We start from the raw sequence: 56,200 nt of genomic DNA on the forward strand, positions 1-56,200 counted from the left end.
ACCCTGCGCCAGATCCTGGCCGCCGACGGCGACCCGCACGGGCGGCACATCGTCCGGCACGACGCGGTCGGCCGGGTGCGGATCACTTCGGAACAGCCCCTCGCGCTCCAGCTCGACGGCGACCACCTCGGAATGCGCACCGACGTGGAATTCCTGAGCGTGCCCGGAGCGTTACGCGTCGTCGTGTGAGACGGACGGTTCGTCGCTCATCGTGCGGGCGCTCTCACACGCTGGAGTGAGCTACCCCGCCATTCACCGATGTGAGCGGACCGTCGGTCCCGTTGGGGCTTATACCAGGCCAAACCCGTGATCCAAGGTGGTCCTACGCAAGCGAGGCCACGAGCAGCGCCGCTCGTGGAGGTTCCGTCCCACCGGGCCGGGCCCCTCACTCAGAGGGTGTCCGGGTCGACACCGTTTTCGGGTGGCCGATTCCGCGTGGGACAGGGACACTGGATCGTGGAACCGGCCCAGGGCGGCTCGAAGTCCCGGGCACAGGTCTGTCTGCGTGCGTTCCCTATGAGGGCGCTCACGTATCCCGCGAGCAGTTCCCCATTGAGGACCGTGGTGGCTCGTGAAAGTATTCACAAGCTGCGAAACATGCACGTAACATCAGCGCACAGACGATCGGCGCGACCCCGATCGCGCACCAGAGGAGAAAGTGATCATGGACTGGCGTCACGACGCGATCTGCCGCGACGAGGACCCGGAGCTGTTCTTCCCGGTCGGCACCAGCGGCCCCGCCCTGATGCAGATCGCGGAGGCCAAGAGCGTGTGCCGGCGTTGCCCGGTCACCGAGTCGTGCCTGCAGTGGGCCCTCGAGTCCGGTCAGGACGCGGGTGTCTGGGGCGGCATGAGCGAGGACGAGCGGCGCGCCCTGAAGCGGCGCAGCACCCGTCCGCGCGCTCGCACCGCGTAGGCAGCCGCCTCCGGGCACTCGCCCGGACCACGGCAGGAACAGCTGTCCCGGGAACAGTCGCTTCGCGCGCCTCGGGCAGTAGCTCCGAGAAGTAGAAGAAGTAGCTCCCCGACCTCGGGCCCGTAGCCGGACGCCACCGGCCACGGGCCCGAGGTGCGTTCGGGGTGATCTGCCACCCCGGTGTGACGGTCGACCACGGTACCGGCGCGACCACGGCACCGGGATCAACGGTCACGGGACGAGCGTATCCGGTGCCCTCCGGGCCCTCTCCCACGCCCCGGGGCACCGGGAGTGACCGGGATCGGTCGTCCGCCGCACCGCAGCGACCGCCCGGGGACGACGGGCGGCGGAACCGTTGCCCCGCCGCCCTCCCATCCCCTGTCCTCAGGAGCCGCCGAGCGGCACCCGGACCACGGCCACCGTGCCGCCGCCCTCCCGGGCCCGCACCTCGATCGTCGCCTCCAGCTCGGAGGTCAGCAGGGTCCGCACGATCTGCAGCCCCAGCCCCTTGGACTTCTCGAAGTCGAAGTCGGCCGGCATCCCGTGGCCGTCGTCGGCCACCGACACCTCCAGCCGGCTCGCCGAGCGCACCGGGCTGACGACCACCTCCCCCGCCGTACCGGGGTCGTAGGCGTGCGCCAGCGCGTTGTGCGTCAGCTCGGCCAGGACCAGCACCAGCGGGGTCGCCTTCGCCGCGGGCAGCGCCCCGAAACCGGGGTCGACGCGTACCCGGGCACGGGACTCGGTCGTCGCGCCGTCGCGGATGGCGGGCAGCACCTTCGGCAGCAGCTCGTCGAGCTCGACGACCTCGGCGACGGAGTAGGCCAGGGCCTCGTGCACGTGCGCGATGGAGGTGACCCGGCGGACCGACTCCTCCAGCGCGCGACCGGCTTCCGGGTGCTCGCTGCGCCGGGCCTGCATCCGCAGCAGCGCCGCGACCGTCTGCAGGTTGTTCTTCACCCGGTGGTGGATCTCGCGGATGGTGGCGTCCTTGCTCATCAACGCCGCGTCCCGGCGGCGCAGGTCGGTCACGTCCCGGACCAGCACCAGTGCGCCCGCCGCGTCGCCGCGGGGGCGCAGCGGCAGTGCGCGCACGAGCATCGTCGCCCGACGGCCCTTGATCTCCATCCGGGTGGACGGGACGCCGTCGAGTGCCTCGTTGATCCGGCCCGCGACGTCCTTCGCGTCGAACGGGTCCAGCACCAGCGCCTTGGTGACCGTCGCGAGGTCGGCCCCGGCGACGTCGCTGGCGTGGCCCATGCGGTGGTACGCCGACAGCGCGTTCGGGCTGGCGTAGGCCACGTTGCCGTGCACGTCGAGGCGGACCAGGCCGTCCCCCGCGCGCGGGCTGCCCTCGGCCGAGCCGGGCGGACCCGACTGCGGCGGGAACGTCCCGTCCACGATCATCTGGCACAGGTCCGAGGCGCTGCCGAGGTAGGCGATCTCCAGCGGGCTCGGGACGCGCGGGGTGGACAGGTTGGTGTCGCGGGACAGCACCGCCACCGTGCGGCCCTTGAACCGCACCGGGATGGTCTCCCGCCGCACCGGCACCTCCAGGTGCCAGCGCGGGTCGTCGTCGCGGCAGATCCGGCCCTCCAGCACCGCCCGGCGCAGCTGGCCGACCTCCACCGGCACCGCCCGGCGTCCGACGACGTCGTCCGGGTGGGCGGTCGGCGCGGTGGTGGGCCGGGCCTGGGCGACGCACAGGAACTGCGCGGTCGCCGCCCGGGAGGCACCGCCGGTCCCCGCGTGGAGGTCGTCCAGCGGCACCCACAGCAGGAAGTCGGCGAAGGACATGTCGGCCAACAACTGCCACTCACCGACCACGCGCTGGAGGTGATCGGCGGTCTCGCCGTCCATCGTCGTGTGCTCGGCGAGCAGCTCGCTCAGCGTGGTCACGATCGCCCATCCCATCACATGCGAGAATCGCCCCTACCAAGCTCCCGCGGCACCGCCGCGGAACCGTGACCCGGACGGGAAGGAGGGTCGAGATGTCCAAGCGTGCACGCAAGCGCCGTGACCGCGCCAAGAAGGGCGCCAACCACGGCAAGAAGCCGAACTGCTGAGCTCGGCGACACCGACGCGAGAGGGCGGGCACCCCGGTGGGAGTGCCCGCCCTCTCGCGTCGGTGGCGGGTCGGCCGCCGGAGCGGCGGTGCCGGTCAGCCGCTGCGGTACTCGGTGCGCTGGTGCGACACGGAGACGCTGGTGCCCTCCGGGCCGCTCTCCACGGTCACCTGGGCCTGCTCGAGCACCGCGGAGCGGATCTGGGACCGCAGCCGGTCCTTGAGCCCGGCCGGGGCCGCCTCACCACCGCACTTGCGGGCCAGCAGCGCCTTCAGCTTCTCGTCGATGCCGTACTCGGCCAGGCAGGGCCCGCACTCGTCCAGGTGCTGCTGGAGCAGGCGTCGCCGCTCCTGGTCGCACTCGTGGTCGAGGAACAGCCACACCTCCGCCAGCACCTCGCTGCACCCGGTGTTCGCGGGCGGGTCCTGGATCATGGGGTTGCGCTCGAGCGGTGCGCCCGAGCCCTCGGCGGCGCTCACGATGCCGTCACCTCCCGGTCCCCGGTCGCGCCGGTGCCCCCGTCGCGGACGAAGCCGCGCTCACGGGCGACGTCGGTCAGCATGTCGCGCAGCTGGCGCCGGCCACGGTGCAGCCGCGACATCACGGTGCCGATCGGGGTGCCCATGATCTCGGCGATCTCCTTGTAGGCGAACCCCTCGACGTCGGCGAGGTAGACCGCCATGCGGAAGTCCTCCGGAAGGCCCTGCAGGGCCTCCTTGACGTCGCTGTCGGGCAGCGCGTCGAGCGCCTCCACCTCGGCCGAGCGCAGACCGGTCGAGCTGTGCTCACCGGCCTGGGCCAGCTGGTAGTCGGTGATCTCGTCGGTCGGCGACTGCAGGGGCTGACGCTGCCGCTTCCGGTACCCGTTGATGTAGGTGTTGGTCAGGATCCGGTACAGCCACGCCTTGAGGTTGGTGCCGCGGCGGAACGACCCGAACGCCGAGTACGCCTTCAGGAACGTCTCCTGCACCAGGTCCTCGGCGTCGGCCGGGTTCCGGGTCATGCGCAGCGCCGCACCGTAGAGCTGGTCGAGCAGCGGCATCGCGTCGCGCTCGAAGCGGGCCGTGCGGTCGGAGACGCTCTCGTCCTCGGGCGCGCGGTTGCCGTCCTCGTCGGCCACGCCGACCATGGCGGCGAGCTCCGCGGGATCGGTCCCTGCCGCACCCGTCTCCGGCTGGTCCGGCTCATCCGGCTGTACTGACAAAGGTTCCCTCTCCAGTGACACGAGTCGCGCGCCGGTGCGGGTCACCGGCACGACGGACGCGTCGGAGGGTACGCGCCCCGGCCGCTCGCGGCCGTCCGGCGGCGCGGCCCCGGGCCTCTCCATCACTGATGTCGTCACCCCCGCAACAACGGTGCGGCGCCGGACGGCATTCCCGTAGGTTCTCCGTCACCCCCCGGGTCGGGACCCCGGGACGAGGACGGGAGGACACCGACGATGGCGGGCAGGGGCACCCCGGCGACGGCGCTGCTGAGCAAGCGTGGGGTGGCGCACGAGCTGCACACCTACACCCACCACGACGGCGCGGGCTACGGCGAGGAGGCCGCCGCCGTCATGGGGCAGGACCCGCGACGGGTGTTCAAGACCCTCGTCGCACTCGTCGACGGGACCATGACGGTCGGGATCGTGCCGGTGTCGGCCCAGCTGGACCTCAAGGCGCTGGCCGCCGCCGCGGGCGGGAAGAAGGCCGTCATGGCCGACGTCGCCGACGCCGAGCGGACCACCGGCTACGTCGCGGGCGGCATCTCCCCGCTGGGCCAGCGTCGGCGGCTGCCGACGGTCCTCGACGTCTCCGCGGAGGAGCACCCGACGGTGTTCTGCTCCGGGGGCAGGCGCGGCCTGGAGATCGAGCTCGCCCCGGCGGACCTGGTGGCACTCACCGGCGCCGTCGTCTCACCGATCGCGACCGGCTGACCGCAGGGGTCACACGGACGGGTCCGATCCGGGCTCCGCGCCAGTAGGGTCGGTCACCGACGGCCCCGGACCGCCGTCGGCACCGTCGAGACGAGCAACGGGGAGCACGCGTGGACCGACCGGAATGGGCGCCCGACGAGGTGGACATGACCAGCCCGAGCGTCGCCCGGGTCTACGACTACTACCTGGGCGGGTCGCACAACTTCGAGGTCGACCGTGCCTTCGCCGACCGGGTGCTCGACGCGCTGCCCGAGATGGCGGCCGTCGCGCAGGCCAACCGGGCGTTCCTGCGCCGGGCCGTGCACCACCTGTGCGCGCGGGGGATCCGCCAGTTCCTCGACCTCGGCTCGGGCATCCCGACCGTCGGCAACGTGCACGAGGTCGCGGCGACCGCCTGCGACGACGCCCGGGTGCTCTACGTCGACAACGACCCGATCGCCGTCGCGCACAGCCGTGCGCTGCTCGACGACGACCCGTCGACGGCCGTCCTCGCCGCCGACCTGACCGACCCGCGACGGGTCCTCGACGACCCCCTGACCCGCAGCCACCTCGACCTGACGCAGCCGGTGGCGGTGCTGCTCGTCTCGGTGCTGCACTTCGTCCCGGACGAGGCCGACCCGGCCGGGATCATCGCCGCCTACGCCGCCGCGACCGTCCCCGGCAGCCACGTGGTCGTCAGCCACGCGAGTGACGAGGGGGGCCTCTCCGGTGCGAGTCAGGCCCAGAACCTCTACAACAGGGACACGTCCCCGAACCGGATGCGGATGCGCGACACCGAGGAGCTCACGGCGCTGTTGGCCGGCCTGGAGCTGGTGGAACCCGGAGTCGTGCGGATCCCGCTCTGGCGTCCGGAGACCCCGGTGGGCCCCGAGGCGCAGCGCTACCCCGGCCTGGCCGCCGTCGCCCGTCACACCGGGCCGCCCGGCGACTGACAGTGGGAGGGAGAGCCGTCATGGCGAAACCCGTCCCCGTCCTGCCCGACGACGGGGGCCCGGGGCCCTCGGCGCTGGCCGACGCCTGGGTCGCCGCGATCGAGGCCCGCAGCTTCGTCTCCGCCGCCCGCGCCGACCTGCACGCGGTGCTGTCCGGCGCGGCCTGGTGGTTCACCGCCGTCGTCGAGGGGCGGGCCGAGGAGACGATGGCCGAGGAGGTCGGCGCCGAGCTGGTCGCCGCGCACCTCACCGACCCGGCCGCCCTGCGCTGCTCGATCGACGTGCTGTCCGAGCACTTCGCCGAGCACACCCTCGACCCGGAGCGGTTCCGCCGCTGGAGCAGGGCGGTCGGGGCGCTGTCGACGGGGTACGCCCGGATGCTGCGCGACCGCACCCGGCTGGAGCAGGAGCGGATCAGCTCGGCCGCGTTCGCCGCACGCGCCGCCGCGGAGGACGCCCGCTGGCGCTCCGAGGCGCGCTACGGCGTGGTGTTCGAGAGCTCCGTGATCGGCATCGGCGTCGCCGACACCGAGGGCCAGATCCTGGAGGCCAACCGCACGCTGACCCAGATGCTCGGCCACCGGCCCGGTGGGCTCGTGGGCCGTTCGGTGTTCGAGTTCATCCATCCCGAGGACACCCCCGAGATGTGGCCGCAGATCGAGTCCATGCTCGCCGGGCGGATCGGGCACGTCCGGATGGAGAAGGCCTACTTCCGGGTCGACGGCGACCAGGTGTGGACCGAGCTGACCGTCTCGCTGGTCCGCTCCCCCGACGGCGAGCCCCGCTACCTCGTCGCGATGGTCTCCGACGTCACCGAGCGCCGCCGCCTGCAGTCACGGCTGCGTCACCAGGCCGAGCACGACCCGCTCACCGGGCTGCCGAACCGCTCGCTGTTCTTCACCCGGCTCGAGACCGCGCTCGCCGGGCCGTACGGCTCCCCCGCCCCGGTCGGGGTCTGCTATCTCGACCTCGACGGCTTCAAGGCCGTCAACGACACCCTCGGCCACGACGCGGGTGACCAGCTCCTGCGCACCGTCGCGCACCGCCTCGACGCCGAGCTCCGCCCGGCAGGGCACACCGTCGCCCGGATGGGCGGCGACGAGTTCGTGGTGCTCGTGGAGCAGTGCACCGGCGTCGAGCAGCTGGCCGAGGTCGCCGACCGGGCGCTGGCCGTCGTCCGGCGGCCGGTGCACGTGCGCGGCCGCGAGGTGGTGGTGTCGGCCAGCATCGGGGTCGTCGCCCGCCCGTTCCGCGACGCCGCGGGCACCGCCACCGGCGAGGACGTCGCCGGTGCCGCGGGCGCCGCCGAGCTCATGCAGGCCGCGGACACCACCATGTACTGGGCCAAGCGCGACGGCCGGGACCGCATCGCGGTCTTCGACCCGGCCCGGCACGCCAACGACGTGCACCTGTTCGAGCTGGCCGGCCGGATGCCGGGTGCGCTGGAGCGCGGCGAGTTCCACCTGGAGTACCAGCCGCTGGTCGCGCTCGACGACGGCGCCGTCGTCGGGGTGGAGGCGCTGGCCCGCTGGCGCACCGCCGACGGCGAGCGGCTCGGCCCGGACGTGTTCATCCCGCTGGCCGAGCAGACCGGCCTGATCGTCCCGCTGGGGCTGCACCTGCTGGAGCAGGCCTGCACCGACGCCCGGTCCTGGGTGGACTCGGGCGCCGACGCGGGGCTGGTGCTCAGCGTGAACGTGGCGGGCCAGCAGCTGCGCAGGCCCGACGCCGTCCTCCGCATCGCCGACGTGCTGGAGCGGACCGGGTGGCCCGCCTCGTCGCTGCAGCTGGAGCTGACCGAGAGCGACCTCATGTCCGCCGCCGGGCGCCCGGTGCAGGCGTTGGAGGAGCTGTCGCGGCTCGGGGTGCGCATCGCCATCGACGACTTCGGCACCGGCTACTCGAACCTGGTCTACCTGCACCGGCTGCCGGTGGACGTGCTCAAGCTGGCCGGGTCGTTCGTCACCGGCCGGGGTGGCGCCTGCCCCGGCGAGGAGGGCCCGGACGACCCGGGCCCCGGCGACGTCGACAGCCCGGTCATCCTCTCGGCGATGATCGAGCTGGCGCACACCCTCGGGCTGACCGTCGTCGCGGAGTCGGTCGAGACCGGCTGGCAGGCCCGCAGGCTGCACGACCTGGGATGCGACATCGGCCAGGGCTGGCACCTGGGGTCGCCACGCCCCGCGGCCGAGCTCGCCGCGCTGCTGGCCGGGGCCCGCTAGGACGGCGGGCCCGGGGCCAGACGCTGCCGCACGTCGTCGACGATCCGGTCGGCGCCCAGCACGCCGATCCCCACCATCCAGGTCTCGTCCTCGACCTCGTGCACCCGGCCGGCGCGGACGGCGGCGGCGGTGCCCCACAACCTGCTCACCGCACCCCGGGCACCGGCCGACGGGTCACCGGCCCGGTCGGTGAAGAACACGACATCGCCGTCGATCTCCGAGGCCATCTCCGGTCCGACCTGCAGCATCGAGTACTCGTTCCAGGCACGGTCGCCCAGTTCGAAGCCCATCGCGGTCAACACGGACCCGGAGAAGCTCCTCGGCCCGTAGAGCCGGAACGACTCCGGCTGGAACCGCACGATCGACGCCGTCCGACCGGGCGCGCCGACCTCCCTGCCCACCTGCTCGGCGCGCAGCCGCCACCCCTCGAGCAGCTCCTCCATCTCGCCGGTGCGCTGCACCGCGGCAGCGGTGACCCGGGCCTGTTCGGTCCAGTCGGTGCCGCTGCCGACCGAGAACACGGTCGGGGCGATCCGCGCGAGTTGCGCGTGGAGCGGGGTGTGCCGCGTGGCCGAGCCGATGATCAGGTCGGGCCGCAACGACGCGACCGCCTCGAGGTCGGGATCGTTGATCGCTCCGGTCGGTCGGGTGCCCGTCAGGCGGTCGGCCAGGTACGGCGGGAACCCGGCCCCGACCGACGACTCACTCGCCCCGACCGGGACGATCCCGAGCGCGACCAGCGCGTCCAGGTGCGGGGAGTCCAGCACCACGACGCGCGACGGCCGCGCCGGCAGCCGCGTCTCGCCCATCGCGTGGGTGACCGTGTAGCCGCCTCCCCCGGACGGGGCCGGCTCGGGCGCCGCGGCGCACCCGGCCACCACGAGCAGCAGCGCGGACAGGACCGCGGCGGCCGCCGACGCTCTCAAGGATCGGATCTTCGACACGGAGGGAACATACCGGGCACATAAGGGTAGGCATACCTTTTCTACCGGCTTCTACCGGGCGAGCTGCTCCGCCGCCCATCCGGCGACGACCTCGCGCAGCCGGTCGTGCTGCTTCTTCAGACCGTGGTCGCCGTCGAGCAGCACCACCCGCCGGTCGGGCCCGTCGGCCGGGACGCCGAACCGGTCGCTGCGGCCCTGCACCACGAGCACCGGCACCCCGGCCCCGTCGAGTTCCGGGGCCCGGGTCCGCTCCGGGCGGCCGGGCGGGTGCAGTGGGAAGGCCAGGCACAGCACCGCGGCGGCACCGGCCGTCGTCGCCGTGCGGTAGGCGACGCGCGCACCGGAGCTGCGGCCGCCGACGACCAGCGGCCCGTCGTGGCCGGGCCGCACCGCCGCGACGACGGCGAGCCACGCCTCGTCGAGGTGCCCGGCCGGGGCGGGGGCCCGCCGGCCCGCGACCCGGTAGGGCTGCTCGACCAGGCCGACGTCGAACCCGGCGGCGGTGGCCGCCGCGGTCGCGGTGACCAGGTCGGGGGCGTCGACACCGCCGCCGGCGCCGTGCCCGAGCAGCAGCAGGCCGCGCGGTTGCTCCGCCCGGTGCAGGGTGACCCGGGCCGGTCCGCGCGGGGTGTCGACCTCGCGCGCCCCGGTCACGACAGCAGGTCGAGCTGGATCGGCTCGGTCACCTGGTCGTCGGGGATCCGGTCGAGCAGCTCGGGAGCGTTGTTGCGGACGTTGTTGACCTGCGGCGACACCGGCCGGATCTCGAGGGTGGACACCAGCTCGGGGGTCGGCGGGACGAGCAGCCGGGTGACCCGGTCGTCGCCGGTGTCGCGGTCCGGGTCGAGCCAGTCCGACCAGTCGTCGGGGCGCAGCACGAGCGGCATCCGGTCGTGCACCTGGGCGAGCGGGCCGACCGCCTCGGTGGTGAGCACGCAGGCGGTGACCAGGCCGTCCGGGTACTTCTCGGCGAGCTCGCCGCCGCTGGGACGCCAGTACTCCCACAGGCCGGCCATCGCCATCGTGGCGTCGTCGGCGTAGTGGGTGAAGTACGGCTGCTTGGTCGGCTTGCCGGTCCCGCCCTGGCTCTTCGGGACGGCGTCGTGGCGCTGCCACTCGTACCAGCCGTCCATCGGGAACAGGCAGCGCCGCGACGCGGCCGCACGGCGGAACGCGGGCTTCTCGGTGATCGTCTCCGACCGGGCGTTCACCATCCGCGCACCCGCCGACGGGTCCTTCGCCCAGAACGGCACCAGGCCCCAGCGGACGGTCCGCAGCGACCGCTCGGTGACGTCCCGGTCGGGTTCGCCGCTCTCGTCGCGGGGGTGGCGTTCGACCACCACGGTGATGTCCTTGGTCGGCGCCACGTTGTAGTCCGGACGCTGCGAGGACTCCTGCGTCGCGTCGACGGCGTGGAACTCGTCGGCCAGGTCCGCGGGGGCCTTGGTGGAGGCGTAACGGCCGCACATGCATCCCATGCTCCCATGTGGGGAAGGATGGGGGCGTGAGCTACTGGACCGCCCCCACGCCCGGGTCGCCGGTGACCGGCACCGTGACCGTCCCCGGGTCGAAGTCGGTGACCAACCGTGCGCTGCTGCTCGCCGGGCTGTCCGGCGGCGGGGTCCGGGTCGACGGTGCGCCGCCCACCCGCGACACCGCGCTGATGACCGGCGCGCTCACCGCGCTGGGCGTCCCGGTCGTCACCGAGGGCGACACGGTGCGGATCGGCGCGCACGGCGGCCTGCGTGGCGGCACGGCTGCGTTCCCGGCGGAGGTCGACTGCGGGCTGGCCGGAACGGTCATGCGGTTCGTCCCGCCGGCCGCGGCGACGGCGTCGGGCGCGGTCCGCTTCGACGGCGACCCGCGCGCCCGGGAGCGCCCGATGGGCACCGTGCTGGGCGCCCTGCGCCAGCTCGGAGCGACGGTGTCCTTCGACGGCGCCGCCGACGCGCTGCCGTTCGTCCTGGACGGGGGCCCGGTCCGGGGTGGCGAGGTCACGATCGACGCGTCGGCGTCGTCGCAGTTCGTGTCCGGGCTGCTGCTGTCCGGGGCGCTGTTCGAGCGCGGGGTGACCGTCCGCCACGACGGGAAGCCGCTGCCCTCGCTGCCGCACATCGCCATGACGGTGGAGATGCTCCGCACCGCCGGGGTGGTCGTCGACGACGGCGAGCCGAACAGCTGGCGGGTCGAGCCCGGGCCGGTCGCGGCGCGGGACTGGACGGTCGAGCCCGACCTGTCGAACGCCGCGGTGTTCCTCGCCGCGGCCGTCGTGACCGGCGGGCGGGTCACCGTGCGCGGCTGGCCCGCCGAGACCACCCAGCCCGGCGTCGACGTGCTGCCGGTGCTGGAGCAGTTCGGCGCGACCGTGTCGCACACCGCCGAGGGGCTGACCGTGACCGGCCCGGACCGGCTCGGCGGCGTCGACGTCGACCTGCACGACGCGGGCGAGCTCGCACCCACCGTCGCGGCGATCGCCGCGCTCGCCTCGGGCACCTCGCGGCTGCGCGGGATCGGGCACCTGCGCGGGCACGAGACCGACCGGCTCGCCGCGCTCGCCACCGAGATCACCGCGCTCGGCGGCGCCGTCACCGAGACCGACGACGGGCTGGTCATCGAACCGAAGCCGCTGACCGGGCGCGCCGACCGGCCCTGGGGCGCCTACGCCGACCACCGGATGGCGACCGCGGGCGCGATCATCGGTCTGGTCGTGCCGGGCGTCGAGATCGACGACGTCGCCAGCACCGACAAGACCATCCCGGACTTCCCCGGCCGGTGGGCGGCGCTGGTCGGGAACTGACGTGCCCCGCGACATCAGCAGGCTCGACGAGTCCGACGTCCGCGTCCGCCCGGGACGGCGCGGCAGCCGTCCGCGCAGCAAGCGCCGCCCCGCGCACGCCGACGCGACCCGCGCGATGGTCACCGCCGTCGACCGGGGCCGCTGGACCTGCGCGGTCGACGCCGACCCGAGCCTCCCCCAGGTCGTCGCCATGCGGGCCCGCGAGCTGGGCCGGACGCCGGTCGTCGTCGGGGACCGGGTGGACCTCGTCGGGGACCTGTCCGGCGAGCCGGACACCCTCGCGCGGATCGTGCGGGTCGCCGAGCGCGAGACCGTGCTGCGCCGCACCGCCGACGACACCGACCCCTACGAGCGGATCGTCGTCGCGAACGCGCAGCGGCTGATCGTGGTCACCGCCGTCGCCGACCCGGTGCCGCGCAGCGGGTTCGTCGACCGCTGCCTGGTCGCGGCGTTCGCCGGCGGGCTGCAGCCGGTGCTGTGCCTCACCAAGTCCGACCTCGCCGACCCCGAGCCGTTCGCCGCGCAGTACCGCGAGCTCGGGGTGCCGGTGCTGGTGACCGGACGTTCGGAGTCCGGGCCGCCGACCGGGCTGGACGCGCTGCGCGCGGAGCTGTCCGGGCGGCTGTGCGCGCTCGTCGGACACTCAGGGGTCGGCAAGTCCACGCTGGTCAACGCGATCGTCCCGGCCGCGACCCAGGCCATCGGGCGGGTGTCGGGCGTCGGCAAGGGCCGGCACACGACCACCGCGGCCCTGGCGTTCCCGCACGCCGACGGCTGGGTCGTCGACACCCCGGGGGTCCGGTCGTTCGGGCTCGCGCACGTCAGCGCGGACGACGTCGTCGCCGCGTTCGGCGACCTCGCCGAGGCCATCGAGGACTGCCCGCGCGGCTGCGGGCACCTCGGGCCGCCCGCCGACCCGGAGTGTGCACTGGACGACCTGGTCGCCTCCGGCGCACTCGGAGGAGGCAGACTCGACGCGTTGCGCCGCGTGCTGGTGGCGCTGGCGAGCGACAGGTTCTGACGGTCCTGTCGGTCCTGACAGTTCCGACGATCACGACGACGGCCGGGGAGCGGGTAGTGCCGGGACGGCGCGCGATGACGCTGCTGCTGTGCGGGGCGGTGCTGGTACCCGGGCTGTCCGGGTGCTCGTGGCCCGGCTCGTCGGGCGCCACCCCGCCGCCCGCGGTCGCGCCGGCGGCGCTGCCGAAGTACTACGACCCGGCCCCGCTGGTCGCCGACGTGCGGGCCCGCACCCGGCTCGACGGCGGCTCGACGCTGTCGGTGGCGGGCACCCTGACCCACGACGGCACGACCGTCCCGGTGACCGGCGACGGCGCCCTGCGGGTCGACGGGGCCGGGGACGCCCCCGCGGTGCGGCTGCTGCTGCGTTCGGGGCCGTCGGGCACGGTCGCACGGAGCACCGAGATCATCCGGATCGGCGGCCGCACCTGGCTGCGCCCCGGCGACGGCGGCTGGGGCGAGGCCGGACGGGTCCCGCTGCCGCCGGAGCAGATGGCGCACGCGACGCTCGCCGCGAACGTCGCCGCCGGGGTCGACCCGCTGGGGGCGGTGGCCCGCTACCCGGACGCGGTGCTCGTCGCCGACGCCGCCGACGACGCCGTCGACGGCACCCCGGCCGTGCACTACACGCTGGTCGTCGACCTGGTGCGGGCCGTGGCGACCGAGACCGACCCGGCGCGCCGGGGGGCGCTGCAGGCCCAGCAGCGGGCCGGGCTGACCCGGCTGAGCTCGGAGATCTGGGTCGACGCCGAACGCAGGCCGCTGCGCAGCCGGGTCCGCCAGCAGCTGCCCGACGGCGCGGCCCTCGATGTCCTCGTCCGCTACGACGGCTGGGGCGCCCCGATCACCATCGAGCCACCCGTCCGCGGCTGAGGGCCCCGGCCCTCCGGGTGCCGCTGCGGCGCGACGACGGGCCGTGGCTGCCTCCGATCCGGGCTACGGTGCGGTGCATGAGCGAGCGGGTCCGGACCACCGTGGACGACGGCGTCGCCGAGGTGCGGTTCACCCGGCCGGAGCGCCGCAACGCCCTCGACGTCGCCCAGTTCACCGCGATCGTGCACGCCGCGGACGCGCTGCGCGACCGCGCGGACGTCAGCGTCGTGGTGCTGTCGGCGCAGGGGCCGGACTTCTGCGCGGGTCTGGACCGCGACATGTTCCGCGCGATGCGCGCCGGCGAACGGCTCTCGGCCACCGCCGAGCTGCCCCCGCCGCGCGACGGCTCCCCGGCCCGCGCGACCGGGCAGCGCGCCGCGTACGCCTGGACCGAACTGGACGTGCCGGTGATCGCCGCCGTGCAGGGGCACGCGCTGGGCGGCGGACTGCAGATCGCGCTCGGCGCGGACCTGCGGATCGTCGCCCCCACCGCGACGCTGTCGGTGCTGGAGATCGTCTGGGGCCTGGTGCCCGACATGGGCGGCACGCTGCTGCTGCCGCAGCTGGTCGGGCGCGACGTCGCCCGCGACCTGACCTTCACCGGGCGCACGGTGTCCGGCACCGAGGCCGTCGCGCTGGGGCTCGCGACCCGCACCGCCGAGGACCCGCGGGCCGCCGCGCTGGCGACCGCGCGGCAGATCGCCGCCCGCAACCCGCACGCGGTCCGCGCGGCGAAGCGGCTGCTCACGACGCCCCGTCCGCCCGCCGAGCAGCTCGCCGCCGAGCAGGCCGAGATCGGTGCGCTGATCGCGAGCCCGAACCAGCGCGAGGCCGTCGCCGCGCGGCTGGAGGGCCGCGACCCGGTGTTCCACGACCCCGCGCCGGGGGCCGGAGCGGGCTGAGGGCCCGTCGGGGCTCAGCCCAGCTCGACCAGGAACGGCAGCTCGGTGCCGTCGTACCAGGCCAGCTCGTGGTCCTCGGCCTCGCCGACGAGGAACTCGGCGTCCATGTCGCCCAGGTCGGCCTTGTCGACCGCACCGGCCGCCTCCCGGACGGCGTGCTCGGCCTCCGGCAGGTCGACGTGCACGGCGGCGATCTTCGACAGCGGCACCGGGCCGGTCACCCGGACCGCGCCGTCGTCGAGGTCGGGGCGCAGGGTGACGTCGTCGGTGTCGGCGGACACCACGACCCGGCGGGCGGGGGTGTCGTTCTCGCCCAGGCCGAACTCGACCGCGAGCAGCCGCAGCGACGCCCGCGCTGCCTCGTTCATCGCGGCGTACTCGAGCTCCTCGTCGTCACCCGCGGTGTAGGACTCGCGCAGCTTCGGGGTGAGCGCGAAGGCGGTGCCGCCGAGCGGCTCGAAGTTCCCGGTCTTCACGGCGCGGGCCAGCATCGGCCAGGTTGCGGGGAGGTAGATCCTCAACGGTGTTCTCCTCTGACGGGGCTCACCCCGACTGTCGCAGTGTCTCGAGGAGCTCCTCGAGCGACTCGTCCACCAGCCCGGCCAGCACGTCCAGGTCGCCCATGGCGTCCCGGTCCCCGTTCAGGCCGTAGTAGACACCGCCGTCGTAGCTGGTCAGGCCGATGGAGACGGCCTGGCCCTTCGCCAGCGGGACCACCGGGAACATCTCCAGCATCCGCGCCCCGGCCGCGTAGAGCGGGAACTGCGGCCCGGGGACGTTGGTGACGACCAGGTTGAAGAAGTGCCGTGCCATGCCGTTCGCGGCGCGGGCACCGACGGCGTGCAGCGTCGGCGGGGCGAACCCGCCGATCCGGACCAGGGTGTCGGCACCGACGGCGTCGCCGGTGTCGGTGTGCTCGCGCATCTGGTGGGTGACCTGGTGCAGCCGCACCAGCGGGCTCGGCTCGCCGACGGGCAGGTCCACCAGGAACGAGGCCACCCGGTTCCCGAGCGACCCGCCGGCCGCCGAGCTGGGCACGTCGCCCTCGCCGCGCACCGACAACGGCACCAGCGCCCGCACCGACGACGACCCGGCGACCGGCTCGCCCCGTGACATCAGCCAGGTCCGCAGGGCACCGGCGATCACGGCGAGCACCACGTCGTTGACGTCGCAGCCGTAGGCGGCGCGGACCTTGCGGTAGTCCTCCAGGTCGGTGCGGGCAAGCGCGAACCGGCGCTGGGTGGAGATCTCGGCGTTCAGTGGCAGCCCCGGCGCGCGACGACCCGCGGTCCGGGCCATGTTCAGGACCTTGCCCGCGGCCCCGGCGAGCTTGCCGACGGTGGCCAGCGCGTCCCCCGCGGCGACCCGCACGTTGTCCACGATCTCGGTGGGGCGGGTGACGGCCTCGGAGATCGCGTCGAGCACGAGCTGCCCGTCGGTCGGCTCGGGGCGCGGCATCCACAGCTCGTCCGGGGTGGCCCGCGGCTCGGCGGAGACGTCGAGGATGACCTGGCCGATGTCGATCGCGGAGATCCCGTCGACCATCGCCTGGTGGGTCTTGGTGAGGATCGCGACCCGGCCGGTGTCGCCGTCCCCGGCGGGGCCGAGCCCCTCGATGAGGTACATCTCCCACAGCGGACGGGTGTGGTCCAGCGGCCGGGACATCAGCCGTCCGACCAGGTCGGTCAGCTGGTCCTCGCTGCCCGGACGGGGCAGCGCCGAGCGCCGCACGTGGTAGGCGATGTCGAACTCCGGGTCGTCCACCCACACCGGACGCGCGAGGTTGGCCGGGACGTGGCGCACCTTCTGCCGGTAGCGCGGCACCAGCGCGATCCGCTGCTCGATCAGCTCGACCAGGCGGTCGTAGTCGAACCCGTCGTCCGCGCGCTCGAAGACGGCGACCCCGCCGACGTGCATCGGGGTGGTCGCCTCCTCCAGGTACAGGAAGGACGCGTCGAGTGCGGAGAGCCGGGACGGCATGGCCGCGATCCTACGTGCGACGCTTCTCCCCGTGAGCGATGCAGGTGCGGTCTCCCCGAAGGACCGGTTCATCACGGTCTACGGCCGCAAGCCCGTCCTGGAGGCGCTGGCCGACCCCGACCTGGAGGTCGACAAGGTCGTGCTGGCCGACACGGTGCGCGGTGGCGGCGAACGCGAGATCACCGCGGCCGCCCGAGACCGCGGGGTGCCGGTGCAGCGTGCGACCGCGCAGCGGGTGAAGGTGCTGGCCGGCAACGGGCGCCACGACCAGGGCGTGCTGGCCGACGTCGTCGCCCCGCGGATGTCGCCGCTGGAGCACTTCCTGTCCGACCTGGGCACCCGGCGGCCGGCGTCGGTGCTGGTCCTCGACGCCGTCACCAACCCGTCGAACGTCGGGATGATCCTGCGCAGCGCGACGGCCGCCGGTCTGGACGGCGTACTCCTGCCCCGCCGCGGGGTGCCCGCCATCGACCCACTGGTGATCAAGGCCTCGGCCGGGGTGGCGTTCGCCGCGCCCGTGCTGCGCTGTGCCACCGCCGCCGAGGGCGTCGACCTCATGCACGCGGCCGGGTTCGGCGTGTTCGGGCTCGACGCCGGCGGCGACTCGCTGCTGGAGGCGTCGCTCCCGCCCCGGGTCGCCCTGGTGCTGGGCAACGAGACCGACGGCCTGACCGAGGACGTCCGCTCCCGGCTCGACGGGATCCTCTCGCTGCCGATGTACGGCGGGGTCGAGTCGCTCAACGTCGCCTCCGCCGGTGCCGTCGCCGCCTACGAACTGCTGCGCCGACGCTGAGCGGTCACCTAGTGTCGGGGCGATGGTGCGCCGTCGCATTCCCCGCCCGTCCGAGCTCGCGCCGCTGCTGCGGCCCGCCCCGTTCACCCTGGACCGCACGGCGGCCCGGCTGGCTCGCGCGTCGAGCATCGGGGACCTGCGCGAGCTGGCCCGCCGGCGGGCGCCGCGGGCGGTGTTCGACTACACCGACGGGGCCGCCGAGGACGAGGTGAGCCTGCGCCGGGCCCGCGAGGTGTGGGCCTCGGTGGAGTTCTCGCCGACCGTGCTCACCGACGTCTCCCGGGTGGACACCGGCCGGGACGTCCTCGGCGGACGCTCGTCGCTGCCGTTCGCGCTGGCCCCGACCGGCTTCACCCGCATGATGCACACCGAGGGCGAGCGCGCGGTCGCCGCCGTCGCCGCCCGGGCCGGGATCCCCTACGCCCTCTCGACCATGGGCTCCACGACGATCGAGGGCGTCGCCGAGGCGGGGCGCGGCGGGCGGCACTGGTTCCAGCTCTACCTGTGGCGCGACCGCTCGGTCGCCCACGAGCTCGTCTCCCGGGCACGGGAGGCCGGCTACGACACGCTGCTGCTCACCGTGGACACCCCGGTCGGCGGCAACCGGCGCCGCGACGCGCGCAACGGCCTGTCCATCCCACCGGCGCTGTCGCTGCGGACCTTCGTCGACGGCGCCCGCCACCCCCGCTGGTGGTTCGACCTGCTCACCACCGAACCGCTGACGTTCGAGTCGCTCGCCGCGGGCGGCGGCAGCCCGTACGAGGTGATCAACCGGGTGTTCGACCCGGCCCTCACCCTCGACGACGTCACGTGGCTGCGCGGCGCCTGGCCCGGGAAGCTGGTGGTCAAGGGCGTCCAGTCGGTCACCGACGCCCGCCGCGTCACCGACGCGGGCGCCGACGGCGTGCTGCTGTCCAACCACGGCGGACGCCAGCTGGACCGCGCCCCGGTGCCCGCCGAGCTGATCGAGCCGGTGGTGCAGGAGCTGGGCGACGACGCGGAGGTCCTGGTGGACACCGGGATCACCCACGGCGGCGACGTCGTCGCGGCGGTCGCGCTCGGCGCCCGCGCGGCGCTGGTCGGCCGCGCTTACCTGTACGGGCTGATGGCCGGGGGCGAGGCCGGGGTGGCGCGCGCCGTGGAGATCCTGCGGGCCGAGGTGGAGCGCACGATGCAGCTGCTCGGCGTCACCCGGGTCGACGACCTCCGCCCGGAGCACGCACGGCTCCGCTCGTCGACCAGCGGCCACCATCACCCGAACGAGCGACGTCCCGGCGCTGCGCCCCGGCGCTGACCGGGCCAGCATGGGCGCATGGGTTTCCTGGACAAGGCCAAGGAACTGCTCGGCCAGCACGACGACAAGGTCGACCAGGCGCTGAACAAGGCCGGTGACGCGGCGAAGCAGAAGTACGCCGGTCACGACGGCCAGATCGACGCGGCGACGAAGTTCGCCCGGGAGAAGACCGGCACCGGCGACACCACCGCCCAGCAGCCGGGCCCGGACGGGCAGGCCCCGCCGCCGCCCGCGCCGGGTGAGGCCCCGCCGCCGCCTCCGCAGCAGTAAGCCTTCGCAGCAGTAGGCAGAGCACGACCGACCCGGCCGACCGCCGGGCCGCCCACGAGGCGCCGTCCGCTCACCGCGGGCGGCGCCTCCGCACGTCACGCCCCCCCCGGCCCGGTCCCCGGCGGCTCAGCCCCGGGCGGGGACCCCGAGCAGGACCTCCAGCTCGCCGAGGGTGGTCTCGGCGCCGGTGTGCCGCACCCCGACCGCCCCGGCCGCGGCGGCGCCGCGCACACACGCCCCCATGTCGTCGACGACGACGCAGTCCCCCGCGGGCAGGCCCAGCTCCGCCGCGACGGCGGCGAAGGAGTCGGGACTCGGCTTGCGGGCGCCGCGGACCGCGCCGAGGAGCACCGTGCCGAACGCCGCGGCGACCTCGTCGGGCACCGCGTGCGCGCCGGAGAACAGCGCGGTGCGGATTCCCGCGGCCGCGGCGCGACGGGCGTAGGCGAGCAGCAGGGCGCCGTCGGCGGGGTCGTCGAGGACACCGCCGTAGTCGACGATCAGGCCGCGCAGGGTCCGGGTGTCCGCCACGCGACCGACGGTACCGAGTGTCGCGGCCGCCCGGGGCCCTCGCTCAGCACTGCCGCCTCGCCGCTCGACCGCCGCGGCTCAGTGCTGCTGCTTCGCCGCTCGACCGCCGCGGCTCAGTCCAGCGCGCGGCGCAGGAAACCGCGGATCCCCAGCAGGGTGAACAGCACGATCGCCGCCACCGGGACGAGCACGCACACCCACAGCGGGATGTGCGGGACCTGCGGCACCAGCGACGCGCGGATCCCCTCACTGACGTAGGTCAGCGGGTTGAGCGCCGACAGCACCTGGAACCAGCGCAGGTCCGCCAGTGTGAGCCACGGGTACTGCACCGAGCCGGTGAACAGCAGCGGCGTGAAGATCACCGCGAACAGGATGTTGATCCGCCGCGGCGGCACCGCGGTGCCGAGCGTGAGCCCCATCGCCGCACCGAGCAGGCTCCCCAGCACCACCATCAGCAGCGCGGGCGCCAGCCCCTCGACCGGCCACCGGATGTCGATCATCAGGAAGCCGATGGGCACCATCAGCAGGCTGGCGATCAGGCCGCGCAGCCCCGCGAAGACGACCTTCTCGACGGCGACGGCCCACACCGGCATCGGCGCGAGCAGCCGGTCGTCGATCTCCCGGGTCCAGGACAGCTCGAACACCAGCGGCAGCGTCACCGCCTGCAAGGCGCCGAACATCGCGTTCAGCGCGATCAGACCCGGCAGCATGATCTGCCCGTACTCGGGCGCGACGAAGCCGCCGCGGCCGAGTACCACGACGAACACCAGCAGGAAGAAGAACGGCTGCACCAGCGTCTGGGCGAGGAACGACGGCAGCTCCCGGCCGGTGACGAACAGGTCGCGGCGCAGCACCGCCAGGAAGGCGCGCCCGGTCATCGGAGGTCCCTCCCGGTCAGGTCGATGAACACGTCCTCCAGCGTCGCCTGCCCCAGGCTGACGTCGCGCACCGTGGCGCCGTGCCGCCCGAGCAGGTCGACGGCCGGTGCGAGCAACGCCGCCGGCTCTCCGGTGACCGACAGCCGGAACGCCGTCGCGGTGCCGCTCTCCCCCGGGCCGCGGCCCGGCGGGGTCTCGGCGCGGGCGACACCGCCCAGCCCGGCCAACGCCGCCCGCAGCGTCTCCGCCGCACCGGGGCCGTGGTCGGCGACGATCTCCACCGTCGCGCTCCCCGGCAGCGACCGGACCAGCGCGTCCGGGGTGTCCAGGGCGAGCAGCCTGCCGTGGTCGACGATCCCGATCCGGTCCGACAGCTTGTGCGCCTCGTCCATGTCGTGGGTGGTCAGCACGACGGTCACGCCCTCGTCGCGCAGGCCACCGATCTGGTCGTGGACGAACAGCCGGGCCTGCGGGTCCAGGCCGGTGGAAGGCTCGTCGAGGAACAGCACCTCCGGCCGGTGCATGAGCCCGCGGGCGATCATGACGCGTTGGGCCTGACCGCCGGAGAGGTCGTCGGCGACCGCCTTCGCCTTGTCGGTCAGCCCCATCCGCTCCAGCAGCTCGTCGGCGCGGCGGTTGCGCTCGGCCCGACCGACACCGTGGTAGGCGGCGTGGAAGATCAGGTTGTCGCGGACGCCGAGGGACCGGTCCAGGTTCTGGCGCTGCGGGACGACGGCCAGCTTCGCGCAGACGGCGACGGCGTCGGTGCGCACGTCGAGACCGGCGACCCGGGCCGTGCCCGAGGTCGGCACCACGCGGGTCGTGAGCACGCCGACGGTCGTGGTCTTCCCCGCGCCGTTGGGGCCGAGCAGCCCGAACACCTCGCCCTCGGCCACCGAGAACGACAGGCCGTCGACGGCGTTGCCCTTCGCCTTCGGATACCGCTTCACCAGGTCGACCACCTCGACCGCGGTCCGCCCCATCGCACTCCCCTGCCGATCACGTCGCGTCGGACCGATCCTGCTCCAGGTCGACGATCACCGCGACCAGATAGTCGCGGACGGCGGCGTCGAGTCCGTCCGGTGGTTCCCGCAGCCACGGCCCGCGACCGTCCGGACGGGCGGCGCGCCACCGGTCCCGTCCGGCGTCGGTGAGCGCGACGAGCCGGACCCGCCGGTCGGCCGGGTCGCCGCGGCGGGCCACCAACCCGGCCGCTTCCAGCGCGTCGACGACCGGGGTCAGGCTGGTCGGGGCGACCCGGACCCGGGCCGCGAGCTCGCGCTGGGCGAGCCCGCCGCACCGCTGCAGCACGTCGAGGACGGCGAACCCGGTGACGCCGAGGCCGTGCGCCCCGGTCCGCCGGCGACGTTCGGCGAGCACCGCCGCCCCGGCCCGGACGACGAGGTCGGCCATCGACTCCGCGGGGCCCTCCACCGGGTCGGGCGCGGCGACGAGACGGGGCGGGGTGAGATCGATCCGTCCCGGTGGGCGGGGTGCGGGCATCGCGGGAGGGTAGGACGGGGCCGGGCCCGGCGGGCGCGGTCGGGCGGAGCCGGTCGCGTTCGCGAACACCGGCCGCCGTCGCCGTGGTGGGCCACACACGGCCACCCACGCCGATGGATCAGCCGCGGCCCGACCCGCCTCCCCCGGGTCGTGCTGGTCCGGATCATGCGGAGCCGGACCATGCGGAGCCGGACGGTCCGGTGGCGGACGCGGGCCGGTTCCCGCCGTGGCGTCGGGGCGCGCCGCAGTCTGACGCCGTGACCACGACGACGACCGACGCCGACCCGGATGCCGGTGCCCGCACCCGGACCGGTACCGCTCCGGGGAGCGGTACCCACGTGCGGGCCGACACCGCCCCGGATGCCGGAGGCCGGACGCGGACCGGAGCGGACTCCGGGGCCGGATCCGGTCCACGCACCGACACCGCCCGCCCCGGGGCCGCCGAGGAGCCGGCGCCGGCCCTGCCGTCCGGACCTGCACCGCTCCTGGCCCGGACCCCCGCCGACGTGCCCGAACCGCTCGCGCCGGGGGTGGTCGTCGTGCTGCCCGGTGGCTTCCGGATGTCCTCCGGACCGGCGCCCGCACCGCGCGAGGCGGTCCACCCCGTCCCGGTGCCGACGGTGCCCGAGGACGTCTCCCCGGCCGACCTCGCCCGGGTACGGGCCCCGGCCACCGGGATCGTCCGGCTGCTGACCGAGGTGCTCGCCGGGCGTCGCCCGCCGGAGGGGGTCGCGGCCGTCACCACCCCGGCGGTGCGTCGCTACCTGACCGCGGCCCGGTTCGTGCACTCGGGCCACCGGTCCCGTGGCCTCTCGGGCGTCGGAGGACGGGCCGGTGCCCCCGGCTGCGGGCGTCCGGGCGGACCGACCGCGCGCCGGGCGCCGCGGGTGCACGTGGGCCTGCCCCGGCCGGACGTGGCCGAGGTCTGTGCGACCGTCACCGTCGGCGGGCGGGTACGTGCCCTGGCGCTGCGGCTGGACCGCACCCCGGACGGCCGGTGGCTCGCGACCGCCGTCCGGCTCGTGTGAGACCCGCGTCCGGGTGCCCGCTCGTGCACGTCCTGCCGGTGGGATCGAGGGAGGCCTGCCGTCGGGCCTCCGCTCGTGAGGGCGTCGCGACCGCGGGAGCGGCGCCGCCGGCGGGAGGCCCCACCGGACGGCGCACGGTCTCAGCGCCGCCGGCGCGCCTTCTCCGCGCGGCGCCGCTCGGCGCGGTTGACGCCCTCGTCGCCGGTCGGGGAGGCCCCGTTGCCACGGGCCGGCACCTGGTGGCGGCCGGTACGACCGGTGCCCGGGGCGGCCGCCCCGCCGTCACCGCGACGCGCGACCCCGCCGTCCTCACCCGGACCGCTGTACTGCAGGTTCTGCGGCGGGCTGGTGCGGAACAGGTTGGGCAGGACCACGGTGGACTCGGCGGGGTCCTCGGCCGGGACCCGGCGCACGACCGGGATCTCGGTCGTCTCCGGCTCGGCCTCCTGGACGGGCGCGGCCGGCTGCTGCACCTGGACGACGACGTTGAACAGGTGTCCGATCGTCTCCTCCTTGATGCCCTCGAGCATCGCGGAGAACATGTCGAATCCCTCGCGCTGGTACTCGATCACCGGGTCGCGCTGGGCCATCGCCCGCAGCCCGATGCCCTCCTTGAGGTAGTCCATCTCATAGAGGTGCTCGCGCCACTTGCGGTCGATGACCTGCATCAGGACCTGGCGCTCGAGCTCGCGCATGCCGCCCTGCGGGCCGATGAGCGCGTCGATCTCGGCCTCACGCCGGGCGTAGGCGGCCTCGGCGTCGGCGAGGATGACCCGCTCGAGCTCCTCGGCCGACAGGTCGTCGATGTCCTCGGCGACGGTGCGCCAGTCGAGCTGGATCGGGTACAGACCCTTGACCGCCGTCCACAGCTTCTCGAGGTCCCAGTCCTCGGAGTAGCCCTCGGCGGTGGCCCCGACGACGTAGGCGTGGATCACGTCCTCGAGCATGTTGCGGGTCTGACGCTGCACGTCCTCGCCGTCGAGGACCCGGCGGCGCTCGTCGTAGATGACCTTGCGCTGCTGGTTGAGGACCTCGTCGTACTTGAGGACGTTCTTGCGGATCTCGAAGTTCTGCTGCTCGACCTGGGTCTGCGCGCTGCGGATCGCGCGGGTGACCATCCCCGCCTCGATCGGCACGTCGTCCGGCAGGTTGAACCGGTTCATGATCGACTCGACGACCTGGCCGTTGAAGCGGCGCATCAGCTCGTCGCCCAGGGACAGATAGAAGCGGGACTCACCCGGGTCGCCCTGGCGGCCGGAGCGGCCGCGCAGCTGGTTGTCGATGCGCCGGGACTCGTGGCGCTCGGTGCCGAGCACGTAGAGACCGCCCGCGGCGCGGACCTCGTCGGCCTCGGCCTTGACCTGCTTGCGCATGCGGTCGAGGACCGCGTCCCACGCGGCCTCGTACTGCTCACGGGTCTCGACCGGGTCCAGCCCCTGGCTGCGCAGCTCCAGGTCGGCGAGGAACTCGGGGTTGCCACCGAGCATGATGTCGGTGCCGCGACCGGCCATGTTCGTCGCGACGGTGACGGCGCCCGCGTGCCCCGCCTGGGCGATGATCTGCGCCTCACGCGCGTGGTTCTTGGCGTTGAGCACCTCGTGCGGCACGCCGCGGCGCAGCAGCAGCTTCGACAGGTACTCGGACTTCTCGACGCTCGTCGTGCCGATCAGGACCGGCTGGCCCTTCTCGTGCTTCTCGGCGATGTCGTCGGCGACCGCCTCGAACTTCGCGGGCTCGGTCTTGTAGATCAGGTCGGACTGGTCGACGCGCACCCGCGGGCGGTTCGGCGGAATCGAGACGACCGACATCTTGTAGATCTCGTGCAGCTCGGCGGCCTCGGTCTGGGCCGTACCGGTCATGCCGGCGAGCTTGTCGTAGAGCCGGAAGAAGTTCTGCAGCGTGATCGTCGCCAGGGTCTGGTTCTCCGGCTTGATCTCGACGCCTTCCTTGGCCTCGATCGCCTGGTGCATGCCCTCGTTGTAGCGACGACCGGCGAGCACCCGGCCGGTGAACTCGTCGACGATCAGGACCTCACCGTCGTTGACGATGTAGTCCTTGTCCTTCTTGAACAGCTCCTTGGCCTTGACCGCGTTGTTGAGGTAGCCGACCAGCGGGGTGTTCGCGGACTCGTAGAGGTTGTCGATGCCGAGCTGGTCCTCGATCAGCGCGACACCCTCCTCGGTGATGCCGACGGTGCGCTTGCGCTCGTCGACCTCGTAGTGGATGTCCTTGGACAGCATCGGCGCGAGCCGCGCGAACTCCTGGTACCAGCGGGCGCTCTGCTCGGCCGGACCGGAGATGATCAGCGGGGTGCGGGCCTCGTCGATGAGGATCGAGTCCGCCTCGTCGACGATGGCGAAGTTGTGCCCGCGCTGGACCATGTCGGCGGTGTTCCACGCCATGTTGTCGCGCAGGTAGTCGAAGCCGAACTCGTTGTTCGTGCCGTAGGTGACGTCGCAGGCGTACTGCTCGCGCCGCTGCGCCGGGGTCATCTCCGACAGGATCACGCCGACGGTGAGACCCAGCCAGCGGTGGATGCGGCCCATGGTCTCGGAGTCGCGCTTGGCGAGGTAGTCGTTCGTGGTGACCACGTGCACGCCGTCGCCGGGCAGCGCGTTGAGGTAGACGGCCAGCGTCGAGGTCAGGGTCTTGCCCTCACCGGTGCCCATCTCGGCCACGTTGCCCATGTGCAGCGCGCCGGCACCCATCAGCTGCACGGTGAACGGGCGCTGGCCCAGCGTGCGCTGCGCGGCCTCGCGCACCGTGGCGAAGGCCTCGGGCAGCAGGTCGTCGAGCGACTCGCCGTCGGCGTGGCGACGACGGAACTCGTCGGTCTTGGCGCGCAGCTGGGTGTCGGTGAGGCCCTCGAACTCGGGCTCCAGTCCGTCGATGTGCGCGGCGATCTTCGCGAGCCGCTTCACCAGCTTGGTCTCGCCGGCCCGGAGGAGTCGACTCAGGAAGGGCACTGCCGACCTCATTCACGTCGCGGTCAGGACACGGGGCCTCCCACCACGGTCTCCGCGCCGCGTCCCGACGCCTCGGACGGCATCGGCGCGGCGCCGGCGCCGCGCGGCGGACCGACCCCGCCGACCATGGTACGGGCACCCGGGCGATGACCCGCGCCGCGGCGGGGAGGCGTTCCCCGCCGCGGTTCGGGGCACCGTCGGGCGCGGGTGCTCAGCCGTCGAGCCGGATCACGCCGTAGTCGTAGCCGCGGCGGCGGTAGACGACCGAGGCACGGCCGGTCTCGCTGCAGGAGAACATGTAGAAGTCGTGGCCGACGAGCTCCATCCGCGACAGCGCCTCGTCGACGCTCATCGGCGTGGCCGGGTGGGACTTCTCGCGGACGATGCGGCCGGGCCGGTACTCGGCCTCCCACTGCTCCTCGAGGCGGGCCAGCTCGTCGTCGGTCAGGGACTCGTCGTGGCTGCGCGGTGCGGGAATGGTGTCGGTCATCGGAGGAGCCGCTTCCATCAGCGCGACGGCCGAGGCGTCGGCGGCGGCGCGGGAGGCGGCGACGCGGTCGCGGCGGCTGGGCTTGCGACGGTCGTGGGAGCGGCGCAGCCGTTCGGCGAGCTTGCCGACGGCCAGGTCGAGTGCGGCGTAGAAGTCGGCGGCGGAGGCCTCGGCGCGGGCGACCGCTCCGCAGCCGCCACGTCCGGTGATCTCGACGCGCTGGCAGGACTTCTGCTGACGGCGGTTCGGCTCGTGGAAGAGCTCCACCTCCATTCCGACGATCTTGTGGTCGTGGCGCTCCAGGCGGCTCAGCTTGTCCTGGACCAGGCCACGGAAGTGCTCCGGCACCTCGACGTTGCGGCCGGTGACGACGATCTCCACTCGAACATCCCTCGCTTCAGTCGTGCTGAACCCGGGACCCGACGACGGCCCCAGGGGGTGGGCTCGCGGTCGTTCCTCCTGATGTGGTAGCGGTCGGAGTTCGGCCGACGTTATCGGGAAATCTGCCTCCGGGACAGGTCGTTCGCCGACCCGTCGGGTGGACGGCCTGGCGCCGACGGACGCGGTGTGCGACGACTCCGCGGCACCCGGGTGATCCACCGCCCCGGACTGGCGCGCCGACCTCCGGATCGCGCGCCCGACGACCACAGTGGACCCCCGACAGGACCGGCACGCGACCGCCTCCCTATGTGACAGCCGTCACAATCAGTGGTTCGGTCGACGTCGCCGCGCCGAGGCGTCGGCGAGCACCACGGCGCCCACCGCGGGCAACCCGGCCCCGGCGAGCACAGCCCCGCAGGCGCGCAGCGTCGCCCCGGAGGTCACGACGTCGTCGACCAGCAGCACCGCCTCCCCCAGGGCCGCCGGAACCGGCTCGCGGGCGCGGGCCGGGTGCAGCGCCGAGGCCAGGTTCGCCGCCCGGCCCGCGCCGTCGAGCCCCACCGAGTCCCGGGCGCGGCGGTGCAGGGCCAGTACCGCGTCCGTGCGGGCCGGTAGCCCGGCCGCGGTCAGCAGCGGCGCCAGCGCCCGGCACAGCCGCACCACGTGGTCGCCGCCGCGGACCCGGGCCGCCGACGGCCGGGACGGGACGGGCACCAGGCGCACCGCGGTCGGGTCCGGCGTCCCGTCGGCCCGCGGCGCGAGCACCGCCGACACCGGTCCGACCAGCAGCCGGGCCAGGTCCGGCGCCAGGTCCCGCCGGCCGCGTTCCTTGTAGGCCAGCACCGCGCGGCGCAGCGGCCCGCGGTAGCGCCCGGCCGCCGCGACCCGGCCGGCGCGGGATACCCGGACCGGCACCGGACCCGGGGTGTCCTGCGCGCAGGCCGGGCACCAGCCCCCGCCACCGGGCGGCCCGGCACCGCAGCCGCCGCAGGTCCGGGGCAGCAGGAGGTCCAGCAGGGCGGCGGCCGGGGACGGGGCTCGAGTGGGGGTCACGACACCGATACTCGCCCCGGCCACCGTCACCGCGGCGCCGTCGGAGCCCGCCGAAGGCGGGTTGTCCACATGCTCCGGAGTTGTCCACAGGCCGGCGGTCCGGTCACCGGGACGGCGTCAGCCGGGGTAGAACGGCTGGGTGGCCGCCCCGGTCCCGCCCACCTGCTGCCAGGCGTCGAACTCGCTGCCGGTGTAGCTCCACAGGCCGGTCCGGTCGGTCACGTACAGCGGGCGCCCCTCGGCGGCGGCCAGTGCCCGCAGCGGCGCGGTCAGGTTCGTCCCGGGGATCTGGTCCAGACGGAGCCCGTCGGCGCTCACCTCGGACATGGGGCGGTCGGAGTCGGAGGCGACCACGATCCGGTCCGCCGAATGCCAGTCGACCGACACCACGTCGTCGAGGTCGCCGGGGCGCAGCCGGCGCAGCGGCCCGACGGCGACCTCGCCGGCCTCCAGCGGGACGATCGGGCCGACGAGCAGCGCACCGTCGGCGACGACGGCGATCCGGCCGCCCTCACGCGCCAGCGCGATGTCCCCGATCCGGCCCAGCGGCGCCAGCCTGCCCGCGTCCACCGCGCCCTCGACCGGTGGCCCGGTCCGCGGGACGAGGACCCGGCGCAGCCTGCCGTCCACGACCGCCCAGATCTCGTCGCCGGGCCCGTTCCAGCTCAGCGAGCGGACGTCCGCTCCGGACACCGGGGTGGCGGTCAGCTCGCCGCCCAGCGGGCCGGTGAGCAGCCGCTGGGTGCCCGTCGACTCCCGGGACACGACGGCGATCCGCCCGCTGCGCGCGGACGCGGCGGCCTCGGTGATGTCGAACGAGCCGTTCCCGGCCTGCCCGGCGACCGGCGAGCTGACGCCGGTCGCGCTGAGCTGGTGCACCCGGCCACCGTCGACGACGTAGGGGAAGGCGGGGGCCCGGCCCGGGCCAGCGACGAGGTCGGCCTGGTCCGCGGCGGCCACCGTCGGCCTGCCGGGGACCAGTGGTCCGCCGTCGGTCAGCAGCTCCACCCGCGGGACGCCCACCCCGCCGAGGGTCTGCGCGACCTGCGCGGCGAGCAGCTCCCGGTCCTGCACGGACAGCCCCGACACCCCGGTCAGGTCGATCGACGCGGTACCCGCCGCGGGGTCGGTGGTGGCCGACCGGATCCGGGCGGTCGCCGGGAACATCGTCACCGCGGCCCCGGCCAGACCGGTGGACGGCCCGCGCAGCAGGACGTCGACGGCGTCCATCGCGAGCTCGCCGGGACGCCCGCTGCGGATGTAGTGCCCGTCGGGGAGCAACATCCGGCGGACCGGGTCGACGAACCAGGCCTGCAGCTCCCTGTAGTACAGGCGGAAGTCCGCCAGCCGGACCATCACCCCGGGCGGCGGCCGGTCGATCCGCCAGTGCTCACCCTCCCGGACGACCCCGACGTCGACCTCGACCCGCTGCGGCGAGGACTCGAACGCCCCGCCGGGCCCGACCGTCCCCAACCGGGTACCCCGCACCCGCACCGTCATCCGGTCCGGGCCCGGGGTGCCGCCGTCCGGGGACACCACGGTGTCGAACCGGTCGTCCAGGACGGTCAGCGACGCCGCGTCGTCCCATCCCGACGCCGACGCCGTCAGGTAGCGGCGGGCCTGCGCGTGCCGGTCGTCGGGCGAGCCGGAACGGTAGACGAACCCGCGGACCAGGCCGAGCGGCTCGTCGTCCTCGATCGGGCCGCTCAGGTCCCGCTCGGCCGCCTGTTCGCCCTGGCGCAGCACCTGCACGTCGGACTGCTGGGGCACCGTCGCGCACCCGGCGACGACGGCGGCGACGACCGCCACGACCAGGGCCGCCCACGCGGGCCGGGCGGTCACCGGTCGCCACCCGGGTCGATGATGGCGCGCTCGGCGGGCTGCATCGGCGCGTGCTCCTCGGCCCGCAGCCGCCACAGGTCCTCCTCACGCAGCTCGCGGCCGATCCCCTGCGGCGGGGTCGGCACCGAGCTGCCGTTGCGCCGTTCCCCGGCGTCCGCGGCCGGTGGGCCGAGCGGCAGCGGCGAGGCGGTGATGTGCCCGCCGACCTCGCGCGGCAGGGTCAGCCGGAACGCCGAGCCGTTGCCTGGCTCCCCCCAGGCCTGCAGCCAGCCGCCGTGCAGCCGGGCGTCCTCGATGCTGATCGACAGCCCGAGGCCGGTGCCGCCGCTGCGCCGGGCCCGCGACTCCTCGGCCCGCCAGAACCGGTTGAACACCAGGTCGGCCTCGCCGGGGCGCAGCCCGACGCCGTGGTCGCGCACGACCACGGCGACCGCGGCGTGGTCACCGGCCACCGTCACCTCCACCGGGCGGCCCTCGCCGTGGTCGATCGCGTTCGCGACGAGGTTGCGCACGATGCGCTCCACCCGGCGCGGGTCGGCCTCGATCAGCTCGCCGGCCGGCAGGTCCAGGACGAGGTCGGTGCCGGCGTCGGCGGCGATGCCGCGCACCGCGTCGGTCGCCCGCCGCACCACCGCGGACAGGTCGACCCGTTCGGCACCCAGCTCGGCCACGCCGGCGTCGAGCCGGGAGATCTCCAGCAGGTCGGCGAGCAGCTCCTCGAACCGGTCCAGCTCGGTGACCAGCAGCTCGGAGCTGCGGCGCAGCGCCGGGAGCAGCTCGTCGCGGGAGGCGTAGAGGACGTCGGCGGCCATCCGCACGGTGGTCAGCGGCGTGCGCAGCTCGTGGCTCACGTCGGAGGTGAACCGCCGCTGCAACGCACCGAACTCCTCGAGCTGGGCGATCTGCGCGGCGAGGCTGCCCGCCATCTCGTTGTAGGACTCGGCGAGCCGGGCGACCTCGTCCTCGCCGCGGACGGCCATCCGCTCGTCGAGGTGTCCCCCCGCGAAGCGTTCGGCGACGTCGGCGGCGTGCCGGATCGGACGAACGACCTGCCGGGTGACGAGGCTGGCGATCGCGGCCAGCAGCACCAGCAGCACCAGCCCACCGACGATCAGCGTGCTCTGCACCAGCCCGAGCGTCAGCTGCTCACCGTTGAGCGGGAACAGCAGGTAGAACTGCATCTCCCGGCCCGCGGTGGCGATCTTCTGCCCGATGACGAGGTTCGGGACGCCGTCGACGGTCGTGTACTGGCGGTTCAGGCTGTCCAGCGACCCGCGGGCGGTGATGTCCTGCTGGCGCGCGGTGATCTGGCCGACGTCGCCCGCCGACACCTCCGGCCCGTTCGCCGACCCCGTGGTCAGCGCGGCGCTGAACTCCCCGGCCGACCCGGCCCGCCCGGGGCCGGTGGTGTCGGTCAGCCGCTCCAGGGCGCTGTCCAGGGTCTCCTGCACGCCCTCCCGGTCCGGGTCGACGCTCGCCAGCTGCCCCTCCAGGACCTGCCGGTTCGCGTCCGACTGGGAGATCGCGGCGTCGAGCTTGCTCTGCAGCAGCCGTTCGGCGATCTCGCTCTGCAGCACCAGACCGAGCACCAGCACCACCGCCGACGACAGCGCCAGCGTCGAGGTGACCACCCGCAGCTGCAGCGACCGCCGCCAGGCCGCGGCGGTGAGCGCGCCCAGCTCGCGCGCCTGCACCCGCAGCGGGCCCAGCACGCGGGCGACCCGCCGGGCGCCGGGCAGCCGGGCCAGCCGGGTGCGGAGTCCGCGGCGGCCGGTCACCACGGCCGGTGCACCACCCACGGCGCGCCGGTCACGGAGGACCGGCCTTGTACCCCACCCCGCGGACGGTCAGGACCACCTCGGGGCGCTCCGGGTCGCGCTCGACCTTCGACCGGAGCCGCTGCACGTGCACGTTCACCAGCCGGGTGTCCGCCGCGTGCCGGTAGCCCCACACCTGCTCCAGCAGGACCTCGCGGGTGAACACCTGGCGCGGCTTGCGGGCCAGCGCCACCAGCAGGTCGAACTCCAGCGGGGTCAGCGCGATCGGCCGGCCCTCCCGGGTGACCTGGTGCGCGGGCACGTCGATGTCGATCTCGCCGATGGACAGCTGCTCGGCGGGCTCGGCGTCGTTGCGGCGGACCCTCGCCCGGATCCGTGCGACGAGCTCCTTGGGCTTGAACGGCTTCACGACGTAGTCGTCGGCACCGGACTCCAGGCCGAGCACGACGTCGACGGTGTCGCTCTTGGCCGTCAGCATGACGATCGGGACGCCGGATTCCGCCCGGATCGCCCGGCACACGTCGATGCCGTTCATGCCGGGCAGCATCAGGTCGAGCAGCACCACGTCCGGCTGGGTGTCCCGGACGGCGGGCAGCGCCCGCGTGCCGTCGGACACGACCGCTGTCTCGAACCCCTCGCCCCGCAGCACGATGGTGAGCATCTCGGCCAGGGCCGGGTCGTCGTCGACCACCAGTACGCGCGACTTCATGGGCCCCACTATCCCAGTCGTCCGGTCAGGCCCCGTGCAGCAGGGCGGGAACCAGCGCCGATGGGGTGACGGCGGGGTCGTCGAGCACCGTCCACGGGCTCAGCCACGACCCGGCCGCGAGGGCCCGGTAGACGGCGTCGGTGCGGGTCTGCAGGCCGTCGTCGCTCTCGTAGGCGTCGCGGGCGCGGGCGGCGTCGGCGGCCGCCCGGGACCGTGCGCGCTCGGCCGCGACCTCGCGCGGCGGGGCGAGCAGCAGCTGGTGGTCCGGGACCGGCAGGCCGAACCGGTCCATCTCCAGCGCCCGGATCCAGGCGACGACCTCGCCCGCGGCGTCCTGCCCGAGCCGGGCGGCGCTGTAGGCCGCGTTGGAGGCGACGTAGCGGTCGACGAGCAGCACGTCGTGGGCGGCGAGCGCCTCGCGCAGGCCGGGGGCGGCCGCCCGCCGGTCGAGTGCGAACAGCACGGCCATCGCGTGCACCGAGGAGGCCAGGTCGCCCATCCGCCCGTAGAGCGCGTCGCGGGCCAGCTCCGCGTGCACGTCGTCGTCGTACCGGGGGAAGGCCAGCGTGGCGACCGAGGCGCCGCGCCCGCCCAGCTCGGCGACCAGCGCCGTGGTGAACGTGTGCTTGCCCGCGCCGTCGAGCCCCTCGACGACCACCAGTCTCCCCACGGCGGTCGAGCCTAGGGGTCAGGCGCCCAGGGTCGAGACCGTGGGCCAGCTCGTCGCGAAACCGGGGTGCAGCTCCAGCTCGCCCAGCCGGTCGGTACGCACCCAGCGCAGCTCGGTGCTCTCCGCGCCCCGCACCCGGACCGGCGGCGCGTCCGGTGTCCGCACGACGACGGTGGTGTAGCTCCAGCCGCCGTGGTCGTCGACGAACTCCCGCACCGGTGCCAGCCCGGCGACGTCGAGCGTGCTCTCCTCGGCCGCCTCGCGCAGCGCCGCCTGCACCGCGGACTCCCCCCGGTCCCGGGCACCGCCGGGGATCCCCCAGGTGCCTCCGTGGTGGCTCCAGGACGCCCGGTGCTGCAGCAGCACCCGGTCGACGCCCACCGGGTCGGCGTCGTCGTGGTGCCGCACGAGCAGCCCGGCCGCGCCGAACAGGCCCCAGTGCCGGTGCCCCAGGGCGCAGTGGACCCAGCCGTCACCCGACCCGGCCTCGATCGTCATCTCGACGGTGACCTCCTGGTACGCCGACGGCGCGGCGGCCCGGGAAGGGGCCGCCGCGCCGTCGGAGCGAGAAAACTGTACCGATGCGCGATCCGCGAGCTACTCGCTCGGTACCGATGCGCGATCCGCGAGCTACTCGCTCGGTACCGATGCGCGATCCGCGAGCTACTCGCTCAGTACCGATGATGCGCGATCCGCGAGCTACTCGCTCAGTACCGGTAGTGCTCGGGCTTGTACGGACCCTCGACGTCCACGCCGATGTACTCGGCCTGGTCCTTGCTGAGCTTGGTCAGCTCGCCACCGAGGGCCTGCACGTGGATCCGCGCGACCTTCTCGTCCAGGTGCTTCGGCAGCCGGTAGACGTCGTTGTTGTACTCCTCATGCTTGGTGAACAGCTCGATCTGGGCGATCACCTGGTTGGAGAAGCTGTTGGACATCACGAACGACGGGTGACCGGTCGCGTTGCCCAGGTTCATCAGCCGGCCCTCGGACAGCACGATGATGGAGTGCCCGTCGGGGAAGATCCACTCGTCGACCTGGGGCTTGATGTTGATCTTCTTGATGCCCTCGACGCGGGACAGGCCCGCCATGTCGATCTCGTTGTCGAAGTGACCGACGTTGGCGACGATCGCCTGGTGCTTCATGCGCTTCATCAGGTCGACCGTGACGATGTCCTTGTTGCCCGTCGCGGTCACCACGATGTCGGCCTTCTCGATGACGTTCTCGAGGGTGTTGACCTCGTGGCCCTCGAGCAGCGCCTGCAGCGCGCAGATCGGGTCGACCTCGGCGACGATGACGCGCGCGCCCTGGCCGGCGAGCGCCTCGACCGAGCCCTTGCCGGTGTCGCCGTAGGCCGCGACGACCGCGACCTTGCCGCCGAGCAGCACGTCGGTGGCCCGGTTGAGGCCGTCGACCAGCGAGTGGCGGATGCCGTACTTGTTGTCGAACTTCGACTTGGTGACCGAGTCGTTGACGTTGATCGCCGGGAAGAGCAGCTCGCCGCGCTCGGCCAGCTGGTACAGCCGGTTGACGCCGGTGGTGGTCTCCTCGGTGACGCCGCGGATGTCGGAGTTGATCGTCGTCCAGCGCTGCGGGTCCTCGGCGAGGCTGCGGCGCAGGGTGTCGAACACGACCCGCTCCTCGTCGGAGACCGACAGGTCGTCGTCGGCGAAGCTCGGCACGACGCCGGTCTTCTCGAACTCGACGCCCTTGTGCACGAGCAGGGTGGCGTCGCCGCCGTCGTCGAGGATCATGTTCGGGCCGACGACGTTGCCGTCGGCGTCACGGAACTTGAACAGCTGCTCGGTGCACCACCAGTAGTCCTCCAGCGACTCGCCCTTCCAGGCGAACACCGGGACGCCCTTGGGCTCCTCGGGGGTGCCGTGCGGGCCGACGACGGTCGCGGCGGCCGCGTAGTCCTGGGTGGAGAAGATGTTGCAGGACACCCAGCGGACGTCGGCGCCGAGCGCGACGAGGGTCTCGATGAGGACCGCGGTCTGGGTGGTCATGTGCAGGGACCCGGCGATCCGGGCGCCCGACAGCGGCTTCGACTCGCCGTACTCCCGGCGCAGGTCCATCAGGCCCGGCATCTCGTTCTCGGCGAGCCGGATGTCCTTGCGGCCGTACTCCGCCTCGGAGATGTCGGCGATCGCGAAGTCCAGGCCGCCGGCGTGCTGCAGCTTCGGGTGATCGGTCATGGGGTGGGTGCGCCTCCTCAGGCGATCGAGTCGTACTCGTCGGCACGACGGGTGCGGTCCGACGGCGAGGAGGAGCGACGTGCACGGGGCACGGCGTCCTCCCTCCTCGTCGGAGACAGGCGCCCTTTCTCGTCCGTGCCGGCCGGGCCCGAGCGTGGCGGACGGACCGGTGACGGTCACGGCCGCTGCAGCGCCTCTCGGCGCCCGGCGATGTCGCGACCTCCATGGTCGCGAGCCGGTGCGGGGGTGTCAACTCATGCGTGATCAGCCCGTCAGGTGCTCGGCGAGCAGCCCGCTCGCCGCGACCTCGCGGCCGTGGGCGGCCAGCAGCCCGGCCGGGGCCAGCACGGACTCGCTGTCGACCCGCACCTCCGCCCGGGCCAGCAACGGGGCCAGGACGGCGTCGTGGCGCACCGTGCGGGCCGCGGCGGCCAGCCCGGCCGCGTCGCGCTGGCGGAACACGCCCCCGGTGAGGACGACGAGACCGATCTCACCTGCGTCGACGGGGGTGCCCGGGCCGGGCTCGGGCTGCGCGGGGTCGGCGAGGACGCCGGTGTGGCGCAGGTGCCTGCGCAGCGCGACCACCGCGGCGATCGCTGCCAGCCTGCGGTCCTCGGCCGCCGCGCCCCGGCCGGCGGGCACGGTGGCCCGCGACTCCTGCAGCGTGGCGACGGCCGGGCCGAGCAGATCGGCCTCGACCGGGTCGACGATGCCCTCGGTCTGGGCCTCCGTCAGGACGCCGACGGCGCCGTCGCGCACCCCGAGGTCGCCCTCCACGGTCGCGGCCGCCGGACCGGAGCCGGGGCCGTGGCGGTGCACGTCGGTGGTCGCCGACCCGACGTCGACGACGAGCACCCCGGTCCCGGTCAGCCGGGCCAGCACCCCGGCCCCGTCGCCGACGGCGGCGTGCGTGCCGGAGCGGACCAGCGCGCCGAACCGGCCGGTGCCCGCCCCGAGGACGTGCCGGGCGTAGAGCGCGGCGACGGCGTCCCGCGCGGGTCCGGCGACGATCCGGCCCGGCTGCGGCGTGACGTTGGGGCAGGTCGTCACGGCCCGCCCGCCGGCCAGCAGCAGGCCGAGCGCGTCGGCGCGGGCGTCCTCGCCGACCGAGAGCAGCACCGGCCAGTGCCCTCGGGTGCGGGCCAGCCTGCCCGCGTTGTGCAGCAGCACCGCCGGGTCGGCCCCGTCGGCCCCGCCGAGCAGCAGCACCGCGCCGGGACGACGGCTCGACAGCTCCAGCACCGCGTCGGGCTCCAGCGGACCGGGGTGCACCCCGACCACCCGGGCCCCCGCGGAGCGGCAGACCCGGTGCCCGGCCTCGGTCGCGGTCAACGTCTCGGCCCCGACCACGGCCAGGCGCAGGGCCCCGCCGGCCGAGGAGCAGGCCAGCACCCGCGGCGCGGCACGCCTGCGCCGGCCCGCGGCGGCCGCAGCGGCGGCGACCGCCGCGTCGACCCCGGTGAGCACGTCGGGGGTGGTGGGGTGCTCGGCGAACCCGGCCGGGGTCCCGTCGGGCAGCACCAGCACGGCCTTGGTCCAGCAGGAGCCGACGTCGAGGCAGACCGCAGGCGTGTGCGGGTCGTCCGGCGACGCGGCGGTCATGGAGGGCGAGCGTACTGCGGCCGGGCGGTTACAGGGAGTGGTCCGGGAAAGATCGGTTGCGACGCGCACCTGGCCGAGAGGTGGGTGCCCCGGCTCCACCATCGACCCCGTGATCAGCAGTACCTGAGCGCTGCCGCGGACCGGCCGGACAGCGCTCAGGTACTGATCGACTGCGTCTCGGATCGACTACTGCTCGGACTGCTGCGGGGCCTTGCGTCCGCGGGACTCGGCGGCGATCTCGGCCAGGGACTGGCCGGTGGCCAGCCGCGAGCGCCTGCGGCCGTAGACGAAGTACAGGACCGCGCCCAGCGCCATCCAGCCGAAGAACCGGATCCAGGTGTCGGCGGGCAGGAACAGTGCCACGCCGAAGCAGGCCACCGCCGACACGATCGGCAGCACCGGCATGAACGGCACCCTGAACGTGCGGGGCAGGTCCGGACGGCGCTTGCGGAGCACGATCACGCCGATCGAGACGAGCACGAACGCGGCCAGGGTGCCGATGTTGACCAGCTGGCCCAGCTCGGTGAGCTCCAGGAAGCCGCCCATCAGGGCCGCCGAGACACCGGTGATGATCGTCAGCCGGTACGGGGTGCGGAACCGCGGGTGCACCCGGGCCAGCCACGGCGGCAGCAGCCGGTCGCGGCTCATCGCGAACGCGACGCGGGTCTGGCCGAGCATCAGCGTCATGATCACGACGGTGAGGCCGATCAGGATGCCGAAGGAGATGATGAACTCCGCCGCGGGCAGCCCGGTCGCGGCCATCGCCGCCGCGGCCGGCGCCTCCACCCCGAGCTGCTCGTAGGGCAGGATCCCGGTGTAGACCAGCGACACGATGATGTAGAGCAGGGTCGCGATGGTCAGCGAGGCGATGATGCCGATCGGCATCGTGCGCTGCGGCTCCCGCACCTCCTCCGACAGCGTCGCGACGATGTCGAAGCCCAGGTAGGCGAAGAAGACCAGCGCGGCGGCGGTGAAGACGCCGGTCAGGCCGAACGCCGTGTCGATGCCGAACAGGTCCATGATCAGCGGGGTGCCCGCCGCGGTGGAGTAGTCGGCCGGCCGGGACTCGGGGACGAACGGGATCCAGTTCTCGCCCGAGACGAAGAAGACACCGATGCCGATGATCCCGGCGACGATGACGAGCTTGAGCGTGGTGACCGTGGCGTTGACCCAGGCCGACAGCTTGATGCCGACGATCAGCACGGCCATCATCAGCAGCGCGATGAACACCGCGGGCAGGTCGACGATCCCGCCGCCGCCGGGCCCGGCCGAGACGGCGTCGGGCACCGGGAGCCCGATGCTCGCCATCACCGTGTCGAAGTAGCCGCCCCAGCCCTTCGACACCGTGGCCGCGCCGAGGGTGAACTCCAGGACGAGGTCCCAGCCGATCATCCAGGCGATGAACTCGCCCATCGAGGCGTAGGAGAACGTGTACGCGCTGCCCGCCACCGGGACGCTGGAGGCGAACTCGGCGTAGCAGAGCGCCGCGAGCGCGCACACGATCCCGCTGATGAGGAACGAGAGCGACACCGCGGGGCCCGAGTAGAGCGCCGCCGCCTCCCCTGCCAGCACGAACACGCCGGTGCCGATCAGGACACCGATCCCCATGATCGTCAGCTGGACCGGGCCGAGGGCCTTCTTGAGCTGGAACTCCGGTTCCTCGGTGTCCCGGATCGCCTGCTCGACCGATTTCGTACGAAAGATACCACTGTTCGGGCTTCTGGCCGTCATGGCGGGAAAGATACGGAAAGTCCGTTTGATGCGGAACGGCGGCGCCCCCGGTCCAGGTGCGCCGCCGTCGTGGAGCGGGTCGGGTCAGTCCGAGGACGACGCCTGGGCGGGCAGGTCGCCGCGCTCGCGACGACCGAGGATCGAGTTCTTCCGCGAGTAGGCGAAGTACACGACCACACCGATGACCATCCAGATGATGAACCGCAGCCAGGTCTCGACCGACAGGTTCAGCATCAGCCAGACGCAGGCGAGCACGACCAGGATCGGCACGAGCGGCACCAGCGGGGTGCGGAAGCCGCGCGGCAGGTCCGGCCGGGTCCGGCGCAGGACCACCACGCCGATCGAGACCAGCACGAACGCGAACAGCGTGCCGATGTTGACCATCTGCTCGAGGTCCTGGGCCGGGAAGAACGTCGCGACCAGGGCGATGACGACGCCGATCAGCCAGGTGGCACGGCCCGGGGTGCCGAAGCGGTTCGTCTTCGCCAGCGCGGTCGGCAGCAGCCCGTCGCGCGACATCGCGAAGATGACGCGGATCTGGCCGAGCATCAGCACCATGACGACCGTGGTGAGACCGAGCAGCGCACCGATGGCGATGATCGTCGCCGCCCAGTTGATGCCCAGCGAGGCGAAGGCGGTGGCCAGCGTGGCGCGGGTGCCGTCGGGCTTCGTGGCCAGGTCGGTGTAGGGCACCATGCCGGTGATCACGAGCGCGACGGCGACGTAGAGCACGGTGACGATCGCGAGCGAGCCGAGGATGCCGCGCGGCAGCGCCTTGGACGGGTTCTTCGTCTCCTCCGCGGTCGTGGCGACGGCGTCGAAGCCGATGAAGGCGAAGAACACGATCGCGGCGGCGGCGAACACCCCGTAGACGCCGAAGACGCTCGACGAGGCGCCCCCGAAGAACGACAGCAGCGACTGCTGGATGCCGGTTCCGGTGTCGACGCTGCCGGGCGTGGGCTCCGGGACGAACGGGGTGTAGTTCGCCGCGTTGATGAAGAACGCACCCAGGATGATCACGAACAGCACGATCGCGACCTTGATCGTGGTGATCACCAGGCTGACCCGGCTGGACAGCTTCGTGCCGCGGTAGAGCAGGAACGCCAGGACGACCACGAGCAGCAGCGCGCCCCAGTCGAAGGAGAAGAAGCTCCCCAGCTCGAACGAGGTCGACACCTCGATGCCGAGCAGGCCGAGGGTCTGGGCCAGGTACTCCGACCAGCCCTTCGAGACGTAGGCCGAGCCGACAGCGAACTCCAGCACCAGGTCCCAGCCGATGATCCAGGCGATGAACTCGCCCAGGGTGGCGTAGGAGAAGGTGTAGGCGCTGCCGGCGACCGGCACCGTCGAGGCGAACTCCGCGTAGCAGAGCGCGGCCAGACCGCAGGCGACCGCCGCCAGCACGAACGACAGCGACACCGCGGGTCCTGCGATGTTGCCGGCCGTGCTGGCGGCCAGGGTGAAGATGCCGGCGCCGATGACCACCGCGACCCCGAAGACGATCAGGTCGATCGTCCCGAGGTCCTTTTTCAGCCGGGTGTCCGGTTCGTCGGTGTCCCGGATGGATTGCTCGACCGTCTTGGTGCGGAACATGCCGCCACCACGGCTCGTGACCGTCATGGCCGGTGAAACTACGACCGCGGTGCGGCCTGCGTCACGAATCCGGGGCCGGATTTAAGGTCACGATGGTGTTGCGCCGTCGAACCGGTCCCGGTCAGACGGTGCCGTGCGGCAGTCCGTGGGCCTGCGCGACCTCGTGCGACAGCAGCGTCCCGGCGTGGGTCGACAGGCCGGCGGCCAGGTGCGGGTCGGCCTCGGTCGCGGCCCGCCAGCCCCGGTCGGCCAGGCGCAGCACGTGCGGCATCGTGGCGTTGGTCAGCGCGCGGGTCGAGGTGTGCGGCACGGCGCCGGGCATGTTCGCGACGCAGTAGAAGATCGTGTCGTGCACCTGGTAGGTCGGGTCGGCGTGGGTGGTCGGCCGCGAGTCCTCGAAGCATCCGCCCTGGTCGATCGCGATGTCGACGAGCACGGCGCCGGGCCGCATCTGGGAGACGAGCTCGTTCGACACCAGGGTCGGCGCCTTGGCCCCGGGCAGCAGGACCGCGCCGATCACGAGGTCGGCGGTGGTCACCGCCTCGCGCACGGACAGCGCGGTGGAGTACTGGGTGCGCACGGCCCCGCCGTACTGCTCGTCGATCGCGCGGAGCTTGTCGACGTCGACGTCGAGCACGGTCACCTTCGCCCGCATGCCGGCGGCGATGGCGATGGCGTTCGCCCCCGCGACACCGGCCCCGAGCACGACGACCTCGGCACCCGGGGCGCCCGGGACGCCGCCCAGGAGCATGCCGCGCCCGCCGGCCGAGCGCATGAGGTGGTAGCCGCCGGCCTGCGGGGCGAGCCGGCCCGCGACCTCGCTCATCGGGGCGAGCAGCGGCAGCCGGCCGCGGGAGTCGGTGACGGTCTCGTAGGCGATGGAGGTCGTCCCCGCCGAGAGCAGAGCGTCGGTGCAGGCGCGCGACGCGGCCAGGTGCAGGTAGGTGAACAGCGTCAGGTCGGGCCGGAGGAAGCCGTACTCGGACTCGATGGGCTCCTTCACCTTGAGCAGCAGCTCGGCCGAGCCCCACACCTCGGCGGTGTCGGACACGATGTGCGCCCCGGCCTCCTTGAAGTCGGCGTCGGAGATCGCGGACCCGGCGCCGGCGTCGTGCTCGACGAGGACCTCGCGCCCCCGTCCGACGAGCTCGTGCACCCCGGCGGGCGTGAGCGCCACCCGGAACTCGTTGTCCTTGGTCTCCTTCGGCACTGCGACGCGCATGTCCTTCTCCTCCGCTCGGGGCCCTGTCCTGCATCAATGGTGAAGAAACATCGATAAGCTGCCAACAGAACTGAACAAGATTCTCTGAGGTGACTCATGAACGACGATCCTTCGTCGACGCCACGGAAGAGGCCGCCGTCGTCGAACCCTGTTCGGCTCGACGGGGTCGACCGCGCCCTGCTGCGCCAGCTGGAGCGGGATGCCCGGACGCCGAACAACTCACTCGCGGCGGGGGCGGGAATCGCCCCGTCGACGTGCCTGGGCCGGGTCCGGGCACTGCGCGAGAGCGGGGTGATCCGCGGGTACCACGCCGACGTCGACCCGGCGGCGACCGGCCACCCCCTGCAGGCGATGATCTCGGTCCGCCTGCAGTCCGACGCCCGCGACCGGCTCGCCGAGTTCGTGACCCGGGTGTCCCGCCGCCCCGAGGTCCGCGACGTGTACTTCCTCGCCGGCGAGGACGACTACATGATCCGGGTCGCGACCGCCGACACCGTGGCACTGCGCGACCTGGTCGGCACGCTCAACGCGTGGGCCGAGGTCGCGGGCACCCGCACGTCACTGATCTTCGAACACCACCGGGCGCCCGACACCTACTGAGCAGCGTCACCACCTGAGCCGCGTCTCCTGCTGAGCTGCGTCTCCTACTGAGCCGCGTCTCCTACTGAGCGGCGTCGTAGCCGTGGCGGATCAACGCGAACGCGGCGTCGAGGTGCTCGCGGGCCCGACCGGCCTGCTCACGCAGCAGCGGCGGGATCCCGACGACGACGTGCGCGAGCACCCGGTCCGCCGGTGACGGTTCGTCCCGGCCTGCGTCGCGGGCCAGCGCCGCCGCGAGTGCGGCCTCGTGGCGGGCCCACATCCGTCGTGCGTGGTCGCGCAGGCTCGGCGCCGCGTCGGTGAGCCTGCGGAAGCGCTCCAGGTCCTCCGCGCTCGGCCGCCGGTCCGAGGGCGGCCCGTCGACGCGCCGGAGCAGCCAGGCCTGCAGCCCGTCGACGACGTCGGTCCCCGGCGCACGGTCGCGCACCGCGGCGACCAGCTCGGCCTCCTGCGCCCCGTCCTCGTCGAACAGCAACGCCTCCTTGCTGCCGAAGTGCTTGAACAGCGTGGTGACCGAGACGTCCGCGGCCTCGGCGACCTCGGCGACGGTCACCTCGTCGAAGCCCCGGTCGAGGAACAGCCGCAGTGCGGCGTCCGCGATGCCCTGGCGGGTGGCGGCCTTCTTGCGTTCGCGGCGTCCGGGCGTGGTCACGGCGACAGGTTAGCGCAGTCACTCTGAAAGTGAAGTTACTACATTTTTGTAGTCGCTTCATCTACAGTCGGCGTCATGACCGACACCACCAGCACCGCACCGCACGTCCTCGTCGCCGGGGCCGGCCCCGGCGGCCTGACCCTCGCCCGCGTCCTGCAGCGCCACGACATCGCCGTCACCGTCCTCGAGCGCGAGACCGACATCGCCACCCGCGACCAGGGCGGCACCCTGGACATGCAGCGCGACAGCGGACAGATCGCGCTCGACGCCGCCGGCCTGCTCGAGGAGTTCCTGCGCATCTCCCGGCCCGAGGGTCAAGACATGCGGATGCTCGCCCTCGACGGGACCGTCCTGCTCGACGAGCGCGCCGCGCCCGGCGAGACGTTCAACCCCGAGATCGACCGCGGCGACCTGCGCACCCTGCTCCTCGGGTCGCTCGGCCCCGGCACGGTGCGCTGGGGCGCCCGGCTCGACCACGTCGAGCACCGCGACGACGGACGACTCGACGCCGTACTCGACGGGGCACCCGACGGGGCCTCCGACGGCGACCGGATCACCGCGGACCTCGTCGTCGGGGCGGACGGGGCACGTTCCCGGGTCCGCCCGCTGCTGTCGGACGCGATGCCGTCCTACGCCGGGGTCACGTTCGTCGAGCTGCGGGTCACGCCGTCGGCGTTCCCCGGGCTCGACGACCTGGTCGGCCGCGGCTCCATGAGCGCCCGCGCCACCGGCCGGGCGCTGTTCTGCCAGCGGCTCGCCGACGGCTCCGCCCGCGTGTACGCCGGGTTCCGCCGGGAGCGCGGGTGGGCCGCCGCGCACGGGCTCGGCAGCACCGGCGGGGTGCTCGACGACCCGGCGGCCGCCCGCGCCGTGCTGCTCGACGCGTTCGGCGACGCCGCCCCCGAGCTGCGGGAGCTCATCGTCCGCTGCGACGACCGGATCATCGACCGGCCGCTGGAGATGCTGCCGGTCGGGCACCGGTGGGAGCCGGTCCCGGGCATCACCCTGATCGGCGACGCCGCCCACCTGATGTCGCCGTTCTCCGGGCAGGGCGCCAACTCCGCCATGCTCGACGCCGCCGACCTGGCCCGGGAGATCGCCGCCACCCCGGACGACCTCGTCGCGGCGGTCGCCCGCTACGAGGCGACCATGTTCCCGCGGGCCGAGGCCAACGCCGCCGCTGCGGCACAGGGGCTGGAGCGCTTCTTCTCGGCGGCCGCCGCCGCGGACCCGGTGGCGGCGTTCGCCGAGGTGGCGGCGGCCGTCGCCGCGGCAGCCGAGGGAGACCGGGCCCGCCGCGGATGAGCCGCCGGTGCGACAGCGCTGCGCGCGAGTGCGGGCGCGGTTACAGGGCGTCGCCCGCCAGGAAGACGGTGGCGCCGTGCTCGCCGGTGGTCAGGACGGCGCCGCTGTCGGTCGCGGAGAGGAACACCGCGCGGCCGCGGGGCAGCTCGACGCTGCCACCGTCGGCGTCGACCGCGGCGTCACCGTCGACGCACAGCAGGATGCGGGCGCCGGTGCCGGGCACGTCGAGCTTGTCCCGGCCGTCGGTGACCGCACGGCGGAGCAGGAACTCCTCCACCGGCACGTCGTAGCGCTGCCAGCCGTCGGCGCCCGGGTCGGGGACCGGGGTGCGGACCGGAGGCGGCGGGGCGGTGAAGTCGAGGACCCGCAGCAGCTCCGGCACGTCGACGTGCTTCGGCGTCAGGCCGCCGCGCAGCACGTTGTCGGAGTTGGCCATCACCTCGATGCCCGCCCCGGACAGGTAGGCGTGCAGGTTCCCGGCCGGCAGGTACAGCGCCTCGCCGGGGGCCAGGGTGATCCGGTTGAGCAGCAACGCGGCGAGCACGCCCGCGTCGTCGGGGTAGCGCTCGGACAGGTCGAGCGTGGTCTTCGCCTCGCCGGTCCACTCCGGGGCCGTACCGCGCTCCAGCAGCCTGATCGCGCCGTCCTGCAGGGCCGGGACGAGCCCGTCGAGCACCGACTGGGGCAGCGTGATCCAGGTGGTGAACAGTGCGCGCAGCCCGTCCGGGCACGGCTGACCGGCGAGCAGCTCGGTGTAGGTGGCGAGCTCGGGGACGTCGAGGGCGCGCAGCAGCTCCACCGTGCGGGCCGGCTCACGGAACCCGACCAGCGCGACGAACTCGGTCAGCGCGCAGATCAGCTCCGGCTTGTGGTGGGCGTCGCGGTAGTTGCGGTCCGGCGCGTCCACCGCGATCCCCGCGGCGTTCTCCCGCTCCCAGCCCTCGCGGGCCTGCTCCAGGCTCGGGTGGGCCTGCAGGCTCAGCGGCTCCTCGGCCGCCAGCACCTTCAGCAGGAACGGCAGCCGCCCTTCCCAGCGGTCGCGTCCCGGGCCGAGCGCAGCGACCGGGTCCGCGGCGATGAGCTCGTGCAGCGGGCAGGTGCCCCCGGCGACCGTCGACGGGGCGGCCGGGTGCGCGCCCAGCCACAGCTCCGCCTGCGGGTGCGGTGACGGGACGGGCTCGCCGAGCAGCTCGGCGATGACCGTCCGCGAACCCCAGGCGTAGGTGCGGATCGGGTTCTCCAGCAGTTCCACGGGTCTCCCGGTGTCAGGTGCGCGGGGGTCAGGTGATCAGGGTGGCGCCGGTCGCCAGGCCGAGGTACACGGCGGCGATGTCGGCACGCAGGGCGAGGACGCCGGCACGCAGCAGCGCCGCGTCGCGGGTGCCCCGCGGGATCTCGTCGACCGGGTGCGCCAGGTCGGCGTTCGGCCACTCCCGGCCGAGCACCCGGCGGCTCACCGCCTGCGGGTCCTCCTCACCCGTGCCGAGCAGCACCAGGCGCGGCGGCGGCGCGTCGCCACCGGGGGCCGGGTCGTCGAACGGGTCGTGGAAGATGTCGCCCCCGCCCCGCTCGGACAGGTCGACGGCGACGCGCAGCCCGGCCAGGGTGCCGGCCTGCGCGAGCCCGTCGGCGTGCGCGACGACACCGGCGTGGGTGGCCAGTGCCAGCGCGCCGTGCCGGGCCACCGCGGCGGCGGCCGGGTCCACCCCCCACAGCAGCGGGGTCCGCTCGGCCAGCCGCAGCGCGAGCGCCTTCGCCGGGTTCACGAACGGCTCGTGCGCGGGCTGGCAGCGCTCGGCCTCGGCGTCGAGCGCGTCGGCCAGCGCCTCGAGCCGGGCCGGGACCTCCTCGCTGCGCATCCCGGGCAGCAGGTCCAGCTCGGCGACGGCGACCAGCGCGACCGTCAGCGCCTGGGCGAACCCGAGGCCCTCGGGCAGCGGGATGCGCGGCTCGACCAGCCGGGCGCGCCCGGCGCCCGCCTGGGCGACCGGCCCGGAGTCCGGCGCGGAGAGCACGACCTCGGCGCCGCGGTGCACCGCGACGGAGACCGACTCGGCCAGCTCGGGGTCGGTGGGGTCGGTGGGGTCGGTGGAGTGCGCGACGACGACGTCCAGCGGCCCGATCCAGCCCGGCATCCGCTCGGCGACCACGACCGGAACCGGACAGCGGTCGGTGAGCAGGGCCGTGACGAGGTCGGCCACCGCCCCGGAGACGCCGGGCCGGCGCAGCAGCACCAGCGCGCGGGGACGGTGCCCGCGCAGCCGGTCCAGACCGGCCTGGCCCGCGGTGTACAACGCGGACCGGACCTGGGCGCCCGCGGTCGCGGCGGCCCGCAGGACACCCGTGGTGTCCCGCGCCGCCAGCTCCTCGGGATCGGCCAGCAGCGTGTCGTCGAGCACCCCGTTCACCCGTCGTCCCGTCCGTCCCCCGCCGGCCCGGTACCGGGCAGCGCCTCGTCGAGGAGCAGCACCGGGATCCCGTCGGTCACCGGGAACGCGCGACCGCACGCCGTGCAGGTCAGCCGGTCCTCACCCGGGGTCAGGACCGCGTGCGCGTCGCACGGGCAGGCCAGGATCTCCAGCAGCTGGGGGTCGAGCTGTAGGGCCACGGTTCTCCTCGTCGTCATCTCGCGCTCTCGATGCTGCCACCCGGTACCGACACTCCGCGGCAGCCGACCGGGTACGGACGCCGTCACCGCAGGTGTGCGGGGTCGTGCGATCAGGCGCGCACGACCGCCAGCACCTCGTCGACCAGGGCACGGACGGCCGCGGCGTCCGCCGCCTCGACGTTGAGCCGCAGCAGCGGCTCGGTGTTCGAGGCCCGCAGGTTGAACCACGAGCCGTCCGGCAGCGAGACGGTCAGCCCGTCCAGCCGGTCGAGCTCGACCCCGTCGCGCGCGCCGAAGACGCGCTCGATCTCGGCGACCCGCCCCGCCTGGTCCTCGACCGTCGAGTTGATCTCGCCGGAGGCCGCGTAGCGGTCGTAGTCGGCCATCAGCCCGGACACCGTCGCGCCGTCGGCCGCCGCCCGGTGCTCGCCGAGCGCGGCCAGCAGGTGCAGCGCCGCGAGCATCCCGGAGTCGGCCTTCCAGAAGTCGCGGAAGTAGTAGTGCGCGGAGTGCTCGCCGCCGAACACCGCGCCGGTCTCGGCCATCGTCTGCTTGATGAACGAGTGCCCCACCCGGGTGCGGACCGCGCGGCCGCCGTGCTCGGCGACCAGCTCGGGGACCGCCCGCGAGGTGATCAGGTTGTGGATCACGACGACGTCGGACTCCCCCGCCGCGTGCGCCCTGGCGAGCTCACGGGCCGCGACCAGACCGGTGATCGCGCTCGGGCTCACCGCCTCGCCCTGCTCGTCGACGGCGAAGCAGCGGTCGGCGTCGCCGTCGAAGGCCAGACCGAGGTCCGCGCCCTCGGCGACGACCCGCTTCTGCAGGTCCACCAGGTTCGCCGGGTCCAGCGGGTTCGCCTCGTGGTTCGGGAAGTTCCCGTCGAGCTCGAAGTACAGCGGGACGACGCGCACGTTCAGGCCGTCGAACACGGTCGGGACGGTGTGCCCGCCCATCCCGTTCCCGGCGTCGACGACGACGGTCAGCTCCGGGGACGCGTCCAGCGAGGTCAGGTCGACCAGGCCGCGGAGGTGACGCGCGTAGCCGTCGAGCATGTCCTCGGTGCGCACCGCCCCCCGGGACGGGACCTCGGGGACCCCGGAGTCGAGGAAGCGGGCCGCCTCGTCGCGGATCGTCGCGAGACCCGAGTCCTGACCGACCGGGACGGCGCCGGCACGGCACAGCTTGATGCCGTTGTAGGCGGCCGGGTTGTGGCTCGCGGTGAACATCGCGCCGGGCAGGTCCAGCGAGCCGGACGCGTAGTAGAGCATGTCGGTGCTCGCGAGCCCGATGTCGACGACGTCGAGCCCCTGCCCGGTCACCCCGTCCGCGAACGCCGCCGCCAGCGCGGGCGAGCTGTCCCGCATGTCCCGCCCGACGACCACCGCCGACGGCGCCGGGTCGTCGCCCGCCACGAGCCGCGCCGTCGCCGCACCCAGTGCACGCGCGGTGGGCTCATCCAGTTGGTCGCCGACGACACCGCGGATGTCGTAGGCCTTCACGATCGCCGAGAGGTCGGGCACGACGCACGACCCTAGCGCAGTCGTGTCACCCGTCCGCGCAGGTCTCCTCACCCCGTGGGGCGGCTCAGCCGTCCTCGGGCTTCGGGAGCACCCGCAGGTGCCCGCGCCGCCCCGTGCCACCCGGCCGTGCGACGACCTCGACCGGGCGGTCCACCCGGCCCGCCTCGCGGACGGCGTCGGCGAGCGCGGTGAGGTCCTCACCGCTGTGCTGGGGCTGGGCGAACTCGCCCTCGAACCGGACGACCTCCCACCCGCGGGGGGCCGTGAGGTTGTGCGCGTGCCCGGTGCAGAGGTCGTAGGAGTGCGGCTCGGCCTGCGTGGCCAGCGGGCCGACGACGGCGGTCGAGTCGGCGTAGACGTAGGTGAGCGTGGCGACGGCGAGCTCGGTGCAGCCCGTCCGTGAACATCTCCGCACACTCAACACGTCGTCGACGATAGCCCGTCGCAGGCCCGCCGCCGTACTGCGACGCGCACCCCGCTCGGCGGACGGTCCGCCCGCCGCGGTCGCGGGTCGCCCCTCGACGGGGCACGGGGTCCTAGAATGCCCTGGTGCCCACCGCTCGCCCCGAGAAAGACCGCCGGCCGCCGCGCAGCCCGCGCCGGCGGGACCGGCGCGGACGCGGCCTGCGCGGCCTGATGTACCCGGTGTCGACGCCGGCCTTCCGCACCCGCGCCGAACGCTTCGACGCGAAGGTGCTGGAGGCGCTCGAGCCGATCGAGGCGCGCTGGGGCCCGGAGCTGGTCGACCTCGACCTCGCCGTCGACGACGTGCCGTCGGTCGACCGCACCTCGCCCGACGAGATCGTGTGGGGCACCGGGGTGCTGGCCGACGTCGGCGTCCCGCTGGCGCACCTCGTCCCGGCCGGGGTCGACTCCGCCGGGATGCCGACCCGGGCGCGGATCGTGCTCTACCGCCGCCCGCTCGAGGCCAGGGCGCGCAACGGCGAGGACCTCGCCGACCTCGTGCACGAGGTGCTCGTCGAACAGGTCGCGGAGTACCTCAACATCGAGCCCGACGCCGTCGACGGCGGCTGAGCGGCGCGGTACGGCTGCCCGGCGACCACCGACACCGGGTACGACGACAGGCCGGTCACCGTGACGGCGACCGGCCCCGTGCTCGTTCCCCCGCAGGCGGATCTCAGACTGCGGTGCTGTCTGCGCTCTTCGCTCCGCTCAGACGGCGGTGCTGCCTGCGCTCTCCGCTCAGACGGCGGCCCGGCGGAGGCGACGACGCTCCCGCTCGCTCAGCCCGCCCCAGATGCCGAAGCGCTCGTCCTGGGCCAGCGCGTACTCCAGGCACTCGGCGCGGACCTCGCAGCCGGAGCAGATGCGCTTGGCCTCCCGGGTGGAGCCGCCCTTCTCGGGGAAGAACGCCTCCGGATCGGTCTGGGCGCACAGCGCGCGCTCCTGCCAGTCCGGGACCTCCTCGGCGGAGCCGTCGTCCAGCAGGCCCCTCAGGTCCAGGATCTGGGCGACCTGGTCGTAGTCGGCCATCTCCTGGCCGGGTCGTTCGACCGCCCCCACCGGCTCGGCTTCCACCGGCCGCAGCATCCGCATGAACCCCTCGACGTCGTCCACTCGCCCACCTCCCCGCAACGCACTGGCGAATGACACCGCTGTAAGTACAGCGCTGACACTAGCTCTGTGCAAGCCGGCTCTGCCGATTGAGTGAAGGGTCGCGCGCGGACGTTTCCTCCGGCATGGAGTATGGGTACGTGCCGTCCCTGACACGCCGCATCAGCCCCTGGTTCCTGCTGATCCTCGGCGTCACCCTGCTCGGTGGTGTCCTCGCCGCCGCCGTCCCCGCACAGTCGCAGGCCCTGGCGACCCTCGGGATCTTCGTCATGGTGCTCGGAGGCTGGGTGGTGTCGCTGTGCCTGCACGAGTACGGGCACGCCATCACCGCCTACCGTGGCGGGGACACCTCGGTCGCGGCGAAGGGCTACCTGACCCTCGACGTGCGGCGCTACACCGATCCCGGCCTGTCGCTGGTGCTGCCGCTGATCATCCTGCTGATCGGCGGGCTGCCGCTGCCCGGCGGCGCGGTGTGGATCAACCAGTGGGCGCTGCGGTCGCGGGCCCGGCGCAGCGCGGTCTCGCTGGCGGGCCCCGCGGCGAACCTCGTCCTGGGCATCGTGTTGATCATCACGGTGGCCGCGTTCCCGGAGATGCCGATCCCCGTCGCGGCGGGACTGTCCGCGCTCGCCTACTTCCAGATCATCGCGTTCGTGCTGAACATGCTGCCCGTGCCCGGCCTCGACGGCTGGGGCGTGCTGGAGCCGTACCTGTCCGTGCCGGCACTGCGTCTCGGCGAGCGGGTCCGGCCCTGGGCCCCGTTCGTGCTGCTCGCCCTGCTGCTGTTCGTGCCCGGGGTGGGCGCACTGTTCTTCGCCGTCACCCAGCTGCTCTTCGGCGCCGCCGGCGGCAACCAGCAGCTGTTCCAGCTCGGCTACTCCGAGCTGTTCTTCTGGCGCAACCTCTGAGCCCCGCTCACCGCTCCACGGTTCGCGCGCGAGTTCGGAGTCCGCGCGTGTCGTGACGCGCGCGAACCTCGGTCCCGCGCGCAAACCCCGATTCTGCGCGCGGACGTCGGTTTCCGAGCGGATGCCGGTCTCGCGAGCGGACGCCGCCGGGGTGGGGCGGGCGGGGCGGCAGGTCAGCGGGCGGCGGCGACCATCGTCGCGACGGTGTCGTCGTCGTCCGGGAGGGCGTCGACCGGCCACCAGCGCAGGTCGAGCGACTCGTCGCTGATCCGCGGGGTCGCCCCGGCCGGGGCGCGGACCAGGTAGCGCACGTCGAGGTGCCGGGTCGGGACGCCGAGCGAGCAGGTGACCGGGTGGACGTCGACGTGCAGCGGGTGCTCACCGATCTCCAGCCCCGCCATCCCGGACTCCTCGGTGGCCTCCCGCAGCGCCGCGGCGCGCAGCGAGCCGTCGCCGGGCTCGCAGTGCCCACCCAGCTGGATCCAGCGCCCGACCCGCGGGTGCAGGGTCAGCAGCGTGTGCTCGCCGGTCGCGTCGAGCAGCAGCGCCGACGCGGTGAGGTGGCAGGGCACGCAGGAGCGGTCGCAGGCGTCGTCCGGGCGCGCGTCCAGGAAGGCCAGCAGGGCGTGCTGCAGAGCCCGCTGACCGGCGTCGGGCGGGGTCCACGCAGCGAGCTCGCGGGCGGCCGTCGCCGGGGCTACCACGGGCTCACAGCTCCAGCAGGCCGTCGCCGACCGGCCGGGGCTCGCGCGGGGCGATCGGCTCGACCGGCACACCGACGGCGACCGCGCCGAGCGCCGCCCAGTCCTCGGGCAGGTCCAGGACCCGGCGGGCGACGTCCGCGGCGAAGATCGTCGAGCCGACCCAGCAGGACGCCAGGCCCTCCGCGGCCAGCGCGACCAGCAGGGACTGCACCGCCGCCCCGCCGGCGACGGTGAACATGTCCCGCTCGGCGGCGTTGCGGGCCGCGTCCGGGTAGCCGTGCATCCCCGCGGTGGACCGGAACGCCAGCACCAGCTCCGGGGCGCGGCGCAGCAGGTCCCCGCGGGCGAGGCGGCGCTCCACCTCGTCGGCCGGGCGCCCGTCGGCGACCAGGTCGGCACGCCAGCGCTCGCGCAGGGCGTCGAGCAGCGCGGTGCGCCGCGCCGGGTCGCGCAGCCACACGAACCGGAACGGGGTGCTGTGGTGCGGCGCGGGTGCGGTCAGCGCGACGCCCACCGCGCGGCGCACGGCGTCGGCGTCGACCGGCTCCTCGGCGAAGTCCCGGGTGCTGCGCCGCAGCAGGACCGCCTCGCGGCGTCCGCGGTCGATCGCCTCCTCGGTGCCCAGCCAGAACAGGTCCTCGGAGATCGGCCGGATCAGGTCACGGGCGGTCGACCCGTCGTCGGGCAGGGCCGCGCCGCGCAGCACCGCCACCGGCAGCCCGCCGAGCTTGCCCTTCACCAGGTCCGCGGCCGCGGCGATCTCGTCGGCGACGGCGATCTCGGTGACGACCAGGTCGTTGCCCTGGCCGTCGACGGCGCCGGAGTAGCCGTGCAGCACCGGCAGCCCGGCCGCGCCGATCGCGATGTCGGTCTGGCCGACCCGCCAGCTGCGCCCCAGGGTGTCGGTGACGACGACGCCGACCTCGACGCCGAGCCGCTCGGCCAGCCCCGCGCGCAGCCCGGCCGCGCTGGCGTCCGGGTCGACGGGCAGCAGGGCGAGCTCGTCGCGGCGGACATTGGAGCCGTCGATGCCCGCGGCGGCCTGCACGATGCCGAGCTTCCCGGCCACGATCAGCGTCCGGCCCTTGCGGGCCACCACCCGCTCGGTCTCCTGGTCGACCAGCCTGCGACGCAGCGCGTCGCGCTCCTCGTCGTCGGAGGGGGCCGGCACCAGCCTGCCCTCGACCTTGGAGAACACCTTGCTGGTGACCACCACGACGTCGCCGTCGCGCAGCCAGGTCATCCGCTCGGCCAGGACGGCGGCGAGGTCGTCGCCGGGGCGGAACTCCGGCAGCCCGGGGACCGGGAGGATCTCCAGCTTCTGCGACGCGTGGTCGGGGAAACCGCCGGCCCTGTCGGCCCTGTCGGCCCCGTCAGACACCGACGCCCGCCAGCTCGAACGCGGCGCGGGCCATGTCGGCGGTCGCCTCGTGGTCGGTCATCAGCAGCGGCACCTCGCGCACGGTCGCGCCGGGCACGGTCGCGGCGTCACCGGTGTGCACCAGGTAGCCGTCGAGCAGGCCGCCCTCGCCGCGGCCGCCGTAGTGCCGGCCCACGCCCTCGGCGCTGGTCTCGACGCCGATCGCGGTCAGGCAGGCGTCGGCCATGCCGCGCACCGGCGCCCCGCCGACGATCGGGGACAGCCCCACGACCTTCGCGGGCGTCGCGGCGAGGGCCTGGGCGACCCCGGGCACCGAGACGACGGTGCCGATCGACACGACCGGGTTGGACGGGGCGACGAGCACGACGTCGGCCCCGGCGATCGCGGCCCGGGCGTCGGGCAGGATCGCGGCCTGGTCGGCGCCGACCGACGCGAAGCGGTACGCCTTCGGGGCGGCCCGGTGCCGGATCCACCACTCCTGGAAGTGGATCGCGACCTGCGGGGTCTCCTCGACCGCGGCCGGGTCGGGGTTGTCGATCACGACGTGGGTCTCGACGCGGTCGTCGGTGGCGGGCAGCAGCCGCACCCCGGGCTGCCAGCGGTGGCAGAGCGCCTCGGTGACCTGGGAGAGCGGGTAGCCGGCACGCAGCATCCGGGTGCGGACGAGGTGGGTGGCGACGTCGCGGTCGCCCAGCCCGAACCAGGTCGCGTCGGCGCCGTAGGCCTCCAGCTCGGCCTTGACCGACCAGCTCTCGTCCGACCGGCCCCAGCCCTTCTCGACGTCGATGCCGCCGCCGAGGGTGTACATGACGGTGTCGAGGTCCGGACAGACCCGCAGCCCGTGCAGCCAGATGTCGTCGCCGACGTTGACCACGGCGGAGATCTCGTGCTCGGACTCCCCCGCGCCGACCGCGGGCAGTCCGAGCGCGACCTTCACGCCTTGCAGGAAGCGGGCCCCGCCGACGCCGCCGACCAGTACGGTGACCTTCACGGGTACGACCCTACGTCGGTCAGAACGAGCGGTAGTCGCGCGGGGAGAACCGCGGCCCGAACCGGGGGCGGCGGAACCCGGACGCCTCGATGTAGCGCACCGCGCGCTGGCGTTGCGGGACGTAGGGGGCGAGCACCTCGAGCATCCCGGCGTCGTCGAGGTCGTGGCCCAGCAGTGCCCAGCCGACGGTGTTCGGCACGTGGAAGTCGCCGAAGCTGACCGCGTCCGGGTCGCCCCAGGCGCGCTGGGCGGTCTCCGCGGCCGTCCACACCCCGATGCCGCGGACCCGGCGCAGCAGCACCCGGCCCTGCTCCCCGCCCAGCTCGGCGGCCCGTTCCAGCCGGTGGGCGACGACGGCGGCGTGCAGGATCGCCGTCCGGCGCGCGTGGTCGACGCCGGCCCGGTGCCACTCCCACTCGGGGATCGCCCGGACCTGCTCGGGCGTCGGCGGCACCCGCATCCCGGCGGGCACCACCCCGGCGGGCCCCGGTGCGGGGTCGCCGAAGCGCCGGGCGAGCTCGCGGAAGCTGCGGCGCGCCTCGGTGCCGGTGACCTTCTGTTCCAGCACCGCGGGCAGCAGCGCGTCCCACACCCGGCCGGTGGAGCCCAGCCGCAGGCCGGGTCGGCGCCGGTGCGCGTCGGCGACGAGCGGGTGGTGCGCCACGAACGCCGCCGGGTCGTCGTCGGCCCCCAGCAGCGACGGCAGCCGGTCGATCTCCCAGGCCGCGCCCGGTCCCCAGCCGGACGCCCGCACGGTGCCGTACGGGCCCCCGTCGGCCCGGCGGCGGATCGCGACGGTGGCGGGGCCGGCAGGCGTCGTCGAGACCCGCCAGATCACGGCACCGTCGACGGCGGTGCGCCAGGTGGGGTCGCCCCGGCCGCGGCGCAGCGGGGCCAGCACGCCGTGCAGGTCGAGCGGGAACGGCGGCCGCCATTCCCGGTCCACCACCACGGCGACCGCGTCCACGCCCCCGATGGTCACACGTCGGGCGAGAACCGGACCCCGTGGGGCGGCAGCGTGACGTCCGGCCACACCCGCATGTTGTGCCGCAGCTCGCAGTGCGCGCCGATCACGGCCCGGTCGCCGACCACGGTGTCGCGGATGCTCGCGCCCTCCTCGACGACCGCTCCGGCCCCGATCACCGAGTTCTCCACGACCGCTCCGGCCCGGACGACCGCGCCGTCGAACAGCATGGAGCCCTCGACCCGGGCCCCGGAGCCGATCCGGGCGCCGCGGCCGACGGTCGTCCCGCCGAACACGAACGCGTCGGCGGCCACCTCGGCCCCCTCCAGCACCATCGACTCGCCCGTCGGGCCGGGCAGCGCCGCCGAGGGCGCGACCCCGCGGACCAGGTCCGCCGAGCCGTGCACCAGGTCGCCGGGGGTGCCCATGTCGCGCCAGTACGCGACGTCGACGTGGCCCTGCACGTGCGCCCCGGAGGCGAGCAGGTCGGGGAACGTCTCGCGCTCCACCGACACCGGCCTGCCCGCGGGGATCGTGTCGATCACCTCGCGACGGAAGACGTAGCACCCGGCGTTGATCTGGTCGGTCGGCGGGTCCTCGGTCTTCTCGAGGAACTCCAGCACCCGGCCGGTCGGGTCGGTGGGGACGCAGCCGAAGGCCCGCGGGTTCTGCACCCGCACCAGGTGCAGCGTCACGTCGGCACCGGTGCTCCGGTGGGTGTCGGCGACCGCGGTCAGGTCGGTGCCCGCCAGCACGTCGCCGTTGAAGATCATGACGTGCTCGGCCGAGAGCTTGCCGGCCACGTTGCGGATGCCCCCGCCCGTGCCCAGCGGCTCGGTCTCGGTCACGTAGGTGAGGTCCAGCCCCAGCGACGAGCCGTCGCCGAAGTGCTCCTCGAAGGTCTCGGCCAGGTAGCTCGTACCCAGCACCGCCCGCCGGATGCCCGCCTCGCGGATCCGCGACAGCAGGTGCGCCAGGAACGGCATCCCCGCCGTCGGCAGCATCGGCTTGGGCGCCGACAGGGTCAGTGGCCGCAGCCGGGTGCCCTTGCCCCCGACCAGCACGACCGCCTCGACGTCCTGCAATGCAGGTTCCCCCTCAGGTTCCTTCTTCTCGTTCGCGCTCAGCCGGTCCGCCGCAGCAGACCCGAGCGCACGGCCAGGCCGGCACGCAGGGCCGCACGCAGCGGTGCGTGCACCGGACCGCGGTGGCGGTCGGCCAGGTACCGGTAGGCGCTGCGGTGGTGCTCGGCGAGCATCCGTGCCGACACCCCCGGCTTGCCCGTGGACGCTCCGCCCACGTGTACGACATCGGCACCGGGGACGTACACGTTTCGCCATCCGGCGAGCCCCAGGCGTTCCCCCAGGTCGACGTCCTCGAAGTACATGAAGTAGCGCGGGTCGAAACCGTCGACGGAGTCGAACGCGGCGCGCCGCAGGAGCAGGCACGACCCGGACAGCCAGCCGGCCGACCGCTCGGTCAGGTCCTCGCGGCTGCGCCGGTAGGCCGCGGTCCACGGGTTGGCGGGCCAGACCGGCGCGAGCGCGGCGTGCCCGGCGCCCGCGAGCAGCGACGGGACCTCACGCGCGGAGGGGTAGACCTCGCCGGACGGCTCGCGGATCAGCGGGCCGAGCGCCCCGGCACGGGGGTGCCGACGGCCGGCGTCGAGCAGGGTGTCGAGCGACCCGGCGCCCCACTCCAGGTCCGGGTTCGCCACGACGACCCAGCCGTAGCGGTCGGGCAACGAGGCCACCCCGCGGTTGGCGGCGGCGCCGTAGCCGACGTTCTCCCCGATCGGCAGGAACGTCACGTGGTCGCGCTCGCGGGCCGCGCGCTCCGGGGCGCCGTCGACGGATCCGTTGTCGGCCAGGACGACCGGCACGTCCGTGCGGG

Annotated in this window: 55 protein-coding genes (2 of these 55 running past the window's edge); 17 read left to right on the plus strand and 38 right to left on the minus strand. The window is 74.2% G+C overall.

Features of this window, described 5'->3' with window-relative positions:
• Both Ae505Ps2_RS01870 and Ae505Ps2_RS01875 read left to right on the plus strand, forming a co-directional pair.
• Window positions 1-189: the end of a diacylglycerol kinase family protein gene (locus Ae505Ps2_RS01870; RefSeq protein WP_020623034.1), read on the plus strand. 762 nt of this gene lie to the left of the window's left edge; the window shows 189 of its 951 coding nt (coding positions 763-951); its start codon lies beyond the left edge, outside the window; it ends in the stop codon at window positions 187-189.
• Between the two features lie 475 nt (window positions 190-664).
• The gene (locus Ae505Ps2_RS01875) at window positions 665-916 is read left to right on the plus strand and encodes a WhiB family transcriptional regulator (RefSeq protein WP_043277332.1); all 252 of its coding nucleotides are present in this window, start codon (window positions 665-667) and stop codon (window positions 914-916) included.
• 384 nt (window positions 917-1,300) lie between these two features.
• On the opposite strand, the gene Ae505Ps2_RS01880 is transcribed toward Ae505Ps2_RS01875, so the two are convergent.
• The 3 genes from Ae505Ps2_RS01880 to Ae505Ps2_RS01890 form a co-directional block, all read right to left on the minus strand.
• Complete coding sequence (locus Ae505Ps2_RS01880) at window positions 1,301-2,815, minus strand: PAS domain-containing sensor histidine kinase (protein WP_075312834.1); 1,515 nt, start codon at window positions 2,813-2,815, stop codon at window positions 1,301-1,303.
• Between the two features lie 262 nt (window positions 2,816-3,077).
• Window positions 3,078-3,416, minus strand: coding sequence for a mycothiol system anti-sigma-R factor (gene rsrA / locus Ae505Ps2_RS01885; RefSeq protein ID WP_043277336.1), 339 nt, complete (start codon window positions 3,414-3,416; stop codon window positions 3,078-3,080).
• Window positions 3,417-3,457: 41 nt separating this feature from the next.
• Window positions 3,458-4,111: a sigma-70 family RNA polymerase sigma factor gene (locus tag Ae505Ps2_RS01890; RefSeq protein ID WP_084786183.1), complete on the minus strand. Its 654-nt coding sequence runs from the start codon at window positions 4,109-4,111 to the stop codon at window positions 3,458-3,460.
• A 309-nt stretch (window positions 4,112-4,420) separates the two neighbouring features.
• On the opposite strand from Ae505Ps2_RS01890, the gene ybaK reads away from it, so the two are divergent.
• The 3 genes from ybaK to Ae505Ps2_RS01905 all read left to right on the plus strand — a co-directional run bounded on the left by ybaK (window position 4,421) and on the right by Ae505Ps2_RS01905 (window position 8,051).
• Window positions 4,421-4,897, plus strand: a complete 477-nt coding sequence (gene ybaK, locus Ae505Ps2_RS01895; RefSeq protein WP_075310386.1) for a Cys-tRNA(Pro) deacylase — start codon at window positions 4,421-4,423, stop codon at window positions 4,895-4,897.
• A gap of 110 nt (window positions 4,898-5,007) precedes the next feature.
• Window positions 5,008-5,829 (plus strand): SAM-dependent methyltransferase, encoded by an 822-nt coding sequence (locus tag Ae505Ps2_RS01900; RefSeq protein ID WP_075310384.1) that lies wholly within the window; start codon window positions 5,008-5,010, stop codon window positions 5,827-5,829.
• A gap of 20 nt (window positions 5,830-5,849) precedes the next feature.
• On the plus strand, window positions 5,850-8,051 hold the full coding sequence (locus Ae505Ps2_RS01905) for a GGDEF domain-containing phosphodiesterase (protein WP_075553364.1): 2,202 nt from the start codon (window positions 5,850-5,852) through the stop codon (window positions 8,049-8,051).
• On the opposite strand, the gene Ae505Ps2_RS01910 is transcribed toward Ae505Ps2_RS01905, so the two are convergent.
• From Ae505Ps2_RS01910 to Ae505Ps2_RS01920, 3 genes are read right to left on the minus strand one after another with little or no spacing between them, the layout of a single operon-like run.
• A complete protein-coding gene (locus Ae505Ps2_RS01910) occupies window positions 8,048-8,995 on the minus strand; it encodes an iron-siderophore ABC transporter substrate-binding protein (protein WP_212567599.1) in 948 nt (315 codons plus the stop codon). The genes Ae505Ps2_RS01905 and Ae505Ps2_RS01910 overlap by 4 nt on opposite strands.
• Before the next feature lie 51 nt (window positions 8,996-9,046).
• Window positions 9,047-9,649 carry an alpha/beta family hydrolase gene (locus tag Ae505Ps2_RS01915; RefSeq protein ID WP_075553365.1) on the minus strand — a complete coding sequence of 201 codons (603 nt, stop codon included), beginning with the start codon at window positions 9,647-9,649 and terminating at the stop codon, window positions 9,047-9,049.
• Window positions 9,646-10,464: an SOS response-associated peptidase gene (locus Ae505Ps2_RS01920; protein WP_075310378.1), complete on the minus strand. Its 819-nt coding sequence runs from the start codon at window positions 10,462-10,464 to the stop codon at window positions 9,646-9,648. Before Ae505Ps2_RS01920 ends, Ae505Ps2_RS01915 begins: the two co-directional genes overlap by 4 nt.
• A gap of 35 nt (window positions 10,465-10,499) precedes the next feature.
• Between Ae505Ps2_RS01920 and aroA the strand changes: the two genes are divergently transcribed.
• The 4 genes from aroA (at window position 10,500) to Ae505Ps2_RS01940 (ending at window position 14,587) form a co-directional block, all read left to right on the plus strand.
• Window positions 10,500-11,792, plus strand: coding sequence for a 3-phosphoshikimate 1-carboxyvinyltransferase (aroA, locus tag Ae505Ps2_RS01925; RefSeq protein ID WP_020622719.1), 1,293 nt, complete (start codon window positions 10,500-10,502; stop codon window positions 11,790-11,792).
• Between the two features lies 1 nt (window position 11,793).
• A complete protein-coding gene (gene rsgA / locus Ae505Ps2_RS01930; protein ID WP_020622720.1) occupies window positions 11,794-12,813 on the plus strand; it encodes a ribosome small subunit-dependent GTPase A in 1,020 nt (339 codons plus the stop codon).
• A 74-nt stretch (window positions 12,814-12,887) separates the two neighbouring features.
• A complete protein-coding gene (locus tag Ae505Ps2_RS01935) occupies window positions 12,888-13,685 on the plus strand; it encodes a hypothetical protein (protein ID WP_075310376.1) in 798 nt (265 codons plus the stop codon).
• 77 nt (window positions 13,686-13,762) lie between these two features.
• Window positions 13,763-14,587: a crotonase/enoyl-CoA hydratase family protein gene (locus Ae505Ps2_RS01940; protein ID WP_075310374.1), complete on the plus strand. Its 825-nt coding sequence runs from the start codon at window positions 13,763-13,765 to the stop codon at window positions 14,585-14,587.
• A gap of 14 nt (window positions 14,588-14,601) precedes the next feature.
• Here Ae505Ps2_RS01940 and Ae505Ps2_RS01945 read toward each other — a convergent pair whose 3' ends face one another.
• Both Ae505Ps2_RS01945 and Ae505Ps2_RS01950 read right to left on the minus strand, forming a co-directional pair.
• Window positions 14,602-15,108 carry a hypothetical protein gene (locus Ae505Ps2_RS01945; RefSeq protein ID WP_043276975.1) on the minus strand — a complete coding sequence of 169 codons (507 nt, stop codon included), beginning with the start codon at window positions 15,106-15,108 and terminating at the stop codon, window positions 14,602-14,604.
• Window positions 15,109-15,130: 22 nt separating this feature from the next.
• Window positions 15,131-16,567 (minus strand): wax ester/triacylglycerol synthase family O-acyltransferase, encoded by a 1,437-nt coding sequence (locus Ae505Ps2_RS01950; protein WP_075553366.1) that lies wholly within the window; start codon window positions 16,565-16,567, stop codon window positions 15,131-15,133.
• Here Ae505Ps2_RS01950 and Ae505Ps2_RS01955 point away from each other — a divergent pair.
• Genes Ae505Ps2_RS01955 through Ae505Ps2_RS01965 form a run of 3 tightly spaced genes read left to right on the plus strand, consistent with a single transcriptional unit; the run spans window position 16,566 to window position 18,924 of the window.
• The gene (locus tag Ae505Ps2_RS01955; protein ID WP_075310372.1) at window positions 16,566-17,360 is read left to right on the plus strand and encodes an RNA methyltransferase; all 795 of its coding nucleotides are present in this window, start codon (window positions 16,566-16,568) and stop codon (window positions 17,358-17,360) included. The genes Ae505Ps2_RS01950 and Ae505Ps2_RS01955 overlap by 2 nt on opposite strands.
• Before the next feature lie 22 nt (window positions 17,361-17,382).
• Complete coding sequence (locus Ae505Ps2_RS01960) at window positions 17,383-18,654, plus strand: alpha-hydroxy acid oxidase (protein WP_075310370.1); 1,272 nt, start codon at window positions 17,383-17,385, stop codon at window positions 18,652-18,654.
• 18 nt (window positions 18,655-18,672) lie between these two features.
• Entirely contained in the window at window positions 18,673-18,924 is a 252-nt protein-coding gene (locus Ae505Ps2_RS01965) for an antitoxin (RefSeq protein ID WP_020622727.1), read from the plus strand.
• 126 nt (window positions 18,925-19,050) lie between these two features.
• Here Ae505Ps2_RS01965 and Ae505Ps2_RS01970 read toward each other — a convergent pair whose 3' ends face one another.
• The 4 genes from Ae505Ps2_RS01970 to Ae505Ps2_RS01985 all read right to left on the minus strand — a co-directional run bounded on the left by Ae505Ps2_RS01970 (window position 19,051) and on the right by Ae505Ps2_RS01985 (window position 21,836).
• Entirely contained in the window at window positions 19,051-19,455 is a 405-nt protein-coding gene (locus Ae505Ps2_RS01970; RefSeq protein ID WP_020622728.1) for an HAD-IA family hydrolase, read from the minus strand.
• Window positions 19,456-19,568: 113 nt separating this feature from the next.
• Window positions 19,569-20,333 (minus strand): ABC transporter permease, encoded by a 765-nt coding sequence (locus Ae505Ps2_RS01975; RefSeq protein ID WP_020622729.1) that lies wholly within the window; start codon window positions 20,331-20,333, stop codon window positions 19,569-19,571.
• A complete protein-coding gene (locus Ae505Ps2_RS01980) occupies window positions 20,330-21,316 on the minus strand; it encodes an ABC transporter ATP-binding protein (RefSeq protein ID WP_075310368.1) in 987 nt (328 codons plus the stop codon). Before Ae505Ps2_RS01980 ends, Ae505Ps2_RS01975 begins: the two co-directional genes overlap by 4 nt.
• Window positions 21,317-21,332: 16 nt before the next feature.
• Window positions 21,333-21,836, minus strand: a complete 504-nt coding sequence (locus Ae505Ps2_RS01985; RefSeq protein ID WP_212567600.1) for a MarR family transcriptional regulator — start codon at window positions 21,834-21,836, stop codon at window positions 21,333-21,335.
• A gap of 257 nt (window positions 21,837-22,093) precedes the next feature.
• On the opposite strand from Ae505Ps2_RS01985, the gene Ae505Ps2_RS01990 reads away from it, so the two are divergent.
• Window positions 22,094-22,864, plus strand: a complete 771-nt coding sequence (locus Ae505Ps2_RS01990; RefSeq protein ID WP_139318936.1) for an Rv3235 family protein — start codon at window positions 22,094-22,096, stop codon at window positions 22,862-22,864.
• Window positions 22,865-23,004: 140 nt separating this feature from the next.
• Here the strand turns inward: Ae505Ps2_RS01990 and secA are convergent, their stop codons facing one another.
• The 13 genes from secA to ald all read right to left on the minus strand — a co-directional run bounded on the left by secA (window position 23,005) and on the right by ald (window position 41,096).
• Window positions 23,005-25,830, minus strand: a complete 2,826-nt coding sequence (gene secA / locus Ae505Ps2_RS01995) for a preprotein translocase subunit SecA (protein ID WP_139318935.1) — start codon at window positions 25,828-25,830, stop codon at window positions 23,005-23,007.
• A gap of 211 nt (window positions 25,831-26,041) precedes the next feature.
• A complete protein-coding gene (gene raiA / locus Ae505Ps2_RS02000; RefSeq protein WP_020622735.1) occupies window positions 26,042-26,701 on the minus strand; it encodes a ribosome-associated translation inhibitor RaiA in 660 nt (219 codons plus the stop codon).
• A 324-nt stretch (window positions 26,702-27,025) separates the two neighbouring features.
• Window positions 27,026-27,754, minus strand: coding sequence for a phosphoribosyltransferase family protein (locus tag Ae505Ps2_RS33945; RefSeq protein WP_075334345.1), 729 nt, complete (start codon window positions 27,752-27,754; stop codon window positions 27,026-27,028).
• Between the two features lie 117 nt (window positions 27,755-27,871).
• Complete coding sequence (locus Ae505Ps2_RS02010; RefSeq protein ID WP_075310362.1) at window positions 27,872-29,596, minus strand: LpqB family beta-propeller domain-containing protein; 1,725 nt, start codon at window positions 29,594-29,596, stop codon at window positions 27,872-27,874.
• Window positions 29,593-31,308 carry an MtrAB system histidine kinase MtrB gene (gene mtrB, locus Ae505Ps2_RS02015; RefSeq protein WP_233147799.1) on the minus strand — a complete coding sequence of 572 codons (1,716 nt, stop codon included), beginning with the start codon at window positions 31,306-31,308 and terminating at the stop codon, window positions 29,593-29,595. The genes Ae505Ps2_RS02010 and mtrB overlap by 4 nt, the downstream gene beginning before the upstream one ends.
• A 97-nt stretch (window positions 31,309-31,405) precedes the next feature.
• Window positions 31,406-32,083, minus strand: a complete 678-nt coding sequence (mtrA, locus tag Ae505Ps2_RS02020; protein ID WP_020622190.1) for an MtrAB system response regulator MtrA — start codon at window positions 32,081-32,083, stop codon at window positions 31,406-31,408.
• A 25-nt stretch (window positions 32,084-32,108) separates the two neighbouring features.
• Window positions 32,109-32,753 (minus strand): dTMP kinase, encoded by a 645-nt coding sequence (locus Ae505Ps2_RS02025; protein WP_075310360.1) that lies wholly within the window; start codon window positions 32,751-32,753, stop codon window positions 32,109-32,111.
• 18 nt (window positions 32,754-32,771) lie between these two features.
• Window positions 32,772-33,251, minus strand: a complete 480-nt coding sequence (locus Ae505Ps2_RS02030; protein WP_075310358.1) for an NUDIX hydrolase — start codon at window positions 33,249-33,251, stop codon at window positions 32,772-32,774.
• 209 nt (window positions 33,252-33,460) lie between these two features.
• Complete coding sequence (gene ahcY, locus Ae505Ps2_RS02035; RefSeq protein ID WP_020622194.1) at window positions 33,461-34,948, minus strand: adenosylhomocysteinase; 1,488 nt, start codon at window positions 34,946-34,948, stop codon at window positions 33,461-33,463.
• A 264-nt stretch (window positions 34,949-35,212) separates the two neighbouring features.
• Window positions 35,213-36,550, minus strand: coding sequence for a glutamate mutase L (locus tag Ae505Ps2_RS02040; RefSeq protein WP_075553368.1), 1,338 nt, complete (start codon window positions 36,548-36,550; stop codon window positions 35,213-35,215).
• Window positions 36,551-36,736: 186 nt separating this feature from the next.
• Window positions 36,737-38,281, minus strand: a complete 1,545-nt coding sequence (locus Ae505Ps2_RS02045) for an amino acid permease (RefSeq protein ID WP_075310354.1) — start codon at window positions 38,279-38,281, stop codon at window positions 36,737-36,739.
• Between the two features lie 84 nt (window positions 38,282-38,365).
• Window positions 38,366-39,901 (minus strand): amino acid permease, encoded by a 1,536-nt coding sequence (locus Ae505Ps2_RS02050; protein WP_075553369.1) that lies wholly within the window; start codon window positions 39,899-39,901, stop codon window positions 38,366-38,368.
• A 94-nt stretch (window positions 39,902-39,995) separates the two neighbouring features.
• A complete protein-coding gene (gene ald / locus Ae505Ps2_RS02055) occupies window positions 39,996-41,096 on the minus strand; it encodes an alanine dehydrogenase (protein WP_075553370.1) in 1,101 nt (366 codons plus the stop codon).
• A gap of 96 nt (window positions 41,097-41,192) precedes the next feature.
• Here ald and Ae505Ps2_RS02060 point away from each other — a divergent pair, with 96 nt between their 5' ends.
• Window positions 41,193-41,696 (plus strand): Lrp/AsnC family transcriptional regulator, encoded by a 504-nt coding sequence (locus Ae505Ps2_RS02060; protein ID WP_020623597.1) that lies wholly within the window; start codon window positions 41,193-41,195, stop codon window positions 41,694-41,696.
• A gap of 61 nt (window positions 41,697-41,757) precedes the next feature.
• Here Ae505Ps2_RS02060 and Ae505Ps2_RS02065 read toward each other — a convergent pair whose 3' ends face one another.
• Complete coding sequence (locus tag Ae505Ps2_RS02065; protein WP_075553371.1) at window positions 41,758-42,348, minus strand: TetR/AcrR family transcriptional regulator; 591 nt, start codon at window positions 42,346-42,348, stop codon at window positions 41,758-41,760.
• A 75-nt stretch (window positions 42,349-42,423) separates the two neighbouring features.
• On the opposite strand from Ae505Ps2_RS02065, the gene Ae505Ps2_RS02070 reads away from it, so the two are divergent.
• On the plus strand, window positions 42,424-43,653 hold the full coding sequence (locus Ae505Ps2_RS02070; protein WP_075310348.1) for an NAD(P)/FAD-dependent oxidoreductase: 1,230 nt from the start codon (window positions 42,424-42,426) through the stop codon (window positions 43,651-43,653).
• Window positions 43,654-43,693: 40 nt separating this feature from the next.
• Here the strand turns inward: Ae505Ps2_RS02070 and manA are convergent, their stop codons facing one another.
• The 5 genes from manA to Ae505Ps2_RS02095 all read right to left on the minus strand — a co-directional run bounded on the left by manA (window position 43,694) and on the right by Ae505Ps2_RS02095 (window position 48,199).
• Complete coding sequence (gene manA, locus Ae505Ps2_RS02075) at window positions 43,694-44,905, minus strand: mannose-6-phosphate isomerase, class I (protein WP_075329695.1); 1,212 nt, start codon at window positions 44,903-44,905, stop codon at window positions 43,694-43,696.
• A gap of 28 nt (window positions 44,906-44,933) precedes the next feature.
• Window positions 44,934-46,061 (minus strand): SIS domain-containing protein, encoded by a 1,128-nt coding sequence (locus Ae505Ps2_RS02080; protein WP_139320116.1) that lies wholly within the window; start codon window positions 46,059-46,061, stop codon window positions 44,934-44,936.
• Window positions 46,058-46,261, minus strand: coding sequence for a Trm112 family protein (locus Ae505Ps2_RS02085; RefSeq protein WP_020627721.1), 204 nt, complete (start codon window positions 46,259-46,261; stop codon window positions 46,058-46,060). Before Ae505Ps2_RS02085 ends, Ae505Ps2_RS02080 begins: the two co-directional genes overlap by 4 nt.
• A gap of 110 nt (window positions 46,262-46,371) precedes the next feature.
• Window positions 46,372-47,784, minus strand: coding sequence for a phosphomannomutase/phosphoglucomutase (locus Ae505Ps2_RS02090; RefSeq protein ID WP_075329696.1), 1,413 nt, complete (start codon window positions 47,782-47,784; stop codon window positions 46,372-46,374).
• A gap of 64 nt (window positions 47,785-47,848) precedes the next feature.
• A complete protein-coding gene (locus Ae505Ps2_RS02095) occupies window positions 47,849-48,199 on the minus strand; it encodes a DUF3499 domain-containing protein (RefSeq protein ID WP_020627719.1) in 351 nt (116 codons plus the stop codon).
• A gap of 221 nt (window positions 48,200-48,420) precedes the next feature.
• Here Ae505Ps2_RS02095 and Ae505Ps2_RS02100 point away from each other — a divergent pair, with 221 nt between their 5' ends.
• Window positions 48,421-48,819, plus strand: coding sequence for a metallopeptidase family protein (locus Ae505Ps2_RS02100; protein ID WP_020627718.1), 399 nt, complete (start codon window positions 48,421-48,423; stop codon window positions 48,817-48,819).
• Window positions 48,820-48,987: 168 nt separating this feature from the next.
• Here the strand turns inward: Ae505Ps2_RS02100 and Ae505Ps2_RS02105 are convergent, their stop codons facing one another.
• On the minus strand, window positions 48,988-49,278 hold the full coding sequence (locus Ae505Ps2_RS02105; protein ID WP_043282017.1) for a WhiB family transcriptional regulator: 291 nt from the start codon (window positions 49,276-49,278) through the stop codon (window positions 48,988-48,990).
• 221 nt (window positions 49,279-49,499) lie between these two features.
• On the opposite strand from Ae505Ps2_RS02105, the gene Ae505Ps2_RS02110 reads away from it, so the two are divergent.
• Window positions 49,500-50,267: a site-2 protease family protein gene (locus tag Ae505Ps2_RS02110; protein WP_139318933.1), complete on the plus strand. Its 768-nt coding sequence runs from the start codon at window positions 49,500-49,502 to the stop codon at window positions 50,265-50,267.
• Between the two features lie 173 nt (window positions 50,268-50,440).
• Here Ae505Ps2_RS02110 and Ae505Ps2_RS02115 read toward each other — a convergent pair whose 3' ends face one another.
• The 6 genes in view from Ae505Ps2_RS02115 to Ae505Ps2_RS02140 are tightly spaced (at most 38 nt apart) and all read right to left on the minus strand, a layout consistent with a single transcriptional unit that may run on beyond the window.
• Complete coding sequence (locus Ae505Ps2_RS02115; RefSeq protein WP_075553372.1) at window positions 50,441-50,971, minus strand: NUDIX domain-containing protein; 531 nt, start codon at window positions 50,969-50,971, stop codon at window positions 50,441-50,443.
• Window positions 50,972-50,975: 4 nt separating this feature from the next.
• Window positions 50,976-52,352: a coenzyme F420-0:L-glutamate ligase gene (locus Ae505Ps2_RS02120; protein ID WP_075310340.1), complete on the minus strand. Its 1,377-nt coding sequence runs from the start codon at window positions 52,350-52,352 to the stop codon at window positions 50,976-50,978.
• Window positions 52,345-53,343, minus strand: coding sequence for a 2-phospho-L-lactate transferase (cofD, locus tag Ae505Ps2_RS02125; protein WP_075310338.1), 999 nt, complete (start codon window positions 53,341-53,343; stop codon window positions 52,345-52,347). The genes Ae505Ps2_RS02120 and cofD overlap by 8 nt, the downstream gene beginning before the upstream one ends.
• 19 nt (window positions 53,344-53,362) lie before the next feature.
• Window positions 53,363-54,310 carry a DNA-3-methyladenine glycosylase 2 family protein gene (locus tag Ae505Ps2_RS02130; protein ID WP_249265206.1) on the minus strand — a complete coding sequence of 316 codons (948 nt, stop codon included), beginning with the start codon at window positions 54,308-54,310 and terminating at the stop codon, window positions 53,363-53,365.
• Between the two features lie 11 nt (window positions 54,311-54,321).
• Window positions 54,322-55,392, minus strand: a complete 1,071-nt coding sequence (locus Ae505Ps2_RS02135) for an NDP-sugar synthase (protein ID WP_075553373.1) — start codon at window positions 55,390-55,392, stop codon at window positions 54,322-54,324.
• Window positions 55,393-55,430: 38 nt separating this feature from the next.
• Window positions 55,431-56,200: the 3' portion of a glycosyltransferase family 2 protein gene (locus Ae505Ps2_RS02140; protein ID WP_233147657.1), read on the minus strand. 109 nt of this gene lie beyond the right edge of the window; 770 of the gene's 879 nt are visible here — the last part of the coding sequence; its start codon lies off the right edge, out of view — the gene reads right to left on this strand; the stop codon is at window positions 55,431-55,433.

Origin of the sequence: Pseudonocardia sp. Ae505_Ps2, from assembly GCF_001932425.1 — a bacterium.
GTDB lineage: Bacteria > Actinomycetota > Actinomycetes > Mycobacteriales > Pseudonocardiaceae > Pseudonocardia.

Bases quoted from the DNA above. Each gene is read 5' to 3' on its own strand.
- ald (WP_075553370.1), bottom strand. From the start codon at position 41,096: ATGCGCGTCGCAGTGCCGAAGGAGACCAAGGACAACGAGTTCCGGGTG.
- Ae505Ps2_RS01960 (WP_075310370.1), top strand. From the start codon at position 17,383: ATGGTGCGCCGTCGCATTCCCCGCCCGTCCGAGCTCGCGCCGCTGCTG.
- ahcY (WP_020622194.1), bottom strand. From the start codon at position 34,948: ATGACCGATCACCCGAAGCTGCAGCACGCCGGCGGCCTGGACTTCGCG.
- Ae505Ps2_RS02050 (WP_075553369.1), bottom strand. From the start codon at position 39,901: ATGACGGTCACGAGCCGTGGTGGCGGCATGTTCCGCACCAAGACGGTC.
- Ae505Ps2_RS02030 (WP_075310358.1), bottom strand. From the start codon at position 33,251: ATGACGATCGAGGCCGGGTCGGGTGACGGCTGGGTCCACTGCGCCCTG.
- rsrA (WP_043277336.1), bottom strand. From the start codon at position 3,416: ATGATCCAGGACCCGCCCGCGAACACCGGGTGCAGCGAGGTGCTGGCG.
- mtrA (WP_020622190.1), bottom strand. From the start codon at position 32,083: ATGAAGTCGCGCGTACTGGTGGTCGACGACGACCCGGCCCTGGCCGAG.
- Ae505Ps2_RS02045 (WP_075310354.1), bottom strand. From the start codon at position 38,281: ATGACGGCCAGAAGCCCGAACAGTGGTATCTTTCGTACGAAATCGGTC.
- Ae505Ps2_RS02100 (WP_020627718.1), top strand. From the start codon at position 48,421: ATGTACCCGGTGTCGACGCCGGCCTTCCGCACCCGCGCCGAACGCTTC.
- Ae505Ps2_RS01875 (WP_043277332.1), top strand. From the start codon at position 665: ATGGACTGGCGTCACGACGCGATCTGCCGCGACGAGGACCCGGAGCTG.
- Ae505Ps2_RS01955 (WP_075310372.1), top strand. From the start codon at position 16,566: ATGGCCGCGATCCTACGTGCGACGCTTCTCCCCGTGAGCGATGCAGGT.
- Ae505Ps2_RS01935 (WP_075310376.1), top strand. From the start codon at position 12,888: ATGACGCTGCTGCTGTGCGGGGCGGTGCTGGTACCCGGGCTGTCCGGG.
- Ae505Ps2_RS01985 (WP_212567600.1), bottom strand. From the start codon at position 21,836: ATGCCCGCACCCCGCCCACCGGGACGGATCGATCTCACCCCGCCCCGT.
- Ae505Ps2_RS01975 (WP_020622729.1), bottom strand. From the start codon at position 20,333: ATGACCGGGCGCGCCTTCCTGGCGGTGCTGCGCCGCGACCTGTTCGTC.
- Ae505Ps2_RS01920 (WP_075310378.1), bottom strand. From the start codon at position 10,464: ATGTGCGGCCGTTACGCCTCCACCAAGGCCCCCGCGGACCTGGCCGAC.
- Ae505Ps2_RS01950 (WP_075553366.1), bottom strand. From the start codon at position 16,567: ATGCCGTCCCGGCTCTCCGCACTCGACGCGTCCTTCCTGTACCTGGAG.
- Ae505Ps2_RS01890 (WP_084786183.1), bottom strand. From the start codon at position 4,111: ATGGTCGGCGTGGCCGACGAGGACGGCAACCGCGCGCCCGAGGACGAG.
- ybaK (WP_075310386.1), top strand. From the start codon at position 4,421: ATGGCGGGCAGGGGCACCCCGGCGACGGCGCTGCTGAGCAAGCGTGGG.
- Ae505Ps2_RS01980 (WP_075310368.1), bottom strand. From the start codon at position 21,316: ATGGGGCGGACCGCGGTCGAGGTGGTCGACCTGGTGAAGCGGTATCCG.
- Ae505Ps2_RS02040 (WP_075553368.1), bottom strand. From the start codon at position 36,550: ATGACCGCCGCGTCGCCGGACGACCCGCACACGCCTGCGGTCTGCCTC.
- Ae505Ps2_RS01965 (WP_020622727.1), top strand. From the start codon at position 18,673: ATGGGTTTCCTGGACAAGGCCAAGGAACTGCTCGGCCAGCACGACGAC.
- Ae505Ps2_RS01940 (WP_075310374.1), top strand. From the start codon at position 13,763: ATGAGCGAGCGGGTCCGGACCACCGTGGACGACGGCGTCGCCGAGGTG.
- Ae505Ps2_RS01905 (WP_075553364.1), top strand. From the start codon at position 5,850: ATGGCGAAACCCGTCCCCGTCCTGCCCGACGACGGGGGCCCGGGGCCC.
- Ae505Ps2_RS02070 (WP_075310348.1), top strand. From the start codon at position 42,424: ATGACCGACACCACCAGCACCGCACCGCACGTCCTCGTCGCCGGGGCC.
- Ae505Ps2_RS02105 (WP_043282017.1), bottom strand. From the start codon at position 49,278: ATGGCCGACTACGACCAGGTCGCCCAGATCCTGGACCTGAGGGGCCTG.
- Ae505Ps2_RS02060 (WP_020623597.1), top strand. From the start codon at position 41,193: ATGAACGACGATCCTTCGTCGACGCCACGGAAGAGGCCGCCGTCGTCG.